The sequence below is a fragment of the Luteibacter sp. genome, from assembly GCF_009912395.1.
Classification (GTDB): Bacteria; Pseudomonadota; Gammaproteobacteria; order Xanthomonadales; family Rhodanobacteraceae; genus Luteibacter.
Window position 1 is genome coordinate 1 of sequence record NZ_WNDO01000031.1, and the last position, 57,671, is coordinate 57,671.

Annotated in this window: 42 protein-coding genes (1 of these 42 running past the window's edge); 22 read left to right on the forward strand and 20 right to left on the reverse strand. The window is 63.9% G+C overall.

The window, feature by feature from the left end; genetic code table 11:
- Window positions 1-124 precede the first annotated feature (124 nt).
- The 3 genes from GAK28_RS21060 to GAK28_RS21070 all read right to left on the reverse strand — a co-directional run bounded on the left by GAK28_RS21060 (window position 125) and on the right by GAK28_RS21070 (window position 4,086).
- The gene (locus tag GAK28_RS21060) at window positions 125-1,927 is read right to left on the reverse strand and encodes a TonB-dependent receptor (RefSeq protein WP_291784087.1); all 1,803 of its coding nucleotides are present in this window, start codon (window positions 1,925-1,927) and stop codon (window positions 125-127) included.
- Window positions 1,928-2,214: 287 nt separating this feature from the next.
- Entirely contained in the window at window positions 2,215-2,886 is a 672-nt protein-coding gene (locus tag GAK28_RS21065) for a polysaccharide deacetylase family protein (RefSeq protein WP_291784089.1), read from the reverse strand.
- A 6-nt stretch (window positions 2,887-2,892) separates the two neighbouring features.
- Window positions 2,893-4,086, reverse strand: a complete 1,194-nt coding sequence (locus tag GAK28_RS21070) for a glycosyltransferase family 2 protein (RefSeq protein ID WP_291784091.1) — start codon at window positions 4,084-4,086, stop codon at window positions 2,893-2,895.
- Between the two features lie 443 nt (window positions 4,087-4,529).
- Between GAK28_RS21070 and GAK28_RS21075 the strand changes: the two genes are divergently transcribed.
- Both GAK28_RS21075 and GAK28_RS21080 read left to right on the forward strand, forming a co-directional pair.
- Window positions 4,530-5,117, forward strand: a complete 588-nt coding sequence (locus tag GAK28_RS21075; RefSeq protein ID WP_291784093.1) for a methyltransferase domain-containing protein — start codon at window positions 4,530-4,532, stop codon at window positions 5,115-5,117.
- Between the two features lie 8 nt (window positions 5,118-5,125).
- Entirely contained in the window at window positions 5,126-6,334 is a 1,209-nt protein-coding gene (locus GAK28_RS21080; protein ID WP_291784094.1) for an MFS transporter, read from the forward strand.
- Window positions 6,335-6,340: 6 nt separating this feature from the next.
- Here GAK28_RS21080 and GAK28_RS21085 read toward each other — a convergent pair whose 3' ends face one another.
- Window positions 6,341-6,664 carry a helix-turn-helix domain-containing protein gene (locus tag GAK28_RS21085; RefSeq protein ID WP_291784096.1) on the reverse strand — a complete coding sequence of 108 codons (324 nt, stop codon included), beginning with the start codon at window positions 6,662-6,664 and terminating at the stop codon, window positions 6,341-6,343.
- A 325-nt stretch (window positions 6,665-6,989) separates the two neighbouring features.
- On the opposite strand from GAK28_RS21085, the gene GAK28_RS21090 reads away from it, so the two are divergent.
- On the forward strand, window positions 6,990-7,970 hold the full coding sequence (locus tag GAK28_RS21090) for a hypothetical protein (protein ID WP_291784098.1): 981 nt from the start codon (window positions 6,990-6,992) through the stop codon (window positions 7,968-7,970).
- Between the two features lie 70 nt (window positions 7,971-8,040).
- Here GAK28_RS21090 and GAK28_RS21095 read toward each other — a convergent pair whose 3' ends face one another.
- Window positions 8,041-8,448: a hypothetical protein gene (locus tag GAK28_RS21095; RefSeq protein ID WP_291784100.1), complete on the reverse strand. Its 408-nt coding sequence runs from the start codon at window positions 8,446-8,448 to the stop codon at window positions 8,041-8,043.
- A gap of 130 nt (window positions 8,449-8,578) precedes the next feature.
- On the opposite strand from GAK28_RS21095, the gene GAK28_RS21100 reads away from it, so the two are divergent.
- From GAK28_RS21100 to GAK28_RS21120, 5 genes are all read left to right on the forward strand, one after another.
- Window positions 8,579-8,986 carry a hypothetical protein gene (locus GAK28_RS21100; protein WP_291784102.1) on the forward strand — a complete coding sequence of 136 codons (408 nt, stop codon included), beginning with the start codon at window positions 8,579-8,581 and terminating at the stop codon, window positions 8,984-8,986.
- A gap of 111 nt (window positions 8,987-9,097) precedes the next feature.
- Entirely contained in the window at window positions 9,098-10,291 is a 1,194-nt protein-coding gene (locus GAK28_RS21105) for an efflux RND transporter periplasmic adaptor subunit (protein WP_291784104.1), read from the forward strand.
- A 9-nt stretch (window positions 10,292-10,300) separates the two neighbouring features.
- Window positions 10,301-13,408, forward strand: a complete 3,108-nt coding sequence (locus tag GAK28_RS21110; protein ID WP_291784105.1) for an efflux RND transporter permease subunit — start codon at window positions 10,301-10,303, stop codon at window positions 13,406-13,408.
- Window positions 13,405-16,695, forward strand: coding sequence for an efflux RND transporter permease subunit (locus GAK28_RS21115; RefSeq protein ID WP_291784107.1), 3,291 nt, complete (start codon window positions 13,405-13,407; stop codon window positions 16,693-16,695). The genes GAK28_RS21110 and GAK28_RS21115 overlap by 4 nt, the downstream gene beginning before the upstream one ends.
- Window positions 16,692-18,104, forward strand: coding sequence for an efflux transporter outer membrane subunit (locus GAK28_RS21120; RefSeq protein ID WP_291784109.1), 1,413 nt, complete (start codon window positions 16,692-16,694; stop codon window positions 18,102-18,104). The genes GAK28_RS21115 and GAK28_RS21120 overlap by 4 nt, the downstream gene beginning before the upstream one ends.
- A gap of 48 nt (window positions 18,105-18,152) precedes the next feature.
- Here GAK28_RS21120 and GAK28_RS21125 read toward each other — a convergent pair whose 3' ends face one another.
- The 3 genes from GAK28_RS21125 to GAK28_RS21135 form a co-directional block, all read right to left on the reverse strand.
- A complete protein-coding gene (locus GAK28_RS21125) occupies window positions 18,153-20,015 on the reverse strand; it encodes a hypothetical protein (RefSeq protein ID WP_291784111.1) in 1,863 nt (620 codons plus the stop codon).
- A 158-nt stretch (window positions 20,016-20,173) separates the two neighbouring features.
- Window positions 20,174-21,640: a S41 family peptidase gene (locus GAK28_RS21130; RefSeq protein WP_291784113.1), complete on the reverse strand. Its 1,467-nt coding sequence runs from the start codon at window positions 21,638-21,640 to the stop codon at window positions 20,174-20,176.
- 215 nt (window positions 21,641-21,855) lie between these two features.
- Window positions 21,856-23,067, reverse strand: a complete 1,212-nt coding sequence (locus GAK28_RS21135; protein ID WP_291784115.1) for a hypothetical protein — start codon at window positions 23,065-23,067, stop codon at window positions 21,856-21,858.
- Between the two features lie 273 nt (window positions 23,068-23,340).
- Here GAK28_RS21135 and GAK28_RS21140 point away from each other — a divergent pair, with 273 nt between their 5' ends.
- On the forward strand, window positions 23,341-23,748 hold the full coding sequence (locus tag GAK28_RS21140) for a hypothetical protein (protein WP_291784117.1): 408 nt from the start codon (window positions 23,341-23,343) through the stop codon (window positions 23,746-23,748).
- Here the strand turns inward: GAK28_RS21140 and GAK28_RS21145 are convergent.
- Window positions 23,699-24,628 (reverse strand): LysR family transcriptional regulator, encoded by a 930-nt coding sequence (locus tag GAK28_RS21145; protein WP_291784120.1) that lies wholly within the window; start codon window positions 24,626-24,628, stop codon window positions 23,699-23,701. The two genes, GAK28_RS21140 and GAK28_RS21145, sit on opposite strands and share 50 nt — an antisense overlap.
- Window positions 24,629-24,729: 101 nt before the next feature.
- Between GAK28_RS21145 and GAK28_RS21150 the strand changes: the two genes are divergently transcribed.
- Window positions 24,730-26,226, forward strand: a complete 1,497-nt coding sequence (locus tag GAK28_RS21150; protein ID WP_291784122.1) for an FAD-dependent monooxygenase — start codon at window positions 24,730-24,732, stop codon at window positions 26,224-26,226.
- On the opposite strand, the gene GAK28_RS21155 is transcribed toward GAK28_RS21150, so the two are convergent.
- Both GAK28_RS21155 and GAK28_RS21160 read right to left on the reverse strand, forming a co-directional pair.
- Window positions 26,219-27,073: an alpha/beta hydrolase-fold protein gene (locus tag GAK28_RS21155; RefSeq protein ID WP_291784124.1), complete on the reverse strand. Its 855-nt coding sequence runs from the start codon at window positions 27,071-27,073 to the stop codon at window positions 26,219-26,221. The two genes, GAK28_RS21150 and GAK28_RS21155, sit on opposite strands and share 8 nt — an antisense overlap.
- A gap of 112 nt (window positions 27,074-27,185) precedes the next feature.
- Complete coding sequence (locus GAK28_RS21160) at window positions 27,186-28,589, reverse strand: neprosin family prolyl endopeptidase (protein ID WP_291784126.1); 1,404 nt, start codon at window positions 28,587-28,589, stop codon at window positions 27,186-27,188.
- 357 nt (window positions 28,590-28,946) lie between these two features.
- Here GAK28_RS21160 and GAK28_RS21165 point away from each other — a divergent pair, with 357 nt between their 5' ends.
- The 6 genes from GAK28_RS21165 to GAK28_RS21190 all read left to right on the forward strand — a co-directional run bounded on the left by GAK28_RS21165 (window position 28,947) and on the right by GAK28_RS21190 (window position 34,717).
- Window positions 28,947-29,114, forward strand: a complete 168-nt coding sequence (locus GAK28_RS21165) for a hypothetical protein (protein WP_291784128.1) — start codon at window positions 28,947-28,949, stop codon at window positions 29,112-29,114.
- Window positions 29,115-29,201: 87 nt separating this feature from the next.
- Complete coding sequence (locus GAK28_RS21170; protein WP_291784130.1) at window positions 29,202-30,773, forward strand: hypothetical protein; 1,572 nt, start codon at window positions 29,202-29,204, stop codon at window positions 30,771-30,773.
- 123 nt (window positions 30,774-30,896) lie between these two features.
- Window positions 30,897-31,559: a response regulator transcription factor gene (locus GAK28_RS21175; protein ID WP_291784132.1), complete on the forward strand. Its 663-nt coding sequence runs from the start codon at window positions 30,897-30,899 to the stop codon at window positions 31,557-31,559.
- Window positions 31,556-32,716 carry an ATP-binding protein gene (locus GAK28_RS21180; RefSeq protein ID WP_291784134.1) on the forward strand — a complete coding sequence of 387 codons (1,161 nt, stop codon included), beginning with the start codon at window positions 31,556-31,558 and terminating at the stop codon, window positions 32,714-32,716. The genes GAK28_RS21175 and GAK28_RS21180 overlap by 4 nt, the downstream gene beginning before the upstream one ends.
- 62 nt (window positions 32,717-32,778) lie before the next feature.
- Complete coding sequence (locus tag GAK28_RS21185; RefSeq protein WP_291784135.1) at window positions 32,779-33,444, forward strand: DUF3313 domain-containing protein; 666 nt, start codon at window positions 32,779-32,781, stop codon at window positions 33,442-33,444.
- Window positions 33,445-33,559: 115 nt separating this feature from the next.
- Entirely contained in the window at window positions 33,560-34,717 is a 1,158-nt protein-coding gene (locus GAK28_RS21190) for an acyltransferase family protein (protein WP_291784138.1), read from the forward strand.
- A 3-nt stretch (window positions 34,718-34,720) separates the two neighbouring features.
- Here GAK28_RS21190 and GAK28_RS21195 read toward each other — a convergent pair whose 3' ends face one another.
- The 6 genes from GAK28_RS21195 to GAK28_RS21220 form a co-directional block, all read right to left on the reverse strand.
- Window positions 34,721-35,971, reverse strand: a complete 1,251-nt coding sequence (locus GAK28_RS21195; RefSeq protein WP_291784141.1) for a histidine-type phosphatase — start codon at window positions 35,969-35,971, stop codon at window positions 34,721-34,723.
- A 2-nt stretch (window positions 35,972-35,973) separates the two neighbouring features.
- Window positions 35,974-38,700, reverse strand: a complete 2,727-nt coding sequence (locus GAK28_RS21200) for a TonB-dependent receptor (protein WP_291784143.1) — start codon at window positions 38,698-38,700, stop codon at window positions 35,974-35,976.
- Window positions 38,701-38,767: 67 nt separating this feature from the next.
- Window positions 38,768-39,838, reverse strand: a complete 1,071-nt coding sequence (locus tag GAK28_RS21205; protein WP_291784175.1) for a phosphatidylinositol-specific phospholipase C1-like protein — start codon at window positions 39,836-39,838, stop codon at window positions 38,768-38,770.
- A gap of 277 nt (window positions 39,839-40,115) precedes the next feature.
- Window positions 40,116-42,029: a glycoside hydrolase family 76 protein gene (locus tag GAK28_RS21210; protein WP_291784145.1), complete on the reverse strand. Its 1,914-nt coding sequence runs from the start codon at window positions 42,027-42,029 to the stop codon at window positions 40,116-40,118.
- Window positions 42,030-42,373: 344 nt separating this feature from the next.
- Window positions 42,374-43,576 (reverse strand): SGNH/GDSL hydrolase family protein, encoded by a 1,203-nt coding sequence (locus tag GAK28_RS21215; RefSeq protein ID WP_291784147.1) that lies wholly within the window; start codon window positions 43,574-43,576, stop codon window positions 42,374-42,376.
- A gap of 10 nt (window positions 43,577-43,586) precedes the next feature.
- Window positions 43,587-45,974: a glycoside hydrolase N-terminal domain-containing protein gene (locus GAK28_RS21220; protein ID WP_291784150.1), complete on the reverse strand. Its 2,388-nt coding sequence runs from the start codon at window positions 45,972-45,974 to the stop codon at window positions 43,587-43,589.
- A 272-nt stretch (window positions 45,975-46,246) separates the two neighbouring features.
- Between GAK28_RS21220 and GAK28_RS21225 the strand changes: the two genes are divergently transcribed.
- Window positions 46,247-48,028, forward strand: a complete 1,782-nt coding sequence (locus GAK28_RS21225; protein WP_291784152.1) for a peptide-N4-asparagine amidase — start codon at window positions 46,247-46,249, stop codon at window positions 48,026-48,028.
- A gap of 63 nt (window positions 48,029-48,091) precedes the next feature.
- Here the strand turns inward: GAK28_RS21225 and GAK28_RS21230 are convergent, their stop codons facing one another.
- Entirely contained in the window at window positions 48,092-50,977 is a 2,886-nt protein-coding gene (locus tag GAK28_RS21230; protein WP_291784154.1) for a beta-galactosidase, read from the reverse strand.
- A 162-nt stretch (window positions 50,978-51,139) separates the two neighbouring features.
- Between GAK28_RS21230 and GAK28_RS21235 the strand changes: the two genes are divergently transcribed.
- Both GAK28_RS21235 and GAK28_RS21240 read left to right on the forward strand, forming a co-directional pair.
- A complete protein-coding gene (locus tag GAK28_RS21235) occupies window positions 51,140-51,313 on the forward strand; it encodes a hypothetical protein (RefSeq protein ID WP_291784156.1) in 174 nt (57 codons plus the stop codon).
- 426 nt (window positions 51,314-51,739) lie between these two features.
- The gene (locus GAK28_RS21240) at window positions 51,740-53,512 is read left to right on the forward strand and encodes a beta-1,3-glucanase family protein (RefSeq protein ID WP_291784158.1); all 1,773 of its coding nucleotides are present in this window, start codon (window positions 51,740-51,742) and stop codon (window positions 53,510-53,512) included.
- A 60-nt stretch (window positions 53,513-53,572) separates the two neighbouring features.
- Here GAK28_RS21240 and GAK28_RS21245 read toward each other — a convergent pair whose 3' ends face one another.
- Entirely contained in the window at window positions 53,573-55,480 is a 1,908-nt protein-coding gene (locus GAK28_RS21245) for a beta-L-arabinofuranosidase domain-containing protein (protein WP_291784160.1), read from the reverse strand.
- 169 nt (window positions 55,481-55,649) lie between these two features.
- Window positions 55,650-56,306 carry a hypothetical protein gene (locus GAK28_RS21250; protein WP_291784162.1) on the reverse strand — a complete coding sequence of 219 codons (657 nt, stop codon included), beginning with the start codon at window positions 56,304-56,306 and terminating at the stop codon, window positions 55,650-55,652.
- A gap of 246 nt (window positions 56,307-56,552) precedes the next feature.
- Between GAK28_RS21250 and GAK28_RS21255 the strand changes: the two genes are divergently transcribed.
- The 3 genes from GAK28_RS21255 to GAK28_RS21265 form a co-directional block, all read left to right on the forward strand.
- Window positions 56,553-56,924, forward strand: coding sequence for a helix-turn-helix domain-containing protein (locus GAK28_RS21255; RefSeq protein WP_291784164.1), 372 nt, complete (start codon window positions 56,553-56,555; stop codon window positions 56,922-56,924).
- 153 nt (window positions 56,925-57,077) lie between these two features.
- The gene (locus GAK28_RS21260; RefSeq protein ID WP_291784166.1) at window positions 57,078-57,617 is read left to right on the forward strand and encodes a VOC family protein; all 540 of its coding nucleotides are present in this window, start codon (window positions 57,078-57,080) and stop codon (window positions 57,615-57,617) included.
- Between the two features lie 12 nt (window positions 57,618-57,629).
- Window positions 57,630-57,671: the beginning of a LysR substrate-binding domain-containing protein gene (locus tag GAK28_RS21265; RefSeq protein ID WP_291784168.1), read on the forward strand. The gene runs 894 nt beyond the window's last position; only the first 42 of its 936 coding nucleotides appear in the window; the start codon lies at window positions 57,630-57,632; its stop codon lies beyond the right edge, outside the window.

Genomic DNA, 57,671 nt, shown 5'->3' on the forward strand with positions numbered 1-57,671 from the left:
TGCCTGCTGCCTGAACTCCAGGCTGAACTCCTGCCCCTTTCTGCCTGCCTTGCTCTTGGTCATCGTCCACCTCCTATTGCGATAGTTAATCGCTTATAGGGGTGTCCGTGAAACGGGGGCAAGATCAGCCATGGCTATCGAGGTATCCGCGCACGTCGTCGCCCACCAGGTTTTCCGAAGGAACGATGCGATTGCCGATGGTGATCTGGTAGACGTCCAGTGACACTGTCCATGCACCGGGCGCATACACCGCGCCCAGCGTGTAGTTGTGCGACTTCTCGGCTTTCAACGGCTCCGCGCCGAGGGCGCGAGCGACCGGGTCGCTCACCGCGAAATTGCGGATCTGCGTGGGCAGGCCGCCGATGACGTTGGTCGAGGTCGTCGAATAGAACTGTTGGGGTAGCGACGGCGCACGGAAGCCGGTGGCGGCGGTGCCGCGCAACGCGAAGGTGTCGGTGAAGTCGTAGCGCGCAGACAAGGTGCCCGACGTGGTCTTGCCGAAGTCGGTGTAGTCCTCGTGGCGTATCGCGAGCGAGCCGCTCAGCTTGTCGGTGATCTGGTTTTCCAGGCTGATGTATTCGGCCACGTCATGCCTGCCGTGGTAACCCGCGTCGCCCGGGCGAAAACCGGGAAAACCCTGCGAACCGGTACCAAGGTAGGACGCCGGTTCGCCCGCCGCGATGCGATAGCCCTGGTAGAGATATTCCACGCCGAAGGCCAGGGTCAGCGGATTGGCCAGCCAACTTACCGATAGATCCTTCGCCACGTCGACATCCACCGCCTTCTGCGTGGCGACGAGCCGGCCCGCGTCGAATCGTGTCGGACTGGCTGGGCCGAGATCGACATTGAGCGTATGCGTGGGATCGATGCTCACGCGGCTACGTCCGTAGTTGCCGCTCACGTCCCAGCGCCAACCGCTTTCGGTCGTGCCCCGGATACCGGCGACCACAGCGCTGTCGATGGCACGCACATCGTTGAGCGGAAGATAGCCCAGCGGATAGATCGACGGGATGTTGCGGCTGCTGTCATACGTGCGGAACAGGGCGGGCGACGTGCCTTCGCGGCTACTGGTGCTGGCGAATGCGTAGAAGTCCACGTTCTTCGCGAGCGCGTATTGCACGTTGAGCAGGGCCTGGTGGGTGCGGATATCCGGTTCGCCGATGCGCTGTGTGCGCTGGCCGTAGACCGGCGAGGTCGGATCGCGCAGGTCGCGCCCGCCGCGGTTGGTGGTGTCCGAGTGCCCCTGGATCACGCTCAGTCGCGCCCAGCCCTTGTCGCCCCCCAGGGGAATGCCGATGCTGGCGTCGCCTTGCCATTGCTTGCCGTCACCGGCGCTGTAACGGCCGGCGGTCAGGCTGGCTTCGTTGCTGCCCGGCGTCGCCGCGCCCTTGAGAACCACGTTGATGACGCCCGCGATGGCATCCGAACCGTATTGCGCCGACGCGCCGTCACGCAGTACCTCGATGTGGTCGATCGCCGATACGGGAATGGCATTGAGGTCCGCCGGGGCCGATCCGCGCCCCAGGGCACCCTGAAGGTTCAGCAGGGCGCCCGTATGCCAGCGCTTGCCATTCACCAGGACGAGCGTCTCGTCGGGGGAAAGACCGCGCAGCGCGGCGGGGCGCACGATGCCGGAGCCATCGTTGCCGGGTGCCCGGGGGAAGTTGAGCGAAGGAACCAGCCGCGACAACACGGCGCCAAGCTGGGTGTCGCCGGATGACTGGAGATCCTGTGCGGACACGATATCGATGGGTGATAAGGAGCTGCTCTGGCTGCGGTTCACTGAACGGGTGCCCGTCACGACAACGGTTTGCAGGCTCGTGGTGTCCTTGTCCGCGGCATCGTCGCGGGCATGGACGGTGGTTGCGGCCAGGGCCAGCGTGATGGCAAGGGACAAGCGGGAACGCTTGGCGGACGACGTCCTCATGGGTGGCTTCCTTGGGTACGGGGGCGCGATCGCGACCGGCGGTCACGTGGCGGGGAGAGGGTGATGGCCGCCCGGTGGGCGGCGCGAGGAATCAGGGCGTCAGCGGCGACAACACAGGCACGACGCACCGCGAACGAAGGCGATGGAGGCGTGCGGGATGGCGGCGTACGGGTGATTCATCGAAAGGAAGGGTCCGTATTGGCATAAGGACGTCTGGACGTCCGTTATGCATGCTCATGCATGGACGGTGGTCATGTCAAATCCGTGTTCGACAAAGCTGAACAGGGTCACGGTGCCGGAATCCGGCGCTCCAGCATGTCTTCCACCCCGATGAAGTGGAATCCCTTCTTGCGCAAGGGCGACACGAGGCCTTCGACGACATCGCTGATGGAGCGGCGATCGACATCATCGTCATCACCGTCGTGCAGCAGGACAATCGCGCCGGGATGGACGTGACGAAGCACTTCGCCGACGACCCGTTCGACATGGCCCGTCGCCATCGGATCCGCCCAGTCCTGGGGATCGATCGACCAGCCGACCAGCGTGTAGCCGGCGTCTTCGAGCCATTGCACCTGCGGCGCGGAGATTTCCCCGTAGGGCGGACGGAACAGGCGGACGGATTGGCCGGCAATATCTTCGATCACGCGGATCGAAGGAATGACCTGGCCGTGGCCGAAGGCATCGCTCGAAAGCTGGCGCAGATCGAGATGGGACAGGCCATGACTCCCCAGGTCATGGCCGTCGGCGACGATGGCGTGGATTTGGTCGGGATGCCGTCGTGCGGCATCCCCAAGACAGAAGAACGTAGCCTTGACCTCAAGCTGGCGCAGCGTTTCCAGCAAGACCGGCGTCGCGTCGCCGGGCCCATCGTCGAACGTCAGGCACACATCGGGACGATCCGCCGGACCGCGCCCTACGTAGGTGCGGGGAAACGACGAGAGAAAGCCGTGATAGTTCATGGCCGACTACCGGGTCAGCCAGGATTTGCGGTGGCCAGTGAGCTCGTCCACCAGTCCGATGACGTTTGCCGGGAGTAGCAACGTGTCGATGCAGGTGTTGTAGATGGATACCAGCACGATGTCGAACCAGCGCAGCTGCAGGCGATGACGTGCCTGTACGCAGGCTACGCCGTTCAGCACCGCCATGAGTAGCCAGTTGGCGATGGCGAGGTCGAGGAGCAGCGGGCTCCGGTAGATCCATGCGCCCGCGATACTCAGCAGCAGGGTGGGCAGTAGGGCCGACTGCGCCCAGAGCAGCCACCAGGGCAGCATCTTCACGGTGTTAGACCATGAGATGCTCCAGGCGACGCGGAACGACTCCAACCGACCGCGCGCCCAGCGACGACGCTGGCGGAACAGGCCGAAGAGGGTCGAGGGGCACACGGTGTATGCGATGGCCTCCGGTGCGTAGCCGATCGTGTAGCCATGCGCGAGTGCGCGCCATGTCCACGAGATGTCCTCCACGAGCCACTCGCCCCAGCCGCCCAGCTCGCGGATCACCGAGGTCTTGTGCAGGGAGAACGCACCCGCGACGACATTCACCACGCCGACGCGGCTTTGCACGTAGCGGATGATCGCGAGCGCGCCGACGTGCTCATAGAATTGCAGCCGGTGCAGCCATGACATGTCCCGACCTTCGGGCACGATCAGCCCGCACGCGGCCGCATGATTGGGCGATGCGTAGAGGGCTTCCACGGCGATCCGCAGGGCATGCGGCATGATGACGGTATCGCTGTCGATCACCGTCACCACGTCCGAATCGGGAGAAAGGCGTGGCAACGCCGCGTCCAATGCACGGCCTTTCGCGCCACTGTTCTGTTCCAGGGGCACCAGTACGTAGGTCTTGTCGCGCTCCGTCTCCAGCCAGGTACGAAGCATCGAAGGCGTGCTGTTGCTGGATCCGTCGTCGATCAGGATCACTTCCAGCTTGCCGGGGTAGTCGGCGGCTTCGATCGCTTCGAGCGTCCTCAGGAACGAGGCCTCGGGCTCGTTGTAGAACGGCACCAGGATGGATACGAACGGGTACTGCTCCAGCCGCGATTCCTGTCGTGGTGGACGCAGCGTACGGACCAGGTAGAGCCCCACCAGGAACACCGTGCAAAGGAACAACAGAAACGTCGAGAACCCGATCAAACCGAGCAACACCGGCAAACTGATCATAAAGCCCCTCATGCCCAGCCATAGGCCGGTCGTGGATACCGGATGGCACTTCCATGGAGCGCGCGCGTCCTCGACGAAGGACCTGTCCATGGCGCGCGATGTGATGACAACGATGTCAATCCGCGTGCAACGGCTCCGGATCATCCGTGTGCGAACCTTCTCAAACCGTGAAGGCGGACACGTTTTGTCGGGGGAGGGTGCATTCTTGCCGAAATTGCATTTTTACCGGCAAGAACGGCCCTAAAGTACGAAAACCGCTTATTCGTCCGCGTGCTGGCTTGCGCGTGGATGCCGATTCGCCTCATTCCCATTCTTCGGCTGTCGAGGTTCTGGTCATGTCCCAAGCGTCCAACGCGTCCGCACATCATGCGGTTTCGGCATCTGTGTTCAGGCCACGATTTGACATCGGTGTCATCACAATGGATTGCGGGAGGGAGCCGGACGTGGAGCGTTACGACGCCGCAGCCGACGCCATTTCCTGGCCTCTCGTGGATTACTCGGCTTGCGAGCCCACCACCGACCAGGTCGCGATCAATCGCTGGCTGGGCCACGCCGGGCTGGAAGGTCGATCCATCCTGCATGTGGGGGCAGGCAATTCGTCCGTGGCCCAACTGGCGGCGGAGCGCGGCGCCCGCGTGGTGGGAGTGACGGTCGCCGTCAACGAGCTCCTGCATGGCGAACGACTCGGCTTGCCCGGGTATTCGGTGAAGCTCCTGAACAAGCATGGCGAGCCGTTCACAGCGACGTTTCGCGACACGACGTTCGATATCGTCGTGGACAACAACCTAGCCAGCTTTGCGTGCTGCCAGCGGCATTTCGAACGCTACTTCGAAGCGCTCGCCGGTCTGCTGGCCGACGATGGCGTGCTGGTGACGCATTGGAACGGCATGCAGTGGGTGCTCGATGTCGGGATTGACGACGTCGAACCGGCCTGGCGTCTGGACGCAGGCAAGCTGGAAACCATCGCCAGCGCGTTCGGCCTGGCCGTACTCCGTGAGGGCGACCTGTTCTTCCTGCGGCGGATCCGCTGATCGGACGGATGCTCCGCCTGTTTCGTCTGGCGCAGCGGGAGCCGCGCCTGGGCCTGCTCGTGCTGGACAACCTGGTCACGACCCTGGGTGCGAGCTTCACGTTGCTGGCCCTGCCTTTCCTGGTCATGCGCCTGAGTGGCCGGGCGCTGGATCTTGGCGTGACGGCGGCCATCGAAACCCTGCCAAGCCTGTGCCTGCTGCTTTTCTTTCCGCGCTGGCTGGATCGTACGGATCCGCTACGTGTGCTCAGGCGTTGCCGGCTGATATTCGTCGGCATCAACCTGGCGATCTGTCTCCTGACCTGGCACGGTGCGATGTCCATCGGCATCGTTTACCTCGCGGCGTTGATCGGCGGCATCGTATGGGCCATCGCCTTTCCGGCTGGGCGTGCCGTGTTTCCGCTGTATGTCCGCAAGGGTCTAGTGCCGGCAGGCAACGCTGCGCTGGCACTCATCTCCGGAGCGGCCGCCGTCATGCTTCCGCTGGTCGCCGGCTCGCTGGTGCTTGGCACACGGGGAGATGAAGGCCTCGCCATCGCTTTTGGTATCGACGCACTGTGCGTGGCGGTCTCCCTGCCACTGCTCGTGGCGATCGGACGACGAGGATGCATTCGTCAGACCACGGCGGCCGTGAAGGATAGAGACGTCGTCAACGCGGCATCCACGATACCCCGTCGCTTCTACGCCTACCTGCTGGTCAGCTCGCTGATCGTCTTCGGCCCGGTACAGGTGTTGCTGCCAATCGTGCTCGTCGAACGGCACGATGCCCGTTACCTGCTTGCCTACGTCGCGCAGTTCGCAGGCATCGCGTTGGCCTCGTCACTGGACACGCTGGCCGGAGCGGACATTCGCCAGGTGATCCGGCGCATCCTTGCCTGTTGGGGTGTTGCTGTTCTGGGCTATCTGACGCTTGCGACATCGCAGGATCTGTTACCCGTATTGCTTGCGTTCTTCCTGCTGGCCGCCGCCTCGAACGTGTACGGCATCCAGTCCCAGTCATGGTTGCAGACCACGGCCCCCGCGCATCGCCTTGGGCAGGAAATGACCTGGCTTTCGGCCACTACGCTGGGGGCGACGCCTGTAGCCGCGTTGCTGGCCGGAGCCCTCGTGGATGCCTTCCACATCGCTACGGCGACTACCGTCATTGCTTTGGGCATCGTCGTCGCGATCGCTTGTGCCGCATTCAGGCGCCCCTTGCCAGCGATCCTGAAAGAGTAAACGTCCTCAGTCGCGCAACGTGCGCAGCGCGGCGGCCAGTTGCTCCAGCGTCGGCGGCAGAAGATCGGTGACGGCGTGGGGCAGGGCGACGGCAGGTTGCACCGTGTACCGATGCGACTCCATCTCGCCACGTCCAAGCAGCAGCCAGTCGGCGGATACATCCAGGATGCCGCAGACGGCCACGACGTTATCGACCGTCATGGGACCACCGTGGGTCCATCGACTGATCGTGCTTTCGTTGACACCCACCGCCGCCGCGATCGCGGCGTGCTTGCGTATGCCCCGTCGATACATCGCGGTGCGTAGCCGTTTACCCCGTGCCTCGCTCATGCATTCCCCCCATCCGCGCCCCTGGCGGCGATCGTCGATGGGGTAGTCATACCCGATCCGAACCGTCAGCGCACATGGATTGCCGACGACGCACGTGAACTTCGTGGCATGCACGGCAATTCGCTTGTCCCTGTCGAAGCCCGTCGCGCAGGCTCCGATGACGGGTCGATCGCGACGATCGGGCCACTTATCGAAGGGGAAGCATCGAATGAGAATGAAGACACATCATGGCCTGCGCACCGCTTTGCTCTGCGTGGCGCTGGCTGTCGCAGGTTGTCAAACCGTCCCGAAACACGAGGCCCCGGCCGGAGCAGTACTCGCAAGCTTGCCGATTCGGACTAGCGATACGCTCAGAATCCATTACCTCGATGTCGGTTCGGGCATGTGCCACGTGATCCAGTGCCCCGGCGCCGACGGTACGGTCATCGTGGACGATTGCGGGTCCACGGATACGACCCATGCGATGGGCAAGGACGAAGCCCGTTCCTTTATCCAGGATGTCATCAAGGGTCACCCGCTCAAGGTCGTGCTCACCCACAAGGATGCCGACCATGTGAACTGGATCCCCTATGTCCTGGATACACTTCCATCCGGAACGTCGCTGGAGCAGGTGTGGGCGGCGGGCGACTACGCGACCTATCCCCCGGACGTGAAGACCTGGATCAGGGACGCCAACAAGGATTGGGGTGCCAACGTCAGGATCGATGGATTTGCCAGTAGCCCACCCTTGCGCAGCGGTTGGGACAACGACCTGCAGCCGGTGCCCGAGCTGTCGTGCGGCACCGCCGAAAGCTACGTCCTCACGGTAAACAGCGGGAGCGGCTCCAACGCTTCCAGCCTGATGCTCCGGCTGGCGTATGGCGGACGATCCGCCATCCTTCCGGGCGACGCGACGGGTGCGGCCCAGAACGAGGCGATCGAGAATACGACGGGCCATGCGGACATGCTGGTGACCGATCTGCTGGAAATGAGCCACCATGGCGCGGCGAGCGCCGGTAGCAACAGCGAGGCGTGGGCGAAGGCAACCCGCCCGAAGTATCTGCTGGCCAGCGCCGGCGTGCGTTACGGGCACCCTCGTTGCGAGTCGGTGGATCACTACCTGGACGCCGAGAATGCAAGAGTGCTTGCAGCAGGCAAGCACTGGCTGGACTGCGGCAAGACGCAAGGTTCGGAGCGCCGGGAGATCGAGAACGCCGTCTATACGACGGGAACCCAGGGAACCCTCGTCGGCGATATCGTGTACTCAGGGTCAGGCGTGGCGAGCGTCGCCCTTTACTGCGGTCCGGATGGCGATCCGTGCCCCTGACGTTCCGTTTGTCCTATCGCGGTCCCGCCACGTCGACGGCATACGTGCCGGCAACGTGGCGGGATACGCGTCAGCGTCCCCGGCCTCCGCCGCCATGACCGTCACGCCATTCGTCACCGCGGAAGTTGGGTATACGGTCGAAGCGCTGCGATGGCATCGGGCGATCATGCGGACCGGGCAACGGCCCCCGGTAGCCGTGGCGATTGTCGAAGCGCGGATCGACGTATCCGCGGAAGCCTCGCGGTCCATGGAACCACGGGCCGGCACCGATAAACACGCCACTGACGAACCATTCCGGACCGTAGTAGCCGTAAGGGGCGCACGGATAGGGCGCATAGTCGTAATAGCCATAGGGACAGATCGGCGCCGGCCCGATGTTTACGCCGACATCGACATAAGCTTGCGCATGGACTGCCGCGGCACCGGCCGTACAGGCGACCAGTGCAGTGGTCATCGCGATCGATCGAAGCATGTTCATGGCGTCACCCGCGATTTCGTGCGATGGGGGAGTGTCGCCAGGCTGGCACGCACGGCCTGGTGGCTGGGCGCAAAAACGGCTCGCACATAGCCAGGGTTTACGAGGCGCCCTTGCGACAGTCAGGTGCCGTATGGGGAATCCTCGCGTCAACCCGTGGTCGAACCGGCTCGTTCCCTTGCCCGTCGCCCTCGAGGACATCGACATGCCGCAGCATCGACCCGTGATCACCCCGCTCGCCGAAGGCACTTGCCGCATGATCTGCACGATATCGGCAGCCATGGTGGGTGTCTGCCTGACGGGCATCAGCCTGCTTCGCGTGGTGATTTCGTACACGCGCACGGACACGATCACGGACGACCTGCTCGCCTTCGATGCGATCCTGTTCCTCATCGCGACGCTGGCAGCGTACTTCGCGATGCGTGTCGATTCCGACGTCAGGCTGCATCGCCTGGAGCGTATCGCCGATGTGGCCTTCATCCTGGCGATGGTGATGCTGACGGTCGTGTGCTTCCTGATCACCTATATGGTCACCCTCTGATGCGCCTCACGAAGATGAGCGCCCGGTGAACATGACACATCGCAGATAAACGGACGGCGTCCTGGCGCGTTCATGTTGCCTAGCCGACCGGCAAGGCCAGGAGTACGACCGATGAGCGAGCCCACCGATACCGTACGCAGGCCACGACACACAGGGCGCTGGATCGCGTCGATTGCCGCCCTTGTCGTCGTGGTGCTGGTGGTGGTCCATCTGATCGGCGGCCAGGGCAAGACGCGAGGCGGCGCGGCGGCACAGACCGTGGGCACGGCGAAGGTAGGCGTTGCCGACATGCCGGAAATACTGCGCGAACTCGGCACGGTCACCCCCGTGGCCACCGTGAACGTCTTGCCGCAGTTGAGCGGCTACCTGACCGAGGTGGCCTACAAGGAGGGGCAGGACGTGGCCAAGGGCCAGTTCCTGGCGCAGATCGACCCTCGGCAGTACCAGATACAGAAACAGCAGGCCCAGGCACAGCTCGCAAAGGACCAGGCCAGCCTCGGCCAAGCCCGCGCGGACCTGGCCCGTTTTGCCCGCTTGAACGAGCAGAAATCGATCGCCAAACAGACCTACGCCGACCAGAAATTCACGGTGCAACAGGACGAGGCCGCCGTGAAGGCCGACCAGGCCGCGATCGCACAGGACGAACTCGACCTCGCTTACTGCCATATCGTGGCGCCCGTGGCCGGTCGCGTGGGCCTGCGGCTGGTCGATCCCGGCAACTACGTGACCCAGTCCACGTCGCCGGGCATCGTCACGATCACTTCTATGAAGCCTATGACGGTGCAGTTCACGGTGCCGCAGAACGAGCTTGGCCGGGTGCTCCAGCGCTTCGGAGCCAACTCGTCTCTCCCGGTCACCGTCTATGACAGCGACAATACGCGGCAAATCGCGACGGGCAAGCTCTATGCCCTGGGCAACCAGGTGGCAACGGGTACCGGCACCGTGACCCTTCGCGCGATGTTCGACAACGACGACGAAGCGCTTTACCCGAACGAGTTCGTCAATGTCCGGCTGCTCGTGGATACGCTCAAGCAGGCCGTCGTGGTGCCGACGCTCTCGATCCAGAGCGGTGCCCCAGGGGACTTCGTCTATCTGGTCAATGCGGATCAGACGGTGTCCGTGCACAAGGTGACGCTCGGTCCGAGCGACGGCACGAACACCGTGATTACCTCCGGGCTGGCGGTGGGACAGGTCGTGGTGACCGACGGCATGGATCGCCTCAGCGACGGTGCGAAGATCCGGCCAGCCGGCGATGGTGCCCATGCCGGCACGCCGTCGGGTGGATCACGGCGGCATGCCTCGTAGGGGCCGCGCATGAACATCTCGCGCCCCTTCGTCCTGCGACCGGTTGCCACCGCGTTGCTGATGCTCGCCCTGGTGCTCGTGGGCCTGGTGGCCGTGCGTTTTCTTCCCGTGTCGTCGCTGCCGGACGTCGACTACCCGGTCATCCAGGTCCAGACCTTCTATCCCGGGGCCAGCCCGAGCGTCATGGCGAACACGGTCACCGCTCCGCTGGAAGTGCAGTTGGGCCAGATCCCCGGGCTGCAGCAGATGACCTCCACCAGCTCCGCGGGCGCGTCGGTGGTGACCTTGCAGTTCGACCTCTCGCTCAGCCTCGATGTCGCCGAGCAGAACGTGCAGGAAGCGATCAACGCATCGTCCAGCCTGTTGCCCAGCGGACTGCCCGCGCCGCCGACCTATGCGAAGGTGAATCCAGCGGATCGCCCAATCCTCACGCTGGCGGTCACTTCGGCCTCGATGTCGCTGACCCAGTTGGAGGACGTGGCCAACAACCGCCTCGGCTCGAAGATCGCCGAAGTGCCCGGCGTCGGGCTGGTTGTTCCGGCCGGCGGCAACGTGCCGGCGATCCGCGTGGAGGCTGATCCCGCCAAGCTGGCCGCTTATGGGCTCAACATCGACGACCTGCGTTCGTTACTTGCCAACGTCAACGTCAGCCAGCCGAAAGGCAATTTCGATGGCCCCAAGCTCGACTACACCATCAACGGGAACGACCAGATCCGCGATCCGAAGGATTACCTGCAAACGGTCATTTCCTACCAGAACGGGGCGCCGGTGTACCTGCGCGACGTGGCGAAGGTGACCGAATCGGCCCAGAACACGGAGCAGGGTGCCTGGTACGACCACCAGCAGGCGATCGTGCTCAACGTGCAACGCCAGCCGGGCGCCAACGTCATCGCCACGGTCGACCAGATCAAGAAGCAGTTGCCCGGTTTGGAGGCCACCTTGCCCGCGGGCATGAAGGTCGCCGTGGTATCCGACAGCACGGGGGTGATCCGTTCCTCCGTATCCGATGCGGCGTTCGAACTCGTGCTCGCCATCGTGCTTGTCGTGCTGGTGATTTTCGTCTTCCTGCGCAACCTGCCGGCGACGATCATCCCCAGCATCTCCGTGCCGGTATCGCTGATCGGCACGCTCGCGGCGATGTACGAACTGGGCTATTCCATCGACAACCTGTCGTTGATGGCCTTGATCATCGCCACCGGCTTCGTGGTGGACGACTCCATCGTGATGATCGAGAACATCGTGCGGTACCTGGAAGAAGAGCATACGCCCATGGAAGCCGCGCTCGAAGGCGCGGGGCAGATCGGGTTCACCATCGTGTCGCTGACGGTCTCCCTCATCGCCGTCCTGATCCCGCTGTTGTTCATGGGTGGCGTCATTGGTCGGTTGTTCAAGGAGTTCGCGGTGACGTTGGCGGTGACCATCGTTATCTCCGGCATTGTCTCGCTCACCCTGGTGCCGATGCTTTGCGCTCGTATCCTGCGCGCGCAGGCCGACCGGCATCCAAGCCGCTTCGAACGCATGAGCGAATCGCTGTTCGATCGTCTTCTCTCGTCGTATGAGCGCGGGCTGCGTTTCGTCATGGCTCGGCAGGTGCCGACGCTGGTCGTGTTCGTGATCACGGTGGGCGTCACGTTCGCGCTGTATGTGATGATCCCCAAGGGCCTTTTCCCCACGCAGGATGTCGGTGTCATCGAAGGCATCAGCGTCGCGGATAACTCCGTCTCGTACGCTGCGATGGTCCAGCGCCAGGCGGCCCTGGCGGACGCCGTGCTCAAGGATCCGGATGTCGCCGGACTCACGTCGTATGTCGGTGTCGACGGCACCAACAAGACCCTCAACAATGGCCGCTTCCTCATCGACCTCAAGCCGATCGGCGACCGCTCGACCAACGCCTCGGGCATCGCTCGACGGTTGCAGCAGGAAACGGCGGGTGTCGCAGGGATCAAGCTGTTCCTCCAGCCGGAGCAGGACCTCACGCTCGACACCACTGTGTCGCCCAACCAGTACCAGTTCGTGTTGCGCGGCTCCTCCCAGGACGAACTGGCGAAGTACGTGCCCGACCTGCTCGGACGCATGCGCGCCATCGCCTCGATCACCGGCGTGACCAGTGACCTCGCCAACGAGGGCCCGGCGGTGGACGTGGAGGTGAACCGGCAACTGGCCGCTCGCTACGGAATCACGGCGGCGACGATCGACAATGCGCTGTACGACGCCCTGGGGCAGCGCATCGTCTCCACCATCTTCGAGCAGGCCGGGCAATACCGCGTGATCCTCGTGGCCAAGCCGGAGAGCCTGCCCACGATCGACTCGCTGGGCGATATCTACCTGCCAAGCCAGACCGCCAGCAGCGGCCAAGTGCCACTGAAGGCCATCGCGTCGATCCGCGTCGTGAAGTCCCCCCTGGCGATCAGCCATCTTGCCCAGTTTCCGGCAGTCACCTTGTCGTTCAACCTGGCTCCCGGTGCGTCGCTCAGTACCGCGGTCGCCGATATCGCCAGCGCGGAACACGCCGCCAAGCTGCCGGCCTCGGTGACGTCGTCGTTCCAGGGTGCGGCGCAGGCGTTCCAGGATTCGCTTTCCAGCGAGGTGTACCTGCTGCTGGCGGCGCTCGTGGCGGTCTATATCGTGCTGGGCATGCTCTACGAGAGCTTCATCCATCCGTTGACCATCCTGTCCACACTTCCCTCGGCGGGTATCGGCGCGCTGCTGGCCCTGATGGTCGCCGGGCACGACCTCGACGTGATAGGCATCATCGGCATCGTGCTGCTCATCGGTATCGTGAAGAAAAACGCGATCATGATCGTGGACTTCGCGCTGGAAGGTGAGCGGACGCATGGCAAGTCGCCGGCCGATGCCGTCTTCGAAGCCTGCCTGCTGCGCTTCCGTCCGATCCTGATGACCACCCTGGCGGCGATGCTGGGCGCGTTGCCGATGCTGCTCGGCAGTGGCACGGGATCGGAGCTTCGGCGTCCGCTGGGCCTGGCGATCATCGGCGGCTTGGCCCTTAGCCAGTTGCTGACGCTGTTCACGACACCCGTGGTGTACCTGTTCTTCGACCGGTTGGCGTCGCGACGCTCCGGCAGGCGTGATTCGCCTGCGATCGGACAGGCGTCATGAACATCCCCGGGCTGTTCATCCGGCGCCCCGTGGCGACGACCCTGCTCGCGGTCGCCATCCTGTTGTCCGGTGCGCTGGCCTATATGAAGCTGCCCGTGGCGCCGTTGCCGAACGTCACCTTCCCGGTGATCGTGGTGCAGGCAAGCATGGCGGGTGCCAGCCCGGACATCATGGCTTCCACCGTCGCCGCGCCGCTTGAACGCCGGCTCGGTTCCATCGCCGACATCACGGAACTCACCTCGTCCAGCTCGGTCGGTTCGGCGATGATCGTCATCCAGTTCGGGCTGGATCGCGACATCAACTGTGCGGCCCGTGACGTGCAGGCGGCCATCCAGGCCGCGCGCGCCGACCTACCGTCCACGTTGCGCAACAATCCCACGTATCGCCAGTACAACCCGTCCGATACGCCGATCATGGTCCTGGCGCTGACCTCGCCGACGCTGACCCGCGCGCAGCTTTATGACTCGGCGAACTCGATCCTCCAGCAGCAGCTTTCGCAGGTCGACGGAGTGGGGCAGATCACCCTGGGCGGCAGCGCGCTGCCTTCCGTGCGTGTCGAGCTCAACCCGGATCAGCTCAACAGCTACGGCATCGGCCTGGAGGACGTTCGGGCGGCCTTGGGGTCGGCCAATGCCAACAGCGCCAAGGGTCATATCGACCAGGGCGACCAGCGCTTCGAGATCCTCTCCAACGACCAGATCGACAAGGCCGCGCCGTATCGTGACCTGATCGTGGCCTATCGGAACGGCTCCCCCGTGTTCCTGCGCGATGTCGCCGACGTGCAGGATTCGGCGGAAAACCTGCGCAATGCGGGCTTGTACAACGGCAAGGACGCGGTGCTGGTGATCGTCTATCCGTTACCCGGCAGCAACATCGTTCGGACGGTCGGGCAGATCCGGAAAGTGCTTCCTTCCGTAGAGGCTTCGTTGCCTAGCGACGTGCATATCGGCATCGCCGTCGATCGCTCGCAGTCGGTCAGCGCTGCCGTGGACGATACGGAGCGGACGCTGGTCATCGCGGTGGTGCTGGTCATCGGTGTCGTCTTCGCCTTCCTGCGCTCGCCGCGTGCGACCCTCGTACCGGCGATGGCCTTGCCGCTGTCCATCGTGGGCACCTTCGGGCCGATGTACTTGCTGGGCTACAGCCTGGACAACCTGTCGCTGATGGCCCTCACCATCGGCACGGGCTTCGTCGTGGATGATGCGGTAGTGGTGCTGGAGAACATCGTGCGCCACGTGGACGAGGGCATGGACGTTCGCGAGGCCGCCTTGCGGGGAAGCGCCGAGGTCAGTTTCACGGTGATCTCCATGAGCCTGTCGCTCATCGCGGTCTTCCTGCCCATCCTGCTGATGCCCGGCATCGTCGGCCTGTTGTTCCACGAATTCGCGGTGACGCTATCCATCGCGATCCTGCTGTCGCTGGTGGTGTCGTTGACCATTACGCCCACCATGACGGCCCATGTGTTGAGTCGCCGCCGCCAGGGCGTCACGGAAAGCCGGCTGGGCGCCTGGACGGGTCGGCAATTTGATCGCTTCCGCAACGGCTACGATCGTTCCCTGGGCATCGCGCTGGAGCATAAGGCGCTGGTCACGGCGATTCTGCTCGGCCTGATCGTGCTCAACGTGGTCCTGCTGCGTTTCCTGCCGTCGACCTTCTTTCCCGAACAGGACAACGGCATCCTGACCGGGCAGATCGTCGCGGACCAGAACATCTCGTTCCAGGCGATGCAGAAGAAGCTCGCCCAGCTCCAGGCGATCGTACAACGCGACCCAGCGGTGGCTTCGGTCGCCGGCTTCACGGGGGGCAGGGCGCTCAACACGGCGAATGTCTTCATCGAACTGAAGCCGCTAGCGGAACGCGGGATCTCCGCGGCCGAGGTGGTGGATCGCCTGCGGCCGAAGCTGGGCGCCGTCTCCGGAGCACGGCTGCTATTGCAGGCGGCGCAGGACTTGCGCATCGGCGGTCGCCAATCGGCCGCGGAATACCAGTACACCTTGACCGGCGACGACGCGAACGCCTTGTTCTCGTGGGTACCAAAACTGGTCGACGCATTGGGCAAGGAGCGCGGCCAGCTGTCCGACGTGAACTCCGACCTGCAACAGCACGGCCTCCAGGTGTACGTCACCCTGGATCGGGCCACCGCCGCCCGCTACGGCTTCGCGCCCAACCAGATCGACAGCGTGCTGTACGACGCCTTCGGCCAGCGCACGGTCTCGACGATCTACAACGCCTTGAACCAGTACTACGTGGTGATGGAGGTGGCGCCGCAGTACTGGCAAGATCCGACGATGTTGCAGCGAATGCGCTTCAGCACCGCGGCGGGAAATGCCAGCGGCACGCAGCAGACGCAGATGTCGTCGGCCCTGGTCAAGGCGGTGGGGTTGACACAAGCGGGCACCGTCAATACACGCAACGCGGATGCCGAAGCCAACCAGCTGACCAACGCCATCGCCAATACCAAGGGCGGCAGCTCCAGCGGCAGCGCGGACAGCACGGCCGCGGAAACCCTGGTGCCGTTCCCGGCGATGGCGAGCTACATCGGTAACCACACGGCCACCCAGGTAAGCCATCAGGATGGCCTGGTCGCCGCCACGATCTCGTTCAACCTGCCGCCAGGTGGTTCGTTGAGTGACGCCTCGGCCACGATCGACCGCGTCTCGCGGCAGATCGGTATGCCTGCGTCGATCCACGGCAGCTTCGCCGGCGCCGCGCAGGCCTATGGGCAGTCCATGTCGACGATGCCGTGGCTGGTCCTCGCTGCACTGGCGGCGGTGTATATCGTGCTCGGCATCCTCTACGAGAACACGGTGCATCCGCTCACCATCCTGTCGACGCTGCCGTCCGCGGGCATCGGCGCGACGCTCGCGTTATTGATCTTCGGCATCCCGTTCTCGGTGATCGCGATGATCGGCATCATCCTGCTCATCGGCATCGTCAAGAAGAACGCGATCATGATGATCGACGTCGCCATCCAGACGCAGCGAAACGAAGGTCTCGACGCGCGCACGGCGATCCACCGCGCGGCGGTGATCCGCCTCCGGCCGATCATGATGACCACGGCCGCCGCCGTGCTGGGCGCGGTGCCGCTTGCCATTGGCCTGGGGCAGGGTGCCTCGCTGAGGCAGCCGCTCGGCATCACGGTGATGGGCGGACTCGTACTCAGCCAGATTGTCACGCTCTACACCACACCGGTGATCTACATCCATCTCGACGGGCTGCGAGCCAGGCTGGCGGCCTGGTCCGCCCGCCTGCCGTGGAACCGGGCAGACGCGAGCGCACGCATATGAAGACATCGCACAAGACCCTCGTGGTATCGCTGGCCTGGCTGCTGCACGGCTGCATGGTCGGTCCGGACTACAGCAGGCCCACGGTCAACATGCCGGCGACCTACAAGACAACGCCCGGCTGGGACGCCGCCAGGCCGGCGGACGATGCCCCCAAGGGCGAATGGTGGAAACCGTTCCATGATCCCTTGCTGGATCGCCTGGAGCCGGAGGTTTCGGTTTCCAACCAGACTGTTCGCCAGAGCTATGCCAACTACCAGGAAGCCTTGGCTGAAGTGCAGGTGGCGCGTGCGGGGCTGTTCCCGACCGTGGACCTCAGCGGCTCGGCGACGAAGGCGCGTAGCGCGACGTCCAACGCGGCGGCGGGTTCCGCGGTGAGGACCTCCGGTTCGCTCGAGGGCAACGTCAGCTGGGCGCCCGATCTATGGGGCAAGGTCCGGCGTGGCGTAGAGGAAAGCCGCGCCACGGCGCAGGCCAGCGAAGCCACGCTGGCCAACGCCACGTTGTCGGAACAGGTAGCGCTCGCGGATGCCGTTATCGACCTCCGGGTGACCGACGCCAACATCGATCTGCTGACCAAGACCGTGGATGCGTACAAGGAATACCTCCGCGTCGTGAACAACCAGGGCGAAGCGGGAATCCGGCCGCCTTCCGATGTCATCACCGCACGGACCCAGCTCGAAAACGCGCAGGCCAGCCTCGTCGCGCTGGGCGTATCGCGCGCGAAGTACGAGCATGCCATCGCCGTGCTCGTCGGCAAGACACCGGAAGAACTGGACATACCGCAAGGCATCACCTTGCCCGACCTGCCGGCGGTACCTGCGGGCGTGCCGTCCACGTTGCTCCAGCGCCGCCCCGACATCGCCGTTGCCGAACGCCAGATGGCGGCGCAGAACGCGGCGATCGGCGTGGCCGTCGCCGCCTACTATCCCAACATCACACTGTCGGCAGCCGACGGATTTTCGCAGTCGCCCCTGGCGGGCCTCCTGCATGTGGCCAACCACGTCTGGTCGTTGGGTGCGGACCTGGGCGAGACGATCTTCGATGGCGGCGCACGTCACGGTCAGGTCGCCGCCGCCAAGGCATCGTACGAAGGCGCGGTAGCGAACTATCGGCAGGCGGTGCTGACGGGATTGCAGAACGTGGAGGACGACCTTTCCGGTATCGACATCCTGGCGCGGCAGGCGGCCGTACTGGATAGCGCCGTCACCGATGCGCGTCGCGGTTCGGAGATCGCCTTCAACGAGTACCAGGCGGGCACAGTCGACTACACGACGGCAGTCACCGCGCAGACCACTTTGCTCGGCACGGAACAGAACGCGTTGAGCGTGAAGGAGCAGCGACTGCTCGATACGGTGTCGCTGATCGGCGACCTCGGCGGGGATGCTTCACCGTCACCGGGTTCGCATTGACGAGTAACCCGGGGCGTCCGGCGGAGGCCCCGGGTTATCGGTATGGACTCAGTCCAGGCCGTTCCAGCGATGCTTTTCGGCCATCGCGAGCGCGAGCTTAGGACTGCGACGGGCCACACGCTCGCTCTTTTCGCGTTCGGCGCGGATCGCCGGCCATTCGGCGAGATAGGCGTCGAGGATCGCCTTGTCGCTGGTATAGCGAGCGATCGATTCCGGCGTAGCCGAGCGCAGGGCCACGGCGCCGTTGTAGCCGCCGAACCCCTGGGTGGCGCAGATCGCGCCGCCGTTGGCGTTGCCCGGCGAGGGCTCGGCCTGGAGATGGAAGTGGCTGGCCACTTCGGCGAGATCCGGATCGAGGCGACGCAGGGTCGGCACGCCGGGCGCCTTGCGACCCAGCACGTACTGGAGAGCCTGAGACAGCGCCTTGAGGCCGGTCTCGCCCATGGTATGGCCGTCGCCAACCGCCTTGGGCGTGCCGACGAAGAGCTTCGGCGGTTCGCCGTCGAGGCCCTGGCGCTGCGCGGCGCCACGTAGCGCGGCCAGTGCGGTACCGAGGTCGGTCTTGGAATTGGTGCGCGTACCGGTGGCGTGCGCGGCGAGGTACTGGAAGTCCGCCACCCCGTAGCCGTGACCCTGGTGAGCCATGTCCAGCGCCTGCACGAGCGCGTTTTCACCACCGAAGCCGACACCGGCAAAGTGTGCCTTGCCGCCGGCTTCGGCGCTCTGGCCCCAGCCGACGATGATCGAGGTGATGTCGAGCTTGTTGCGCAGCGCGAAGTCGAGCGTGGTCACCAGCAGGCCGGAGCCGCCATGGCCGACCACCGTGCCGTCGGCGTCGATGTCAAACGGCGCCAGCGAATCGTGCACGGTGCGCTCGTCGTCGCCGTGCGCGGCGTTCTTGGCGGCCAGCTTGTCGCCGGTCATCAGCGCACCGCCACCGAAGGCCTCGAGGATGCCGAAGCGTGGCTGCAGGGCCGCGTCGGCCGCCGTCAGCAGGACCATCTGCGGCTTCTGGAAGCCCGGGTAGTCGAACAACAGCTGCGGGGCGATATCGGCAAGGGCGATGAGGCTCGACGCGCACGCGCCGACAGCCGTCATGGGCGCCTGCGGCACGCGCATGAAGCCGACGTCGTCCGAGCGAAGCGATTCGCGCAGTTCGGGGTTCTTCAGCACGCGGCTGATGCTGTATGCCGGCGACAACATGGTGGAGACAAGAGCCGGGCCGTGCGAACCCAGCGAGTGCGCGAGGCGCACCGCGAAGGTGTCCTTCGGGAAACCGCCCTCGGGCAGCGGCGCGTCGGGACGCAGCCACTGGCCAAGCGCTTCCTGACCGCCGAACGCCGTGGCGGCCGCCACGCGGAAACCGAACGGATTGGACACCAGCTCCGACAGCGGACGCGGCAGGCCGGCAAGCGCGCCGAGCGCACCGTAGGCGAACAACTGCGCCTGCAGTGAGGGGCTGAGCAACGGATCGTCCTGGAACAGGCCGTGCATGTCCTTGAGCTTCGAGCCACGGATGTCCTCGTAGCGAAGACCGGCAAGGCGACGCAGGCCGACGGTTTCCAGGTCGTGCGGCAGCGGCGCCGCAATGTCGGTGACCACGCGCGGCGCCAGCTCACGGACGTGGGGCACATGGCGGATGCCGCTGCCACTGAGCAGGGCATCGCCATGCAGGCGCTTGAGCTCGTCGAGCGTGACCGGCTGGCCGGCATGCTCACCGGTACCCCAGCGCATACCGTCGGCGGCGCTTGCCGCTTCCGGGTCGATCTCGACCAGTCCCGCGTCGAACGCCGCCAGCGGCAGGAATTCCTCGGACTGGGCCACGCGGGCCTGGTAGGTTTCCGTGGAACCCACCGCCGAGATGGTGCAGGCGGTACCGACGGTGACGAGGACTTGGTCGCTTCTCAACATATTCGGGCAATGACCGGTAAAGGCTAAAGGCGAAGTATAGAAGTATGACGGCCATCGCGGGACCCGGCGACGCGGCAAACCCGTCAGCGCCAACGAATTTTTGCTATCTCGTTGATTCGTTGGTGTTTGATTTTATTGAAAAAGCAAGGGCTCCATCGTCAGTGCCGGTCCTTGGCGAGCACGATGTCGCGGATCCATGCCTGCACGGCCGCCGTATCGCCGATATCGCCCTCGAAGCGCAGCATGGGTTTCTGGGGCTCGTTGTCGTTGCGCTCGCGTCCATCGCGGGTCATGGTCGGCACGCCGATCGTCCCATTGCCGCTGGGCAGTCGGGTGGCCAACGCCGTGCCAGTCCGGGAGTCGACGAAGGTCTCGGTGCCGATCTGGAGCACGCCGGGAAAACGCTTGAGCTCATCGACAAAGCCGATGCAGGCGCTGCCACAGCCGTAATCGGTGAGGACCAGCACCCGGGCATGCACCGGATTGGCGGGCTCCGTCGCGGGCCTGGGCACGCGATGGAAATTGGGCAGCTGTATGAAGCGATCGCCACGGGCCTTGGCCGCGGCGATCAGGCGATCCTCGGTGCCATCGTCGGGCGGCGTGTCGCGAGGCGGCGCCGAAGGCGCGTTGTCGCCTGTCTCCGGCGGCTGGGGATCCTGTCCTTCTTGCTTGTCCAGTCGGTACACGGGATCAATTTGCATGCGCGCCCTGGCGTAGTAATCGGTGTACGCATCGCCATACAGCGAGCGCAGCACACCCATGAACCACTCGTAGGGGCCGCCGCCATTGCCGCGCACGTCGAAGACGATCACCGCTTTGTCCCTTAGCGACGGCGCCTGCCGGAACAGCGCTTCGAACGCGTCCGATTCCTTGCGGTTCAAGGGATCGAAATTGCCCAGCTTTACCCAGGCGCCATCGTTCCCGAAGGGCGTCACCGAGACATCTCTGCCTGGCTCGGGAGTGGCGTGCTCCACGCGCTGCGCCAGATCGCTGCCTGCGATCCCATGCCACGCCAGATCCATGTCCTTGCCGCCCACGACGCAACGTACCGGCCGCTTGACGAAAGGGCTGCCTGCGTCGCGAAAGATCAGTGGCGCCGCACGCAACCGCGTGGACTCCAAGCCGGGAATGATGCCCTCGTAAGGTGCGATGCGTTGCGACCAGTCGACAAGCGATGCGCCGTCACACGAGGAAATCTCGGTACCGTCCGGCACGCTCGTCAGTTTTGACTGCGCAGCGACGAAACGACCGCCGCGGTAGACCGCGATGAAGCCGGGCCATTGGAATCGCGTCTGAGTCAGCTTGAACGAAATGTAGGCGTGGGCATCGTCGAACGTCGAGAAGAAGTGCTTCATCGCTTGCCGATAGCCTTCGAAGCTATCGACCTGCTTCAAGTCGCCATCCGCCTGTCGCCGGGCTTTGGCGAGGACGGCAGAAAACGCTTTCGGATCGGGATAGACCGCGAGAATGTCGTGGCCCTTGAACCAGTCGATGGCGAAATCGATGTCCTTGTCCGCCATGGCGGCCCAACCCTGGTAGATCGGACGCGGCGCCTTCGGGGCGGGGGAAGTGGCGTGGCTTGCAGTGGCGAGAGCGATCGAAAGCACGATGACGGATTTCGCCATGACTTTGAACGACGAGGCAATGCGTGTGATCGGAGAAATGGAGGGATGACGAGGCATGAGCGTGTCGAGGCCTTGGCGATGGAATACCGCCATCTCGCAAGGACCATGCCATCCCCAGGTAGCGCCGCGCCGGGGCCTACGGCGCCGGGCGACTGTCCGCGGACGTCCGCCGCGGACGTTATTTCACAACCAGCCCCATGAACGGCGAGCGCGGCCTAAGGCCGCGCGCTGCCCAATGGGAACGGTTTGGCCACGCGCGTATCGACACCCGGATACCCGATGCGCTCCATGGCCGAACCATCCCAGCGATCGATTGCCATGTCAGGCAGGCGCAAGTCGTCCGTCGCATGCGGCACGATGTTGGATGGGGAAGCGACGGAGAACACGTAATGCCGCCCCTTTGCGGTAACCAGCGAAATGGGGACGACGACATCCGTCACCGGTGATGATACGACCTTGTATGCGCCTGCCTCCTCGGTCAGCCACACCTGGACATGAGCCTTCCAACGACAGGCTTTGTTGTTCTCGCCGGCGACGATCGTCATCAGGTCGACGAGCAGTAATGGTGCACCGTCGGAGGGTTTTGCTTCCAGCGCGCGTAGGGTTCCGCCCGCTGCCACATAGTCGCGCCAGGAGGCGTTCACGGTAAGCGACTTCTTCACGCGATCGAGGCTCACGGGATCGGGTAGGACGGAGTCATAGCATGGTCTTTGCTGCTTCGCATCGGCCACCAGGCGGCCGATGCGGTTCTGCCAGGCCGGGCGGGATATCGCCCATAGTTCCTCGTCGAGCGCGTTCTCCGCCTTGCCACGCGCTTTTGCATCAAGTTCACGAAAGGCGACAGTTCTTGCCGCAGGATCCGTCGTGACGACGGCACGCTGCGATGCAGAAGAGGCTATCGTCGTACCGCATGCGGAGGCTGCTACCGCATATGCCAGCCCCGATGCGGGGTATTCGGCTCGATCGGTATCGTTGAAGGCTGCGGACGCCCCCATGATTTGCAGCGGCTTTCCATCGCAAAACCATGTGGTCCGGGCAAGCCCTGCGTCGTTGAAACCCGAGGCGGCCGCGGCCACCTTGATCGAACACGCTACCCGGGCGTGGGAAGCTCCTGCGTAGCAGGCGCGAAGGGCCGAACCGTAGACCCCAGGCGTGTCCCGATCGTCGGGATGGCCGACCCCATGAAAGCGCCCTCCCTCCCAGCGTCCGACTGGAATCAGTTCGGCATAGGGTCGCTGTAATGGCTTGCCAGGGCCGGGAGCATCCGGACTGTCGTCAAAGGGCATGTCACCGACAAGCGTCGTAAATCGGCCCAGGGAGTAAACACCGATATACGTGGATCCTTCCACGTCAGTGCGGGCCACGCAGGGCCCCGTAACCAGGGCGATGCACATGGCGATGACGCGATATATCGAGAAAAGAATCATGCTCGTCCTCTATGGGCGTGGTAAGTGTCGCGCTGCATTCGCCCTCGGTGAGCGTGCGCGTCGAGCGCGGCTCAGGGCCGCGCCTTACTCACTTGATTGCCCCCCTGTGCGAGCGACATTTTTGCATCCTCATGGTGACGCGCCAAGTGCAGTCCAACGACGCTAAAATCCCGGCTCGGACCGCCAGGCAGGTGGCCCGTAACTAACGGGAAAAACCATGAAGAGAGACGGACTTCATTCGATGGTGATCGAACAGGTGTCCCAGTGAGGAGCATGCGGCCGCTCTTGGCCTTGTTCCTCGGGTTGCTCGCCGCAGCGCCAGTCGTTGCGCGCCGTGCCGAGTCGATACCAACGCTTGCGACACGGCTGCTGGAAAGTCCGGTGGCGGACGATCCTGTCCAGGCGTGGGCGACGGCGGAGGCGCTTGCCCGGCTGAAGCAGGCGCTCGTGGCGGAGCAATTCAAGAACTATCTCGTCGTACGCGATGTCGACCGCCTGCTTGGCGGCCTGCCGTTGTCGCTCGCTATCGCGTCGCATGGCCCGGCACACGCCAAGGGCGTAGCCGATGGATCCGGGCTTTATCTACTCGCCGTGTTCGTGAATCTCGTCTTCCTGTTTGTCATGACGTTCCTCACAGATCCCAAGCCCTCCCGACGGAGGCGTGCGCCCCCGCCTTTGTGAGCGCCTGCGTCATCCATCGCATCGTCGGCTGGTTCATGAGGGGGGCGAGCGCGAGCATGCTGCACGTGAAAGGAGGCGTATCGATCGGCAGCTCGAACAACGTCAGCGCGGCGGTAGTTGCCGCACGCGATGCGAGCCGCTCAGGAAGCACGCCGATGATGTCGGTGCGTTCGATGACGAGGGGCAGGGCAAGGAAATTCGGCGCCGTGATCGCGACATGTCTGCTCAGGCCCTGGGCTTCGAGTACCTGATGGATGTCACCGCGTGACTCGCCACCGGGCGAGACGACGGCATGCGGTAGCGCCATGAACGCGTCGAGCGACATGCGGCCCTTGCGAAGCGACGGGTGCTTCTTGCAGGCGACGCCGACGAAGCGATCCGTGAACAACGGCGTTCGCTGGACGCGCTCCGCCGTGATGCCCACGAAACCGCCCAGCGCGAAATCCAGTTCGCCGCGGTCCAGGCCATCGATCACCCGGGATGGATGGACGGTGACACAGCGTATCTCCACGCCGGGGGCATGGATGCGCAGGTCGGCCATGAGCGCAGGCATCAGGGAGGCCATGGCGTAGTCGTGCGTGGCGACGGTGAAGGTCCGGCGAAGCGTCGCGGGATCGAAAGGGGCGGTCGGGCCGAGGACCTCGCGCAATCGGGCGAGCACGTCCGCCACGGGCTGGGCCAGTTCGCGTCCCCTTGGCGTGGGCTCGACGCCACGGGGATGCCGGACGAACAGGGGATCGTCGAACAACTGCCGGAGCCGGCCCAAGGCATGGCTGGTCGCGGATTGCGACAAGGACAGCCGAGTGGCGGCGCGCCCCACGTGCCGAGCCTCCATGAGGGCTTCGAAGACGACCAGGAGGTTGAGGTCGATCCGACTCAAATCAATTTCATGCATCGACATGCTGCATATATACCATTGGATCGATCGCGGGCCGATCGCTACCTTTCGTTGCCGATACCTGTCGAGCAAGGAGCCATCGCGTGATCCATGACGTCATCATCGCCGGAGCGGGCCCGGTCGGACTCTTCCTCGCCTGCGAACTCCGACTGGGAGGGCTCTCCGTCCTGCTGCTGGAGCGCGAGGCGACCCCGGCGTCGCCTTGGAAGAACGCCCCGTTCGGCACCCGCGGCCTGACGGTGCCGACCGTCTCGGCTTTCCGGAATCGTGGTTTGCTGGACGAGCTCGTCGCGGCGCAAGCCCCCATTGAGGATGGCCGATCTCGCCAACTGGGTGGACATTTCGCGGGTATTCCCATCGACGACGACAAGGTCGATACCTCGGCATGGACCTGGCGCCTTCCGGACGATCCAAGCCAGGGCATGGCGACCGATATGGCCGCGGTAGAGGCCGTGCTAACCCGGCGTGCGATGGCACTCGGTGTCGAGATCCGTCGCGGTATGGCTGTCCAGGCCATGACATCCTCGCCCGATGATGTGCTCGTGGAAGCGGGTGGCTGCATCTTCCGAAGCCGCTGGCTGGTCGGTTGCGATGGCGGTCGCAGCGTCGTCCGCAAGCTGGCCGGCTTCGACGTCGTCGGCACCGAGCCGGGATTCACCGGCTACTCCGCACAGGTGCAGCTGGCCAACCCGGAGGTGCTGCGCTCCGGGCGCATCCATACGGACACGGGCATGTACGTGCAATCGAGGCCGGGCACCATCGCCATGGTCGAGTTCGATGGCGGAGCCTTCCATCGCGGCGACGCGCTCACGATCGACCATGTACAGGCCGTCCTTCGCCGCGTCTCCGGAACGAATGTCACCCTGGAAGCGCTCGACGCCGCCACGACCTGGACCGACCGCGCCCGCCAGGTCACGAACTATCGCCGGGGCAGGGTACTGCTCGCGGGCGACGCTGCGCACATCCATTCGCCCTTGGGCGGCCAGGGTCTCAATCTCGGCCTGGGCGACGCGATGAACCTGGGATGGAAACTTGCCGCCACCGTGCGAGGCGACGCGCCCGACGGCCTGCTCGACACGTACACGACGGAACGGCATCCCGTGGGCGCGGACGTACTCGACCTGTCGCGAGCACAGGTCGCACTGATGCGTCCCGATCCCGGAAGTCGCGCACTGGGCGGCATACTTCGCGACCTCATCGGTACCCGGGATGGCGCCACGTACTTCGCGGAACGTATGCGTGGGTTGTCCGTGCGCTACGACCTCGGTCAACCGCATCCGCTTGTCGGTCGCAGCGTGCCTGATCTGCCGTTAGCCGATGGACAGTCGATCCATGATCTTCTCGCTAACGGTAAGGGTGTCTTCGTCGATGGCGCGAACGATCCCGTGCTTCGACGGATGAGCGCACGATTCGAAAGCCGTCTCACCTATACGACAGGTGAGACGGCCTCCCAGCGTGAGCTCTCCACCTTACTCATTCGACCGGACGGCATCGTGGCGTGGGTCGGTGACGATCGGCTCGCGCCGGATAGCGTAGGGCAGGTCCTCTGCCGGTGGTTCGGGGCTGGTGAGGCTACTTGATGTTCGACTCGTCGACGGGACAGGTTCCCCCCGAATGACCTGCCGGGCCATAGGCCCAGCGCAAGGCATCGGCTTGCGACGCGAGGTAGATCGTGTCGTGGTGTTCCTTCGGGCGCGGGACATATGTCCAGTTCAATCCGCTCGACGCCTGCTTCTTAAGGATCGTGGCGAGTTTCGCCGTATCGGCTGGAATCTGGTCTTCGTCGGCGGAGGTGAGGTAGATACGTCGTGTCGCGCTCTTGCCATGAAGAAGGCCTGGCGCTTCACCGAGAAGACGGGCGTCGTTCCACCACAGGCTGGGGCTGATGGCGATGACGGTGTCGAAGAGATCCGGCTGGCGAAGGAAGCTCTCCACCGAGAACAGGCCCGCGAGCGATTCGCCGATGATGCCGCGGTGCGCGTTGACGCGATAGCGCTTCTCGATGGCGGGGACCAGCTCCTTGGCAATGAAGTCGCGGAATGCGGCTGAGCCTCCGACGTGGGGCGCGATGTCCTTGTCGGACGCGACCTGGATCGGACCGGTCATGTCACGGCGCCGCTGCGTGTTTTCGATGCCGACCACGATGAGGGGCTGGATCTCGCCCTTGCGAATGGCGCTATCGACGGCCTCGACCACATGGGGAAAATCTTCCTGCACGCCGCCGTCCGGCATGTAGAGGATGGGGTAAGGCCCCTTGCAGGTTTCGTAGCCAGGCGGCTTGTACACGTTGATATGGCGCACCTCCGCAGGACGCGACGCCTGGAGGGTAAAGGCGTCGTGTGCCGGGGCCGGTGCGGTGGTGTCGCCGAAAGCGGAAGCGCTGGCAAGCATCGCCCATGCCGGCACGAGGAATCGCGTTACGCGCATGGCACGTCCTTGATGAGGTGGGCCGACCAGACTATCGCGTAACGCCGTTTACGGGCAGGTGGGCCGAGATCGCATCGAGGCGTGCCGCCATGCGGCGGCACGCCTCGCCGATTTACCGTAACGAGCGGCTGGCGATGGACGGATTGGCCGCCTGACAATCGGCGTTGGCCGTGCCCGGGCCACCGAGGTAGAAGCTCGTGCCGGACATGCCCGCCTCATGGTTGGGCGTGGTGGACGTACCTTCGGGCAATCCACCCGGTATGTCAGATGCATTCACGCCGATGAGCGACAACGTATAGCAATGCGGCGTCGGATTGATCCAAGTATTGCCAGACATCAGGTCGACGGGTTGCTTGGCGAGATTGCCGTCGAGATAGTGCAGGTCGGTGACGAAGGCAGCCTGCCGGTAGCCCGCGTCCGCATATTCGCCACTACCCATCGGAGCAGCCGGCTTCCCACCGTCCGCGATCTCGCCGCCGGCATCCATCAGGCGATTGCCGTCGGCGCGACCGAGGTCGCCTTGCCCGTAGAGGTTGCCAGGCAGATAGCCCACGGCCTCGCCATCGAGCACCAGCCACCACGAGCCGTCGTCGTTGTTCCGCTGCCAGCTGACGTTGACGATCCCCTGGCTGCCGCCCTTGACGCTATACCGATCCGATGGGATGGACGAGCCCAGCGCGAGATCGGATGCCGTCTGCACGAAGCCGGTACAACCGAGGTTGTAGCAGCCGGTCTGCGAATAGCCGTCAGCGGTCCAATACACGAAGATGGTCGGATCGTAGGTGTTCCATGCGCCGGGTTGCACCTGCCAGCCGACCTCAGCCGTTTGCGTCGCGTTGGCCTCGCTCTGGCCGGACAACCAGATCTGCAGCAATGACATCGTGTGGTTGTCGACCACCGGCTTCCAGAGGTTGAGGCCGGCACCACCACCCAGGATGTTGGAGGGTGCGGTCTGCGCTACGTGGGCATAGTAGTGGCGATCGTCCGCGGCTTCGGGCCGCTCCTTCGAGAGGAAGTCCTCCAGCGTGCGGTGCGCGGCGATTTCGTCGATGGTCAGGCGACGGAAGGGAACGCTACCCTCGGCGCACCGTTGTGCGGACGTGCCACTACGCGACGTCCTGAGGCCGAGCGGCGGCGCAGCGACCGTGCCACCTCCCCGAAGCGACGGCTGCTGGGCGATGGGCACGCAATCGAAGGTTTCGGCGCCTACGACGAAGGTGCCGTTCGTCGTCATGCCTTGATAGGTGTTGCGCAGATAGTGCTGCATGCGCGCGACTTCTGCTTTCGACGCCTTGATCGATGGATCGCGCCGAACGAGGGCGTCGTAGCTCTCGACACGCAGCGCGACGCGAGACAGGGCGTTGGTGGTCGCCGATCGCGACGTCGCCTGCGCATTCGCCAGTGGCGGCATGAGGCTGTCCACGTCGCGGGTCGCGGCGAATGCCGTCGAGATCGTCGAGGCGAGCAAGGTCGTGGCAAGAACGCCGCGGACAAGGGTGCGGTGAATCGATGGCATGTATCTCTCCTGATCACGGATGCACAGATGGACCGGAAGGGGCGGAAGGTTTTCCGCCTGTTCGGCTGGCAGAGCCGGAGAGCGCCATGGAAAGGCGACATGCAGGTGTTCCCCGGATGAAGGCAGCCTTTCCTGAAAACGCCGGTGCCTCGATGCATCCCCCTATCCCGAAACGATCGTGGATCGAACTGGGACAGAGCGCACACTATGCATCATGAACGTGCATGCCGAAAACGCGCACAAGACGTCGCATGATTTCGCGCCATGAGTGCGTGCGCTCTGTGGTTTTACGGCAACCTGCATGGTAGGTTCGTTATCGCCGTCATATCGCGGCATATAACCCAGTGGAGCATTCTCATGGAAAAGCTTGACGTAGCTGTGCATGACGAAGGGATGGCCAACCCGTTTGGGATCCACGCGGAAGGACCGATGCAGCGCTGCATGGCGGCTGTCAAGCACGAGCCGAAGATCAACGACAGCGGCGACATCGGCCGCTTCGGTTCGCGCGGCGGCGACTGGGGTTGATGCCGCTGGAACATCCGTCCTGTCATCAGTGACGAATGACATGAAGCCGCCTCTCGTCGAGAGGCGGCTTTTTAATGGAGACCTGTGGTGATCAAGGCCGATATCGCGTTGCATGACCTTTCGCTCGACCCGACATGGAGCGAGGGTTCCATCATCCTTGGGACAAGCCGGATCACGCCGTATCGTCACACCATGCTGGAGACCGTGCTCGTCCAGACCACCGATCAGTGGTTTGTCTCGGTCAGGGAACGTCGTGCGTCGTCGACAGATGCCGGTCTGATACGGCACGACGTGGACGACACAGGCTTCCATCGCCTTTATCAGGAAAGCCTGCTCTGGCCTCTCGACTACGTGATGATCGAGGTGGCCCGCGCCGGACACCGCGTTCGCGTGCGTTCGGGCGTGTTCGGCTCGGTACCGGTTTACTGTCGAGCTACGGACGATCATCTCGCCGTGTCATGGGACTCCGCGGACTTCGGTCGCGGACCGGCAGCGATCGATGCGGAAATCGCGAGCCACCAGTTGGCCATGCGTACGATCTACTCCGCACGACAGCTCTACGTCGGTGTCGTCATGCTTACCGAGCGGGCGATCCTGCATGTGCAGCCCGGCAAGGCGAGTTTCCGTTACCCCGAAGCCATTCCGCCCACGATTCCGTCGAGTGAGGGACTGGGCGAGGAAGCGCTATCCGCTTTCAGTGAGGGCCTTCAACGCGTCATTGCCCAGCGGCCGATGCGCGAGGGCGGCGCATCCGTCGAACTGAGTGGCGGCATGGATTCAGGGACCGTCGCCACGGCGCTCACGATGCATCATCGCGGTATCGCCAGCCGGGGCATCCTGCTGGATGGTGACTTTCGTCTACCGCAACTGCAGAGGCGCGACCTGATCGTGCAACGCCGCGGCCTGCTGGACGACACGGTGGAGATCGCGGACCACGCCCCCAGCCTGGACCTGTCCGCCTCCCCAGACCGTCCATACGGGCTCTATCGCGAGCTCTATCTGGAGGCCTGTTCCGCCCTGTGGGAATCTTCCCGATGCCAGGGGCGCGATACGCTTTTTACCGGTGTTGGCGGCGACGAGCTGTTTCCGACCTATTCCGGCGAACTTTCCGATGGCGACCCGACCGACCCCGGCTGGGCCTCCGACACGCTCCGTTACGCGGAAGGGTTGCTGACACCCAGGGCGCTCAGCGCAGCCCGCAGCCTGCGTACCTTCGACGCCCCGGCCAGCCCCGTACCCGCGACATCGTTGCTGGCCCATGCCAGTCATGCCCCCGATTTGCTCAGGCATGGGCAGTGGCCGATCAATCCACTGAGCGATCCCCACCTGGTCGCGCTATGCCACCGATTCCCCAAGGCCAGCCGTCAGGGCAGGGAAGTGATGCGGCAATACCTGCAGTCGCACTTGGGGGACGATACGTTCCAGCGCGGCTACGTGAAGGAAACCTTCGTCAACGTGTTGCCTCCGCTGTTCGCGAAGCATGCGACGACCCTTGCCCTGCAACTGTCCGAATGCGCCCTGGCGGATATTGGCCTGGTCGATCGCCGCGCCGTCCTCGACCTGCTCCAGCGGGTCGCCACCACAAGCAACCATGGCGCCACATCCGCGTTGGCATCTTTCCTCTGGCTGGAGCGCTTCGCGCGACAGGTCGGGGCCTGATTGGCTATAACTGCGGCGCCGGTCGCCAGTTGAGCCGGGGCCGCGGAGGCGGGGCTTAATGAAATCCTAAACACGCCCCGGCATGCTTGCGCCGCACCCCCTGTACCCGAAGAGTCTGCCCTCGTGAACTTGTTGCTGGTGGAAGACGATCCCATGCTGGCCGAAGCCATCTGCGATGGTGTACGCCAACACGACTGGACGATCGCTCGCGTCGCCAACGCGAGCGCCGCGAAGGCGGCCCTGGTCGACCATGCCTACGCGGCCGTCCTCCTGGATCTGGGCCTGCCAGGGGAGTCAGGGCTGACGGTGCTTCGGTTCCTTCGCGATCGATACGATACGGTTCCCGTTATCGTCCTCACGGCCCGTGGACAGCTGAGCGACCGCATCCAGGGGCTGGATACGGGAGCGGACGACTATCTCGTCAAGCCTTTCCAGCTGGATGAACTCTTCGCACGGGTCAGGGCCGTGACCCGACGTAGCGAGGGGCAGATGGTGCCTGTGCTTCAGCACGGTGATGTCGTGCTCGACCCGGTCAAGCGTTGCGTCACGCGGGGTGGCGAGCCGGTACCGCTGAGCGCTCACGAGTACCTGATGCTCCGGGCCTTGCTCAAGCGCAACGGGCATATCCTCACGCGCGATGATCTCGAGCGCGCCATCTATGGGGACACTGCCACGGTGGGCAGCAATACGGTATCGGTCTTTGTCCACCAGCTTCGTCGCAAACTAGGCGAGGACTTCATCAAGACCGTCCATGGCCATGGCTACACTCTAGGCGCCAGGCCATGAAATCCCTGCGGGGGCGCATGTTCACGGCACTGGGCCTGGTCATCGCGGTGGCCTGGGCGATTCCGATCGCCATGCTCGCCTCCTATCTGACGGCCGGCGAATCCAGTTCATGGCAATCGGGCTTGCATGCCATCGGTCGCTACCTGGCCGGCTTCCTGCCGGCGGACTGGAACCCGTCATCGGCCGGCGCCGGGACGCATCGCTACTTCAAGATGGTTCCTGCGGCATCGGGCACGTCCAGCGAGCCCGAGAGCATCCTCACCGCCATGGTCCTCAACACGGTGGAGATGGTCGTGGTCGGGCTGTTGACGTGGTTGGCGGTGGTCGTCTCCTTGCGTCCCCTGCGGACGTTGTCCGTCGGTATTCGGGCCCGGCAGCCCTTCGACTCGACCCCCTTGCCCAACGAGAGCGTACCGACCGAGCTTCGTCCCTTGATCGAGGCGTTCAATTCGCTGCTCGCCCGCGTCGACGCCGCCATGCACGCCGAGCGGCAATTCATCGCCGATGCCGCGCATGAACTGCGCACGCCTTTGGCCGCGTTGCATGTCCACGCGGAGGTTGCGCTGAAGGCGGACACCCTTCAGCGCAAGGACGATGCGATCCGCAAGCTGCTCGAGGTATCGAACCGGACACATCGGCTTGCCGATCAGTTGCTTGACCTGGCCCGCCTGGATGCCGGTTTGCATGCGACCGGACGCCAGCAGATCGACCTGATGACGTTGTCGCGCCATGTCATCGACGAATTCACGATCCGGGCCGATGCCCGTGGCACCCGACTGATCCTTGCAGGAAGCCCATGCTTCATCCGCGGGGATGTGGACGATATCGGCGTCCTTTTGCGCAACCTGATCGATAACGGCCTGCGCCACGGAAAGGAGCAAGGCGTCATCGAGGTCCGCTGTGGCCAGGAAGGGCAGGCATCGGCCCCCTTCATTGAGGTGTGCGACGACGGCCCCGGGATCCCCATCGACGAGCATGCCGCGGTATTCAGACGCTTCTATCGTGCCTCCGGCGCCGCGACCCCGGGCAGCGGCATTGGCCTTTCGCTGGTGGCTGGCATCGCCGCGCTACACGGGGGCTCGATCGATACGGGCGTCGGCTCCGCCGACAGGGGATTCCGGATACGGGTGACCTTTCCGTCCCTAATCAATTCCTAAAAAGCGCTCCCTAGGATGGCAATCGCGGGCATCGACGCCCGCCTCATCCCCAGGACCTATCCATGAGCGCCACCTTAAGGCCCGCCACCGCGATCGTTCTCGTTTCCATCGCATTGATCGGCGGATGCCCCGCCTCCCAGCCCAAGCCTTACCAGCAGCTTGATTCGTCGCACTATCTTCGTCCGGGCGACGACGGCGGTCATGGTCACAAGCCTTATGCGTACAACGACCCGGATGTCGACTGGAAACGATACGACAGCATCGTTATCGACCCGGTCATGATCTATCGGGGTGACGACGCCCAGTTCGACAAGGTCAGCGATGCCGACAAGCAGGAGCTGGCCGATTACATGCGGGATACGTTCGGCGCCCGCTTGCGTGAGCGCTATCCGGTCGTGGCCACGCCGTCGGACGGAACGCTTCGTGTCCACCTGACCTTGACCGGTGCCGCGGCAACGCCCGCGGTGGCGTCCAAGGTCACCCGCATGGATCTTGTCGGCGCGCCGATCAACGCCGTTCAGGCGATCCGGGGAAGGGAGGGTCTTTTCATGGGCTCGGTCAGCTATGCCGTCGAAATCTACGATGCACGGGACCAACGCCTTCTTGCGGCCTACGTGGACAAGCAGTACCCGAACGCCATGAGCATGGCATCGACCTTCGGCAAGTTGACCGCCTCCAAGCGAGGCATCGACAAGGGCGCCGATGCGCTCCTGGCGACGCTGCGGTAATTGGCGACGCCTCCCATTCCAAAGGACCTATCGATGAAGAAAGCCCTGTTTTTAGGCTTGGCCTGCCTGATCTCGCTCACTGCGTGCGTTTCCGTGAACCGACGCACCAGCGATCGTGATCGACCACTGGATCGAAGCCGCTACGAGGAATGCCGACGCTACCATTCACAGGACTACTGCGATCACTAGTGACGCTCGCCGCCAGCCGGGTATGATCGGTCGCTCACGCGATCAGTGGAGTGAAGGGATGCAGGGCGCCACGCGAGAAGGCCGTTCCCTGGCCATGGATGTGACCCGGGTCGTGGCCTGCGCCATGGTGGTGCTCGTGCACACGGCGGCCGGCTATTTCTACACCTTCGGGCCGCTATGGGTCCCAGCGGTGGTCTTCGACGCCTTCAGCCGGGCGGCGGTGCCGATCTTCTTCATGCTGTCGGGTGCGCTGCTCCTTTGGCGTGACGAGCCCGTCCTGTCGTTCTATAAAAAGCGCCTGCCGCGCATCGTGGTACCACTGGTGTTCTGGACGGTCGTCTACGTGGCTCTCTTTGGCGACCACACACTCTCGCCGGGTGCGCTGGTCGCCCGTTACCTGATGGGCCCGTACGAACACCTGTGGTACCTGTATGCGGCGTTTGGTCTGTACTTGGCCGCGCCTTACCTCGGACGAATCCTCCGTAGCTCGACGGAACGCGAAATCCGTGTCTTCCTTGTCGTCTGGTTTGTCGTTGCCTGCGTGCTCAACCAGGTCCGGCTTCTATGGGCGATCGACTGGGACCCGCCGTCGCACCTTGGTGCCCAGCTGTTTTCGGGATTCATCGGGTTTTTCGTCCTGGGCGCCTATCTGGAACGTTATCGTCCCCACGCGTCCGCGACCGGATGCTGGATTGGTGCCGTGGCCTTCTGCGTGTGCGGGGCCGCCATCGCATTCGCCACCTGTCGGTATTCTGCCTACCTGGGTGTCCCCAACGAATACTTCTTTTCCTACCTTACGCCGCTGGTCGCGATATCGGCGGCGTCTGCCTACGTAGCGCTGTCCGGTATCACACGGCTACCTGGCCCTTTGACCGCCATGGTGGGTTTCATCTCGGACGGTTCGCTGGGCATCTATTGCCTGCACCCGATGTTCCTGTGGCTTTACGTGAAGCACCTTCATATGGACGCGTCGATCGACGCGCCCTGGCTCAGGATTCCCATCGTCTGGGCGGCTGTCTTCGCGTCGACGGCGATCGTGGTGCATGTCCTCAGGAAGCTTCCCCTGGCCAGGCGGGTGACCTGATCGTCAGGGCCGGGGCAGGCGGTGTAGCACCTCCAGCACCGTGCCTACATCGCAGCGAGCCGGGGTCGTAAGGCACGCCTTTGGAACGAGCGACTGCCTGGCAGGCGGCTGGGCCACGCTGAGGGCTCGCAGCTCGCGCAGCTGGTCCGGTGTCTGGGCCTGGTAAGCGACCCGCACGTAGCGGTGGAGCTTGTCCGCTGAGCGCCAGACGGTGATCACCAATGCGCCTCCGACCGGCGGATCGTCCTTGCCATAGCCGGGCATGTCGAAGTGGACGCCCAGGACACTGGCGAGCGCCACGATGTTGTTGTCACTGCCGACGAAGACATTGAGCCGAGGAGCCGCGGGGTCGTCGATCAGCGTCGCGATACGGTTGCCCAGGACGGCCGCGACATGGGCCCCGACGTAAGATGGCCTCGCATGGATGTCGAAGAGCAGCGAATGCAACTGCGACAGGGCACGGAACGTCGTGGCATCCACGCGCCCCCAGCCGACGTTCTCAAGCGGCATGCCTTCGAGCCAGGCCATGATGATGGCCTCCGCCGTACCCGAGGTGATCGCGATGGGGCCGCCGAGCGCGATGCCCTTTCCGTCATCGGCCAGCGTGAGGGTGCCTTTCCATGTCGCCGGGCGGCAGACGGCCTGCACGTCTCCATTCGTACAGCCCATGACCTGGGCGAAGCGCATCATCGCGTCGCGACGCGACGCCGTAAGGACGTCGGGCCCGCCTGTCTCGTGCCGGATCGTGGATAGGGCCGTCTTGCCATCCCAGGTAACGGCACCGGCCGCCACGGGATTGAACAGCGGATCGGTGGCGCCTTCGGGCAGATGGCCGACGGCAAGCGTGCATCCCGGCGCGAAGGCGTCCGCATAGGCCTGGCCACTGGCGATGGTGCGCTGGTCGGTGTTGGCCCAGACGGCGACGCTGCCGTTGGCGGGGCAATCGTCCTTCGGAAACAGGCCTGCGTCGGACATCCACGCCCGGTCGTAGCGGCCCATCGCCATCACGCCCTCGCGGCCGTGCTGGGTCAGGATGGACGGCGCCACGGACCAGGTCGGCCACGGCTTGCCATGTACCTCGTCCACCTGGATCTCGCCCGGCAAGGGCGAACGTACGCCATGACGGTAGATCAGGATGACCTGGTCAAGGCGAAGGTCTTCTCCGGCGTATGCCGGCAGGGCGACCGCGATGCCCAGAAGCGCCACGAGGTGGCGCAACCAGGGACGCGCGTGAGGTGTCATTGCGCGTCGCATGCTCAGAACGTGTAGCTCAGGTTGACCATGTAGATCCGTCCCGTTTCGACATAGGCGCCATCGGCACCCGGATCGTACGCCAGATAGCGCTTGGACTTCCCGGAGGTCTCGTAGAACGTGGCGCTGTTGAGGAGGTTCTTCACCGAGAAGCCGACACCGAAGCCGTAGGGCAGGTCGTAGGAGGTGGAGAAATCGAGGGTCTTCACCGGCTGCAGGTAGTAATCCAGGCCATTGCCATTGAGGCCGATCAATTGCAGGCCCGTGTAGTTGTAGGTGAGGTCCGCGCGCAGGCGATCGTCATGATAGAAGACGGTGGCGTTGTACATGCGCTCCGGCGCGCGCGGCAGCCAGGTACTACCCGGATGGTCGCTGCGACCGCTTTGCGCCGTACTGTGCTGCACGGTCATGTTGCCGCCGATGCCGAAGTGGCTCCATACGCCGGGTAAGGTGACGAACTGCTTGCGAAGGGCCAGTTCCGCGCCGTAGATCTTCGCGTCGCCACCGTTCTCCGGCATGCTGACGGGCACGCCACCGGTCAGCACCGTGCCGGTGGGGACATTGCCTCCCAGCGTGTTGTCATTGCCGGTGGTGGACTGCGAGGTGTAGATGAAGTCGCTCAGGCGCTTGTAGTACGCCGAGGCGGTGAGCAGGCCACCCGTGTTGTCGTAGAACTCGGCCGAGAGGTCGAGGTTGTCCGCAGTGGTCGGGCGCAGGTTGGGATTGGGCTTGGAGATGCCGTTGACCTGGCCGGTGATGTCGTCGATGGAGTACGAGGTCTGGCCCGAGATCAGGCCGAAAGCCGGTCGGCTGAAGCTGCGGCGCAGCGATGCGCGGTAAACGGTGAACTCATCCGGACGATAGTTCAGGCTGATGCCCGGCAACACCTCGCCATAGCGACGCCCCTGGCTCACGAAGGCACCGGTGGCGTCGTCGCCATTGGAGCGCCACGACGTCGCCGAATAATCGGTCAGTTCGTAACGCACGCCTGGCGTGATCGTCAGGTCCTGCATGTGGAACGTCGCCATGAGGTAGCCAGCATAGATGTTCTCGCGGCTGGACGTCGTGTTGGCGTTGTAGTCGTTGGCCGTGTAGATGCCGGTTCCGTTGGGATCGTCGAGATACTTGTACGGTACGGCCTGGTCGAGCACCCACTGGCGGTTGATCAGCTTGAAGGGGCCTGCGTAGCGGCCGCCGAACGGATTACTGACCAGCCTTCCCGGCAGGTCGGCCAGCGAGGGACCGCCGGGGGCGCTCGACGAGTAGTTGGGGCCGCCGAAGAACGGTCCGCCGTAAATGAAGTTATTGTTGTCGTGACTGAACGGGTGGCTATAGGCGTTTCGCTTGGAGGTGTCGCCCGACAGGCCGAACTTCACGTTTTCGAGCACCGAATCGCTGAACGCATAGGTCCCGTCGACATGTGCGTTGATGCGCGTATCGCGGCTACCCGAGTCGCTGCCCTGGGTTTTCCAGAAGCTGTCCGTGGACAGGTTATAGGCATAGTTCTGCAAGGCAGCCGAATTGCCCGCCAGGCTGGGGAAGGTGGGGTTGCGGAGGTTGAACTGGAACTGCCCCGGTGCCTGCTGACCATAGAGGCTGGCTTCCACGTAGTCGGGCACGTTACGCGTACCGACACCGTAGGAGGTGCCATAGTCCAGCGTGAGCGCATCGATCGCACTGCTGCCGCCGAGCTGGAGAGCACCCGTCTTTTCCTTGATGTCGCGGGTATTGAAATAGCCACCGCGGAGCACCTGGTTGCCTCCCTGGTTGCGGGCGGACATCTGGTTCTGTTCGCCCTGGACCTCGTAGGCCCCGTAGATCGCGCGTGCGAAGAGCGAGGTCGTTTCACCGTTCCAGTCCAGCGAGACATTGCCGCCATAGCGCTTGATCTGGTTGGTATACACGCTGTACTTGTACTGCGAGCTTTGCAGCGGTCCGGCCTGCGACAGGTCGGTCGCCGATGCCTGGGCTGGGTCGATGGGCTTGTACTGTAAATTGGGCGCCACGGTCTGGGCCGCGTTGTTGTATTTGCCGTAATACCCCGCGGCATAGATACCGAACTGCTTCGAGTCGCCGAACTTGTGGGCGATTTCCTGCTGGAACACGCCGCCCTTGTCGGGCACGCCGCGATGCTCGGCCAGGTCGTTCATGCGTCCCTGCACCGAGGTCTTGGCATAGGTGTCGCGGGCGAAATCGAATGCCGTGGGCGTGCGCATGTCGATGGCACCGCCGATCGAGTCGCCGGGCATGTCCGGCGAGGGGGTCTTGGAGACCTTGACCGACTGGATGCCGAAGGGCGCGAGCATGTTCAGGGAGATCGCGCGCGTCGAGGAGTCGGTCTCCGGTAGCGCGAATCCGTTGAGGGTATACGAGTTGTAGCTGGAGTCGAGACCGCGGATCGTCACGTACTCGCTTTCACCCGTCGCGGCCTGGCCCAGGTGCATGTCGCTGTAGGAAGACAGGCCGGGCAGGTGCGACAGCACGTCGGCGATGTTCGCCGTGGGAATGGCGTCGATCTGCTGCTTGCTCATCACCGTGGTCACGCCGGTGGACAGGCGCTGTTCGTCCACGGTACCGGTCGCCACCTGGGCGTCCACGCTCATGCCATTGAGCGCCGTGACTTTCTTTTCGTCCTTGGTGGTATCCACATCGTCCGCGCGAACCGTCGGAACATGACAAAGGGCGACGGCGATGGCCAGCGACAACAGGGCCGGAGACAGGGGCGTGCGCATGGGAACCTCTGGGACAGGGGTTTGGGGAAGGCTTGGCGGCCGTTGGGGAGCGGCCGGATGCGAGAAATCAGTGGCTCAGGTCGATCCGCGTACAGCTAGCGTTCGCCGTCAGGGGATTGCAGCGGGCGATCGCGCTCCCCGGGAAGGCCACGACATAGCCGGTGGACGCCGGCTCGTGCTTGGGGAAGTCGGTACTTAGCAGTTGCGCGCCACTGGCGAACATCGCATCGCGGCGATGCCCGTCGTTGGTCGCGGCTTCCTTCAGGTTTGCGTCGGTGCGCGTGCGCACCAGGTAGCCTTCGCGGACACGGCGGGATATCTCCGCGGCCGGGCCATCGTTGTATTCGATGAATGCCGCGTCGTCCTCACCCGGCGTCGCATTGGTGAACATCGCGCGTCCACTCAGCGACGGATGCCCCTGGAGATAGGCCTTGCCAACGGAGTGCTGGTCCAGAAGGAACACGATGTGCCCGCGTGATGCGTCGAGCGACGGCCATTCGCCATGGCGTACGGCGTCGTTGAGCGTGGCGCGCTTGCCGCGGACGTCGTCGGGGGCGATATACGAGACACGGGGAAACACGCTCGTCACCTCCGCTTCAAGCCGGTTCATCGCGTCCGCGTCGAACGGCTCCGGCACGACGGTCGCAAACGGCATCTTGAGCGGGGTTTCCTCCGTCTCGAACAACACGAAGATCGGCAGGTGCCGGGGGTGGGCCGTCGACCACGCAAGCAACTCGCGAAGGCATGCCTTCAGCGGCTGGCAGGTGGCGCGCTGGTCCATGTCCTGGATGTGCATCACCTTGAAGCCGGGCGCGGCCATCACGGCCGGGTCGGCAAACGGCGGGTCGGCGGGAAGGCCCGCGGCCGCTACCTGCGCCACCACGGCGGGCTTCGCGTAACGACCGCCGTGCACGTCGCCATAGACGTCCAGTTCGACCTGTCGCACACCATCGTCGAGCTGTCGAGACAGCGACGGATGGGAGTAGGTGAGAATCGAATAGGTCTGCGGATCGACCCGTTGCCAGATGGCCGCTTCACCGGGAGCGAGGCCGGCGTGATAGCTGTTGTGGCTACCAATGTACTGCACGTCGGTGATGCGGGTGGCCTGGGTGGCCAGGACCGCGCAAGGCGCCGTCATCGCGATGGCAAAGGCCCATCGCGAAAGAGAAATACGAAGAGGGAAGTCGGTCATGTCGTCGCCACAGAAACGCAGGTTTTAGAGGGTTTCAATCGATCTAAAGCGACATTCCCTTCACTTCGAAAGGGCACGTTATCGGCCATTTTTGACTGGTCGACGAAAACGTGATGACAGATTTCACATTTGGGGCGGGCCCATTGTGACAGCGCATCAAGATGGGATGCGTGTCACATGTCGATGCTTCCGCTCCCTGGTCGGGAGCGGAAGCATCCCGGGCTTACTCCGCGATCGTGGCCGCGACGTGGTAGACGCGGCCACCCCAGCCGTCGTTGGGGTAGGCATCCGACACTTTAAGGTAGATCGGCCGCGCGCCATTCGTCACCGTACCGAGGTACGGCGTGAGGTCGATGGTGAGATCGCCCTTGTTCGATCCGTCGGTGATGGGACTGGCCACCTGGGCCACGGTGGTCCAGTGCACGTTGTCGCTACTGACCTGCACCTGATACTCGTTGTCGATCGTCAGGGTGACATGCGCCGCCTTGGTATCGGACGGGAAGGGGAACCGGTAGGTAAAGTGTGCGCTGCCATCCGCGAAGCGGTTCTGCACACCGTTACTCTGCGAATGATCCGCATCGAACAGCCATGGGTTCTCGTCGACCGTGCCCGTATCGAAGTCGATCTTGTGCGCGACCAGGACATCCGCCTGGGTCGTGAAACGCAACCCGGCGGCATACAGGCTGGCGGTGACCTGGTGGTGTCCATCGGCCGCTGAACCGGGCACGCTGACCGTCAGTGCCTGGGTCGCTCTGGCCGGCACGGCGTTACCCCTGGGCTGCAGACGCATCACCGATACGCGAGGCGTCACGTTCCATCCCGCGGGTGCGTCGATGGACGTGAGTGCCAGCAAGGGGAAGAAACCGGTCGCCGACGCACCGAGGTCGATCGCGAGCGACGTGGCACCGGAGGCGGATGGCATGATCACCGGCTGCGCAGGCGACATCGTGGCTGCCAGCGATTCCAGCGGAGGGAAGGAGGGTACATCGCCGACCAGGGCGCTGAGTGCGCTGGCCTGCGTACGCCAGTCGAACACGTTGGGATGGCCATCGCTCGTCGCACCGGACCAGCGGGTGCCGAACCGTCCGGCGGCATCGCGATCGCTCTTCCACAGTGTGCCGGCCTGCTGGCCAAGGAAGGTGGCATATCGACGGTCACGGGTCGTATCGACCAGGTCGGTCCAATAGCGCATGAAAATGCCCTTGAACTGCTTGCCGTTGTCGTCGCAGGTCTGGTCCGTGGCGTCGCAACTCTCGGTGAGCACGCCATCCGTCACCAGGGCCTTGGGCCCGATGGCCGCATCGGCCAGGCGTCGCACGTCCGCCAGGATGCGCGGATCGCGGGTGGCCCGCCAGAGTTCCAGGCCGCCACCGATGGCCAGGCCCTGATTGTAGGTCCACACGTTCTGGCCATTGTTGGTGCAGGCGTTGGTCAGGCCGTCGTTGACCAGGCCGTCGGCGTTGACCATGCCGCTTCCCTGGAACCAGTTCCACGCCGTGCGTGAACGTGCCAGCCACTGACTGTCTCCGGGAATGCGGTTATGCAGCTCGGCGGTCAGGCGGATCCACAGGCCATTGGTGATGGCGTTCTTGTAGGTCCGTTCGGCATCCCACCAGACGCCACCGCCGCAGGTGCTGGTGTCCCAGTAGCCGTTGACGTAGTTGGCGATGGTGACCGCCATGTCGAGGTATTTCGGGTTCCGGGTCAGGTCGTAGGCCTGCAACCAGGTCAGGGCCCACCATTCCGAGTCATCGATGGCGCGGCTCGTGAAGTTGCCAAGCAGCGGATCGCCTGAGAGTACGCCGGCGGGAAATACGCCTTTGTCCTTCTCGAAGGTGTTGTCGAGCTGCGCCAGGTATCGGCGATCCCCGGTGCGCTGCATGTAGTCGCCGATGGTCTGCAAGGCAACCGCCGAGTTCCACCAGCTCGAGGGAAACCAGGCCTTGTCCGGATCGTACGATCCCATCAGCACGTCCGCCGCCACCCGCGCGCGGGCGACCGCGGTCGGCCCATCAATACGCGGAGGTGCGGCATACGACGGTTCGGCCGCGGAGGCAGGGGCGGCGGCAAACAGGGCGGTCAGGCTGGCCGCGGCCAGCAGCGTCTTCACGCGTACGTGTACTGCTTCAAGACTCATGATCGGAAGCGCTCCTTTCGGAATACCCACGGTCCATACCCACGGCCGGACCGTGGGCGGTGATCCGGCGGGAAACGCGCGCGCAGTCAGCCGTCTGGACGGCTCCAGCTACGCGATACGACACAGGCCCTTCAGCGAACCATCGGCGCAATGGCTCGATGGCGAATGGATGCGCACGCCCCCTGACGACCGCATCTAAATCGATCTAAATTTCTACCCCAAAAAAAGGCCGTGACGTCTGGCCCCGATATACGGATGCTCGACTCAAGATGCCTGCGGGGAATGTAACCCGGGGATCGCCCTGGATGCTCGCTGCAGCGCAATAGTTTTTTAGGCGCCTGACATCAGCGCAGCAAAAGCGCGATATCGATGGACCCGCCGATCGCCTGCATGCCCGCGGCGTTCGGATGCAGGTGATCCCCCGCGTCGTATTCAGCACGTAGCCGCCGAGGATGAGTGGGATCGCGCAAGGCCTTGTCGAAATCCAGCACGGCGTCGAATGCGCCGCTGGTACGGATCCATGTATTTACGTCCTGCCGTATCGCTTCACGCGACTCGCTGAAATACCCGGCACCTTCACAGGGCAGCAGGGTGGCCCCGAGGATGCGGATACCCGCCGCATGGGCGCGCTGGATCAGTTGCCGATAACCGTCGATAAGATCGGCCGCCGTGAGTGGTTTGCCATCGGGACCGGCGTCATTGCCGATATCGTTGATACCTTCGAACAGAATCACGATGCGCACCCGGGGCAGGGATAGCACGTCATGATCGAAGCGATTGAGCGCCCTGACGCCGCGAACGACATCGGGAGCCTCGGTGAGCACGCGATTACCTCCGATACCCGCATTGACCGCCGTCAACGGCTTGCCGGCGGCCACGAGGCGCCGCGCCAGGACATCTGGCCAGCGCGCGTTCGCACTCGTCGGGGTCTTGTAGCCATCGGTGATCGAATCGCCGAAGGCCACCAGCGTATCGGTGCCGGGAGTGACCACGGTGATGGCCGAAAGGTCATACCAGGACGGACTGGTCAGGGTAAAGGCGGCCGCCCCCAGGTCGGCGGCGTGATCTCCCGTGCCGGACGGGGTGGCGTACGTCGTCTCGAACGCATCGAGGTGGAAGGTCGAGGGTGCCGTTGCGTCGGGAAGATGCAGGCTGACCACGAGATTGTGTCCCGCCGTGACCGTCATCTTCACCGGATCGGTCCATGCTTCTTCGCCAGCGGGTATGACGAAGCTTGTCTTACCCTCCACGGTGAGCGGCCGAAGGCTGCCTGTCGCGATTGCCGCGCCGGTCGCCTGCACGCCCAGTGTCGCGTGGGATACGCGCAGCGGCGTGGCCGACCGCAGATTGGACAGGCGCAGGCGAGGCGCCGTACCGCTGATCGACGGATGCACGATCATTCGTACTGATTGCGCATGAAAAGCCGCACCACCGTCCGTCACACCCGTCGCCCAGGTCGCGACACGGGTATCGGCGTCGCCGGCCATGGCGGCCTGGCCCGAGCCGAGGACAACGAAGACGAGGGCCACGCAACGACGAAGGTTCATGATCGTGACCTCATGCCAAGGTCCGGCTTTCGCCGGGACGCAGCGATACGGGAAGGGATCGGCCATTCGACACGACGACGGTCTTTCCGCCAACGGCGCTGCGAAGCGTCAGCGCGGTGACCTTGCGGTCGCGCCATGTCATGTCGACCTGAAAACCACCCCGCGCCCCGAGGCCGGTGATGCTGCCGTCGCGCCATGCCGTGGGCAACGCGGGCAGCAATTCGATACGGCCAGGGCGGGAGTACAGCAGCATCTCCAGCATGGCCGTGGGCGTGCCAAAATTCGCATCGATCTGGAATGCGTCGGCATTCGCGTCCAGCTGATAGAAGTCGAAGAAGTTCGCTGTCGTGCCGTTGCTGTGGTTCATCGCCGGCAGCAGGTTGGTCAGGAGTAACTGGTACGCGTTGTCCGCATTCTTCAGTCGTGCCCAGCAGATGGCACGCCACGCGCAACCCCAGCCGTAACCCGTCATGCCGCGGGCCGTCAGGAGGCGGGTGACGGCCTGGATCAGTTCGGGCGGAGAATCTTCCACGCGGATACGGTCACCCGGGAAGAAACCGATCAAGGGAAATAGATGCCGATGGATGACATCGCCCAGGTTGTCCGGGCTCATCCATTCTTCGAGCCAGCCACTCTTTTCGCTGATGTGCGGCAGGTAGAGTTTTTGGCGCAAGGCGGTGAAGCGAGCCGCCGCGTCGGCATCGATGCCCAGCAACTGACTGGACTGCTGGAAATGGCCAAACAGGTCCCACGCCAGCTCCTGCGCATAGGTGATGCCCTTCGCGTTCTCCGGACCTTGTTCGGGCGACCAGTCGGCATCATCAATGAGAACCTCTTTGGGCTGGCCGGTGAGGGCATCCGTCACCGTCGTCGGGATCAACCGGGCCTCCCAGAACTCGCAGGCGCCCTTGAGCAGCGGATGGATGCGGGCCAGGTGACGACGATCCTGGGTGTACTCGTAGTGCTGCCAAAGACTGTTGCAGAGCCACGCGTTGGACGCCGGATGCCACCACCAGCCGTTGCCGCCATAGATATTGGTCGAGAAGGCGACCGTCCAGCCCGCGACCTTGCCCGAGCTGTTGCGATAGCGGTTGCGCGGATCGTTGAACAGCTCGCGGGTGACCTTGGCCCATGATTCCACTTGGGAGAGGCAATATTCTGTGAGCGCGTCGAAGCACGACGCCAACCCTGCGCGATCGGGCAGCCAGTAGTTCATCTGGATGTTGATGTCGGTGTGATAATCGCCCATCCACGGAGGCGCATTGTCCGACAGCCACAGGCCCTGCAAGCCCGTCGGCAACCTGTCACGCGAACCCGCGATCGTCAGGTAACGACCGAACTGCAGGTAGCTGGCCTCCAGTTCGGGGTCGGGCGCGGCGCCGCGCTTCGCTCGCGCCTGTAGCCGCGCCCAGGTGTCCAGTGAACGCTGGGCGAGGGTCGAGGTGCCCAGATCGACGCGCATGGTGTCGAACAGCCGTGCATGATCCGCCACATGGGTATGCGACAGCACCTCGGGCCGCAGGCGTAGCGCAGCCTCGATCTTCTCGTGCGCGCGAACCAACGGATGCACCGTCGTGTCCAGGTAGTTCTGTCGAGGGTCTGGCACATAATTGGTACCACCACAGAAGACCACGGTAAGCGCCTCGCAGCCCTCGAAGTGAATCCCTTCGGCCTCGCTCCGCAAGGAGCCCCCGGTCGCCTGGATGCGTGCCGCGGCGGCATATTTCAGGCCGTTGTCGAAGGCGCCTTCGCATTGGCGAGCCTGCTCTACGCTGCGCACTACCTCGTCGTGGGCCCCCTGAAGATCGAGGACGCCGCTGAAAGCGCCACCGCCATCCTGGGTCAGACGCAGCACGATGACATCGTCCGGATGGCTGGCGTAGACCTCCCGCCGATACTGCACGCCACCTTTGCGGTACGACATCCGGACCACGCCCTGGGCCATGTCCAACTCGCGGCGGAAGTCCTGCACGTCCGCCATGTCGTGTCCGTCGACACGCAGGTAGAGCCGGCACAGCATGACCAGGCTGCCGAAGTCGTTGGTCGTATAGCCAAACTGCCCATCGCCGTCGAGCGTCGCGTTGCGACCGCCCAGCCACATGGATCCGTCGGTGATATAGAGAAAATCGCGACCCGGATCGCCACCGACAAGGGCGCCGATGCGGCCGTTGCCGATGGGAAGCCCTTCGCGAAGCACATCCGCCTCATGGGCGGGCGCGCCATACCAAAGGGTAAGCTTGCTCGGACCCGTGGAGGAGGCCGATGAGCCCGCAGGGCGCGGCACGGCGGCGCAGGCACCGAATGCCGGCATGCCCAGCAACGGCAGCAGGCCCGCCAGGCCGCTCATCTTCAGAAAGCGGCGGCGTGCCGCCGACGTCGACTCGTCTTCATGCTGCATCGGCGCATTCCCCTTTTCCCTGAAATGCCTCTTTCGCCCCGACGAAGCCGGCATTTGTAATACAAATGACCATAGGTCGGTGGCGATGGACTGTCAAGACGCGACGCATCCAGGCCCCCTGAAGCCCTCGTTGCCAAACGAAAGCTTGCACCCGCAAAGGCTCGGTCGTCTCGCCCAGTCATGCTGTATCCAGCACACCGATACCCGTCCACCCTGTGCTACGTTTTGCCGACAGGGGGTCTATTCTTGGGGAGAAAAGGTGTATGGCAGTCATGAACGAGGCAGGCCGCAAGAGCCTGTGGGTGGGATTGTTCGGTTGCATCGCAACGTGCCTGACGCCTGCCGCCCTGGCAGCGACGTCGCCCGGCTTCAACGTGGGGTCGGCGAATGTCGCCATAGCCGATCCGGCGGTGCCGCGGCCGCCCGGCAAGGCCTGCACGGTCGAGCTTTTCAACGGATTCACCTTCCGTGATTTTTCCAACCACCCGTACACCTACGCGCCGCCGGTGGGGTGTGGCACGTCGTGGTCCAAGGTCGTACTCGAAGCCGATTTCGCGGTGACGGCGGGCCGACAGTTCGACCGTACGGCGTCGCTGTGGCTCGGAGGTGCGAACATTTACTTCGGCACGACCCAGGAGCCCTCCGCCAGCGTGGCACCCAGCTGGCATATCGAACGCGATGTGAGCGACTTCGCCAGCTTGCTGGGACAGCCGCAGACCGGGCAGGCCATCCTGGGCAATATCGTCGACGGCACCTATACGGGCGTCATCAGCGGGTCGGCCCGCCTTGTCTTCTATCCGGCGAACATCCTCGCACCGAAGATCGACGCCCCCGATGCGGTCTATCCCTTATCGGATGGTACCGCCGGCGGCACCGTCGCCCTCAACACCGGCAGCGACGTGCTGTCGCGCACACTCACGCTGCCCACGAACGTGGAACGCGCCTACCTGGACGTGTTTGCGCAGGGGCAGGGCGGCGACGAATTCTGGTACACCTGTGTGCCGGATGCGCAGGCCAGCCAGGCGCAAAGCTGCGGCGGTGGTTCCTACCGCGAAGTGCAGGTGTCCATCGACGGACAGCAGGCCGGCGTCGCGCCGGTGTATCCGTGGATATTCACCGGCGGCATCGATCCCTACATGTGGCGACCGACGCCGGGCGTGCAGACGCTCAACTTCCTGCCCTACCGCATGGACCTGACGCCTTTCGCGGCACTGCTCAACGATGGCAAGCCGCATGCGCTGGCCATTGGCGTCACCGGCGCCAACGGCAACTTCGCCGTCACGGGCAACCTGTTCGTGCACCTGGATCGCGGCCGCAAGGTGGTGACTGGCGCGATGACCGCCAACACCTTGCAGGGCCAGGCGGCGGTCGCCACCGTCGACAACCAGCTCACCGATACCGGCGGCGTCGTGGGGGGATCGATTGCCACGAAGGCATCCCGAAGCTTCCGTATCGCGGGCTATGTCGATACCTCGCGCGGTCGGATCGTCACCGACGTGAACCAGACCGTGAGCTTCCGCAACACGCAGACCTTCGCAATCGATCCGACTCGCTACCAGCAGGGTATCGACCAGCTGTCGACGGTGGACAGCACGACGAAGACGCGCCAGGGCCCGCTGGGCATCACGCTCACCACCGAGATTCATTTCGACTATCCGCTGGTGGCAAGCTTCGGCAACACCTTCGACAGCGCGGGTAATACGGTGAGCGCGCCCAGCGCGGTGACCCAGGGCTTCTCGCGCCAGTTCAGCAAGCGCCTGGGGCACCTGTTGATCTACCGTAGCGATGTTGACAACAGCATCGATACCGCCGATACGCTCAATTTCACCAACGGTGCGGTCTCGGGCCATACCGGGCAGCGCAGTACGCAGCAGTTCCGCTTCAAGGACAACCTGGGCAGCTGCTACGGCCGTGATGTCACGACGGCTTCCGGCCTGCTGACCGCCGCGACGGATGGCGGTGGATGCTCGCAGGCCCGCAACCGGTTGCTATGGTTCACGCATCCGGATGGGGCGCCGGATACGTCGAGGACGGAAGATCCGGGCGTTTTTTGATGGCATCCTGCGCTTGCGCGCGATGGGGGCTCTGAACACCCCCCGTCGCGCGCAAGCGCGCTCCTACAAGGGCTTGGTCTTGTAGTTGGGTGCCTGGACATCGGCGGGGCGGAGGCTCGTGCGGTAATTGCCCTGGATCACCAGGGAGACCTCGCCCAGGCCGCCGTCGTACGCCGTGCTCCATGAGGCGATGGCGATCGTGTTGTCGCCGTGCGCGTGCAACAGACCCGGTGGTAGCTCGAAATCCGTCTGCGGGCCGACATCGCTGTTATAGCGACCTACCTGCCAGCCATTGATGAAGACCAGCGCCCGGTAATGGTGTGGCACGGCATCGTGGATCCGCAGGGCGATGGGGACGTCCTGGTCGGCGGGAAGGTCCAGGTGGATGGTCGTGCGGTACCAGTCGACACCGGGAATATCGGTCGCGCGGGGCAGGGGCGTGCTGGACCAGCCCTTGTCCGGGAAACCGGGGAGGTGCCAGCCCACGCGCTCACCATAGAGGCCGCCGGCGTTGAACGGCCCGCGCACGGGATCGGGGAGGTTTTCACCACCCTCGTTGCCCTGGATCTTCCACTGGATGGCCGTGGGCGCATCGGCGAAGGTCGCCGAGATCAGGCCGCGTGGCTCGCGGAAGGCGCCGCTGTGTTCTTCCTGGAGGTGGCCGGTATTGTCGACCAGCACCGAGAGCACGTTGTCACCGCTTTTCTTCAACCACGACGGATCGATGGCGAACTGTCTCGCACCACTGGGGTTGTTTCCCAGGTAGTGGCCGTTGAGCCACGCGGTGAAGATGCCATGGTTGCCCAGGTGTACACCGGTATTGGCGGCGAGGATGATGCTGCGCTCCTTGCCGGTCGCCTTGAAGTGGCCGCGATACCAGACATTGCCATGGTGGTAGCCGTAGCTGTCGCTATCGAGGATGGGGAGCTGGTGTTCCCAGTAGGGATTCGGTGACGACGTACGATCGGTCGCCAGCCATCCGCGATCGTCGAAATCCGGAGCGATCTCCGGCGCAGCCCGCGTGACGCGCCATGACGTCAGCTTAGGCAAGGTCACCGGAAGCGGTCCGTCGACATGGCCTTGCAGGCTCGACGATGGCGTGGTGTCCGTCTTGATGCGTTGATCGTTCCACGTGATGGCCTGAACCTCCGAGGGCGCGAAGAGTTCGATATCGCCTGCACGCTCGGTGTCGCCAGTCAGCGCGATCTCGTTGCCCTTGTCGACAGCCTGGCGTGCAAGATAAGGCCCACTCAGAAGCACCGGCCCCTTGGCGGTATCGAGCTGCCAGAAGCGCCTGGCGGCGTCATTGTCGCCAATGAGCAGCAGGAGCGATCCATTCCCTTCGCCGACGGCGACGCGTGCCAGCCCGTCGTGTCGATAGTTGAGGCGCAGGGTATGAGTGGCCTCGTCCCAGCGCGTAGCGACATCGCCTTCGATGACGCGGAGCGCCGGCTTGCTCGCATAGCGCAGCACGGTCTCGCCATCCTCGCCGTGCCGCCCATAGAACACCGCGACATCGCGCTGACCGATGTGCAGCTGGGTCAGCAGCTCGGATGTGGAATACGCGAGGTCCTGGCCGCCGAAGCGATAGTCGGCCAGCAACACCTTGGAATCCCTTCCGTCGATGTGGATCGCCGTATCCGCTTGCTGGGGAATCGTGATGCCCTTCGCACCGCGTTGTGCGATCCGTAGGTGCGTCGCATCGTTCGTGGTGTCGAGGGCATCGTCGTGCCGGACGATGTAGAAGCGCGTACCGTCATCCGGATTCATTCGCGCGTCGACGCGTAGGCGACCATTGTCGGGGACGGAAGTCGTTACCGCGTCGGTGCGGGCCAGTGGGGCGACGGCACGCACCATGTAGCCGATGAGTTTTTGCTGGTCGTACTTGGGCGTCAGTTGCCGGCTGGCGGAGATGGCCGCACCGTAGTCGTACGAGGTGTACACGCCGGGCGAGGAGAGCCAGCCCCAGTTGATGCCGCCGTAGGTCATGTAGAAGTTCTGCATCGTGGACCCGGCCGCCATCGTGGCCTCGTAGAACACGCGCTCGAACTCCGGACCGGTGAGCTTGCGGCAGGCCTCGTAACCCGGGCCGCCCCACACGTCGAAGGCACCGCCCTGGAATTCGGGGAAGAACAGCGGCGAACGCGTCAGTTCACGGCGTTCGCGACTGAAGTCGTATACGGCGTTCCACCGCTCCGGGCGCGAGCAATCGAAATCCAGTGGGTAGGAGTCCTGGCCCGGCAGGTCGACGGCCCCGACGCCATCGATGAAGCTGCTGTTGTGGTTGCCCGACAGCGGCACGGTGATGCCATCCGCCCGGGCCTTGTCCTCGATGGCCTGCATGTAACGGCGGCCATCCGGGGAGTCGTCGTAGAACTCGTTCTCGACCTGATACATCAGCACCGTACCGCGCCCGTCGGTAAGCTGGTGACGTGCAAGGATGCGGTCGATATGGGTCAACCACTCCTGATAGGCGGCCGTGTAGCCCGGATCGGGGGAACGCGGCTTGCCTCCTGTGTCCACGAGCCAGCCCGGAAAGCCGCCGGCATCCGTTTCGGCGTTGATGTAGGGGCCTGGTCGGGCGATGACATAGATGCCGACATCCCGAGCCATATCGAGAAGCCGGTCGACATCGCGGATACCGGAGAAGTCGTAGACGCCTCGTCGTGGCGAGTGATAGCCCCAGTCGAAGTAGATCTCCACTGCGTTGAACCCAGCAGCCTTCATCTTCTGCAGGACATCTTTCCAGAGGTCGGGGCTTGGCAGGCGCCAGTAATGGAACGATCCGGACCAGAGATAGGTCGGCTTGCCATCGATGATCAACGAATGGCGATCGTAGGCGACCGTGTGCGTCGGCTCCGCATGGACGGGAGGCATCGCTCCCAGCGCCACCAGCAAGGCCAGCGACCATCCACCGCGACGGTGGCCCGGACCGTAAAAAGTACGCATCCCCACTCCCTTCAACGACGGTGCCCAAGGCACGTTCGACGGAGAATGTGCGATTTCGGCAGCCAGGGCAAGATCGATCTAAATAACCAGAGGCGACCGGCCGGCCATGATAGGTTCGAGCGTGCCGCCATGTCGCGGCCCATAAACCAATGGAGCATTCCCATGGAACAGCAACGCAAGGCCATGCACGACGACACCATCGCCAACCCGTTCATCATCCAAATGGAGGGCCCCATGCCGCCGGGCTCGACGAGCACCAAGATCAACCCGAAAGTCGCTGAAAGCACGGACCTGGGCTTGTTCGGCTCCCGCCACCCCGGGGGCGATCACGGCTGATGGTCTAGCCATCGATAGAGCCCACGAAGATCGACAGCCGCCCCCAGGGGCGGCTTTCCCCACGACCTTCCCATATCGACGCACTGGCAGGTGCTCGCATCGTCCGCGATACCTGTCAGGCGTCTTGCCTCAAGCTATCGCGACGGACGGAATATCCAATCGCGTCACAAACGTGAAGACGCAAAGGGACGATAGCGAGATTTCCCTCTTTTGATGATTGTGATCATGCATACGGACATGGATGATCCATCGCAGCGACAGCATATGGACGTCCAAATCGCGATGCTTGGCTTTCCATGGCCATGCCGGGATCGGACGATCCACTCACGAGCACGCATGGGATGTCTGCGATCCGTTCGCCGGCAAGGGAGGCGTGCGCGTGGGCCTGGCTGTCCGACAACGACGTCAATCAGGGAACCTACCGAAATGAAGCTTGATTCCAAACCCACCCTCAACCGGATCGGTCGCCGCGCGATCGTCTCCGCCCTGGCCTTGGCCATGATGAGTGCGACGGTAGCCGCCCACGCCGCTCCCCAGGCAGCCCCGACGCAGTCATCGCCACAGGCCGCGTCCGCCGGTACCAACCTGGCCCTCAATGCTCCCGTGATCGCCTCGGACGTGGAAAACCCGATCGCGTTCAAGGCAGACAACGTCAACGATGGCGATCTTGGCACCCGCTGGTCCTCGGGCTTCACCGACGACCAGTGGATCCAGGTCGACCTCGGCTCGGTCCAGTCCGTGGGAAAGGTGACCCTCAACTGGGAAAATGCCTATGCCGCGGATTATCGGATCGAAGTCTCCGTCGACGGCCAGTCCTGGCAGGTCGCCGATGAAAACCCCGCTGGTGTCGGCGGTGTCGAAACCCGCACCTTCCCGGCCGTGTCGGCCCGTTACGTGCGCATGCATGGCGTCAAGCGCGCTACGGGCTACGGTTACTCCCTGTGGGAAATGGGTGTCTACGCACCTGACAGCACCACGGGGACGCCGCCGAACAGTGGCACGAACGATCCGTCGCAAGGCTTCAACTACCAGGTGTACCCGGGCTTCATAGGCACCCAACTGCGCAACGTCACCAATGGCCAGTGGCGTGACGATCAGATCTTCGTCGAGATCCTCGCCCGCGACCCCAACCACAAAGATGCCGCCAACCAGGATGCGATGTCGTACATCACGCCTGACGGCCAGCTAGTGGCACTGAACGAAGCAGACAACAACGGCCCGGGTCACCTGACCAAGAACGGCAACAACTACCCCAACTACGCCTTCACGCTTGCACAGGCGAAGCTGCTCAAGCTGCCGGAGTCGTCGTCGGGCCGCATCTTCGTCTCCTTCGGCGAGCCCATGTACATGAGCGTGGTCAAGGGCGCCGATGGCAGCATCGGCTTCGCCGGCCCCAATCCGCTCAACGGCACTGACCCGAACGTAGGCATCTACTACGACTGGTACGAGTACACCTGGAACGACAACGCGCTGTTCATCAATACGACCCAGGTCGACCAGTTCTCGATTCCGCTGGCGTTGGATGTCTACGGTGGCAACAAGACGCGCCACCTGAATTCGGGAATCACGCAGACCCGTGCGCAGGTCCTCCAGGAATACAACGCCGAGGTGCCGGTCGAGTTCCAGTTGGCCAACGCGAATCCCGTACGCATTCTCGCGCCGGGCAAGGACGCCTTCGACGAGGGCAAGCCGCAGGGGCATTACTTCGACGCGTACATCGACGAGGTGTGGAACTACTACCAGACCCACACGCTGACGATCAATCGTGGTGCCGAGCAGTATCAGGGTAGCGTGGTGAACGGCGTGCTTGTCTTCCAGCACACCAACTGGGCGCAGACCCCCAATGCAAACGAGCCGGAAGGCTTCCAGTTCAATGTGTACAAGCCGACCACCCAGGACGTGCTGGAAGGCAAGGGCAACCTGGCCCGGGCCAGCGACGGCGACGTATGGGGTGTCACGCCCCAGCTCGAAGCCCAGATCTGCGCGGCGTTCAACCGTCACGTCATGGAAGACACGACGCAGTGGAAGAACGCCGATGCGTTCTACCAGCAGGCCCCGGCGAACTACTACTCGCGCTTCTGGCACGTGCATGGCGTGAACCAGAAGGCGTATGGCTTCGCCTATGACGATGTCTCGGACCAGAGCTCGACGTTGATCGAGAGCCAGCCCGAGCATCTCGAACTCGGCATCGGCTGGTAAGTACGAAACGTGTCGGGGCGGCGGAGTCATCCGTCGCTCCGACACGAATGCCCTCCATGCTCAGGATGGAAGGGCAGGGAACGACGTGATACGCAACTTGGCCCCCGCATAAGGCACCAGACGCAGCGTGGTGTAAGGCTCGTCCTCCAGGGCGGGCTTCGAGGGCACGGGGTCGGCGGCGCCTTCTTCGGCCTTCCAGGCGGCAAGCCGTCCCTTGACCGATAGCGTCACCGCAGGCGTATCGCCCGCGAACGGGCGCTTGCCGACTGGGTGTTGCTGGACGCTGCTTTCAGCGCCGATGGCGTAGTTCCAGGCGGAGGTTGGATACACCTGCCAATCGTTGGTGAGGCCACGCTTGCGCCATTTGACCCAAGCCTCGCCAATCGGCAGCGAGAACACCAGCGCGCCACGACTGAAGCTGATCGACTCGTTGTAGCCCTTCTCCGTGACGACCTCGGCGGGAAACGACAGTTGGACCGTATCCCCGGCCGACCACTGCCGCTCCACGGTGACGAAGCCTTCGCCAGCTTTCACGTCCACAGCCTTGCCGTTGACCCGCACCGACGGCGAACGACACCAGCCGGGTATGCGAAGGCGCAGGGGGAAAACGACGGACGACGCAGGGCGTATCGTCATCTGGATATCGTCGCGGAAGGGATAGTCCGTGTCCTGGTCGATCTCGATGGCCACGCCCCGGGCCATCGTGCTCACGCGACAGGGTGCGTAGACGGTGGCGGCGAGGCCGCCATCGGAGCAGGCCATCCATAAGCTGGCCGTCAGCTTGGGCCAGCCCTGATGAAAATTGGCCGTGCAGCAGCCGAAGTGGGGATCCAGGCCAAACAGGTTCGCCTCCGGCCCATTGGTTGTCCAAGGACGCCTATGCAGACTGCATTCCACCTGATTGGGCTGCTGGTCGTACTGATGCGCCCACATATCATCCGTGAACGCGCCTGGTAACGCGTTATAGGCGATGCGCTCGATCCGGTCGCCCAGAACGGCGTCGCCGGTGATCGCCAGCGACATTTCCAGTGAATACATGGCTTCCACGATGGCGCACAGTTCGACGCCTTGCGACGGACTGCGTCCGGCCAGGTGTTCGTCGGCGGAGTACATGCCGTTGGCCAGGCCGTGGTAACGATCCAGCTCCGCCAACTGGTGGTGGATGGCCGCGCGATCGTTCGCATCGCGCGACACCAGCGACCATACCGGGGAGGCCTTGAGGGCTTGAGCGACGTTCACGCCGTGCACCTGCAAGCCGTCGTCTTCCATGAAGGCGTTTTTTCCGGCCTTCGCTTCGATCTGCTTCGCATCGGTCTTTTCCCGGAAGGGGAAATTCGCATACATGCCTTGCCAGTCATAACCCTGTTTCTTCAGCAGGGCGGCCAGTTCGAGCAGCTGTGGATCCTGGGTGCGGCTGTGGAGCCAGAGGATGGAGGCCACTTCATCCTGCCAACGCATACGCCCCCAGTCGCGCAACGGCCGGCCGGGAAGCGCTCCCAACTGGTAATGGAAGTATCGCGTCATGAACGGCACGACCCGCGCGTCGCCGGTCAGTTCCTGGTATTGCGTCAGGGCCTTGAGCATGACCATGCGCGGCCACCAGTCGTCGTTGCTCCTGGGCCCGAACATGCCGTTGGGCCACGGATTCTCGAGCGTCCAGTCGATGAAGCGCTGGGCCTTGGCTTTCAACGGTGGCGAGTCGAGTTGCCAGGCCAGGGGCAGCAAGCCGTCGACAAAGTAGGGGCCGCGCTCCCACGACTCACCCCTGCCTCCGAGCCAGCCACTGTCCGGCCCAAGATCGGGCCATGTTTCGTCGACTCGACCGCCAAGGCCCGCTGCCTGGATTTCCAGTTGTCGCCGTAGCCAGCCGGAGGGACGAATCGAGCCGGCGGGTAGCAGTTGGAAAGGCTGGGGAGCCAAGGGAGCCGATGGAAAGACGGCCGCTTTCGATGCCGAAGTCGTCGCCATGGCGTCCAAGGGCAACCATGGCGTCAGCGCACCAATGAGGGAAGCACGAAGAAATCCCCTCCGCCCGGACCGATCTGGATCATGCATTCGGAAAGCCCCACCCGCCGTCTACGATGAAATCGAAATGTACGACGTTTTCATCGAAGATGGGCGAAGTGGTCTGGATGCCTCATTCGACCGGGCGGGTACCAGGGATGGGAGCATCCGAGGCGACAAGTCGCGATTCGAGCATGAACCGCCGATGCACGAAATAAAAGACGCGGACGTTCACGTCCGCCGACACATCGGTGGATACCATGCCGTCGCCCTGGATCGAAGGAGCAAATCCGTAGCCCAGCTCCATGGCCTTGACACGACCGATCAGCGGCCCGGTTGCGCGTCGCATGCGAAGCTGCAGGTGACTGACATAGGGATGCCCCTCGCTGTCCCTGACGACATCGGCCATGCCATCGAACTCGATCTCGCCATTGGTATCGATCTTGACGCCCTTGGGCGTATTGGTGCCGCTGGGAATTCGGTAAGTCCTGAAGCGATACCGGGTTCTTCCAGCCTCGACGCCCACTCGGCGGGCATCCGCGCCAATGACATCCTTCAATTGCTCGTACGAGGCGAGGGCCTCATCAGGCTTCGCCTTGAGGTCGATGCTTTCGCGCTCGACCTCGGGTTCCGAGCCACCCGTGAGCGTATTGGTGGTGATGATCATGCCGCTGATCGCGCTCCTGGGTTGGGCCGTGCGGGCCAGCGCCTCGTCCAGCAGCGCATCGTTAGCCAGGACCTGCGCAGCGGGCAGCGCAAGCAGAAGCACGAGACCCAGGCGATAGCGCATGATTTCCCCTTGTGACCGACACGGGCCCTCCGTGCCTTGCAGAGCAAGCTACATCCGCTTGCCCCCTAGGGCACGGGCCATTGGTCACATGGCGTTTACGGCCTCCCGCTGCCGCCGATCCTCGTCAGCTCCGACCAGCCCATGCCATGCACTCGCAGAAAAAATGATCGAGGGTCATGATATGCGCTGGAGGTCGGGCGTTTATCAGGCACCCGAACGTGCGCAGATATAGGTGAGGATATCGTCATGTCATGCAAGTCGGATGACCTGTTTTTCGCGGATTGCGCGGCGCGCTCCTTCTTCGACCAGGTCGCCAACAAATGGTCAGTGATGATTCTCATCGTTCTGACGGAAAAACCCACCCGATTCAATGAAATGCGCAGGCGCCTGGAAGGGATCACGCACAAAGCGCTCACGGAGGCGCTTCGACGGATGGAACGCAACGGCCTGATCGTCCGCCACGTCCTGGCCAGGTCTCCGGTCGCCGTCGAATACTCCATCACCCCGCTTGGCCGGACCTTGCAGGTTCCCTTCGGCGCGGTCTATCGGTGGTCGATCGACCACCTCCCCGAGATCGAGCAGGCCCGCGCACTCTACGACGCAATCGAGACCTTGTAGGAGCGCGCTTGCGCGCGATGGGAGCTAGCGATAACACAGGGACAACGGGGCAGGCGGTAAGCCTGGCCGAACAGTCCGGTCAAAACGTATCGATTTACCGCCTATCCCAACGCTCCTATGCTGTGGCCATCTCTCCCTATTCGTGGCTATCGCATGGAAATCCATTCGTCGAGTGCGGTGTTGGCCCCGCCCGGGACGGAGCGACGCGCCCAGGCCCCCCGAGGCCTGAACCACCTGCTGCTCCACGTCAGCTCCATCGAGGCTTCCCATCGGTTCTATACCGATCTACTGGGCTTTCGACATGTCGCGACATCAACCAGGCCCCGTGCCGACCACCTGGCTCCCATGCGGTTCTATAGCGGCGTAAGGGACGGGCAGGTCAGCCATCACGACTTCGCACTGTATGAAGTTTCAAACCTCGATACGTCGAGCCAACAGCGACTGGACCATCTGGCCATCGAGTACGGCAGTGAACAGGAATGGATCGAACAGATCCGTTTTCTGCACGACCACGGTGTGCGCCTGCACACGATGATCGAGCGTGGCCCCATCTGGAGCATTCATACCAACGACCCCGATGGGCTGCTCATCGAGCTTGTCTATGAGCGGCCGCGAACACAGTGGGAAGCCGATCTGGATGCGGCGCTGAACACGTCCCGTCGTCATGACGATTGGCAGGACATGTTCCTCTGAGGGTGTACGACCATGCTACGAATTCCTTTCCAGTTCCTTCCGACGTTCGTGGCC

Bases quoted from the DNA above. Each gene is read 5' to 3' on its own strand.
- GAK28_RS21065 (WP_291784089.1), bottom strand. From the start codon at position 2,886: ATGAACTATCACGGCTTTCTCTCGTCGTTTCCCCGCACCTACGTAGGG.
- GAK28_RS21225 (WP_291784152.1), top strand. From the start codon at position 46,247: ATGAACGAGGCAGGCCGCAAGAGCCTGTGGGTGGGATTGTTCGGTTGC.
- GAK28_RS21110 (WP_291784105.1), top strand. From the start codon at position 10,301: ATGAACATCTCGCGCCCCTTCGTCCTGCGACCGGTTGCCACCGCGTTG.
- GAK28_RS21080 (WP_291784094.1), top strand. From the start codon at position 5,126: ATGCTCCGCCTGTTTCGTCTGGCGCAGCGGGAGCCGCGCCTGGGCCTG.
- GAK28_RS21205 (WP_291784175.1), bottom strand. From the start codon at position 39,838: ATGACGGCGCCTTGCGCGGTCCTGGCCACCCAGGCCACCCGCATCACC.
- GAK28_RS21230 (WP_291784154.1), bottom strand. From the start codon at position 50,977: ATGCGTACTTTTTACGGTCCGGGCCACCGTCGCGGTGGATGGTCGCTG.
- GAK28_RS21085 (WP_291784096.1), bottom strand. From the start codon at position 6,664: ATGAGCGAGGCACGGGGTAAACGGCTACGCACCGCGATGTATCGACGG.
- GAK28_RS21200 (WP_291784143.1), bottom strand. From the start codon at position 38,700: ATGCGCACGCCCCTGTCTCCGGCCCTGTTGTCGCTGGCCATCGCCGTC.
- GAK28_RS21100 (WP_291784102.1), top strand. From the start codon at position 8,579: ATGGGGAATCCTCGCGTCAACCCGTGGTCGAACCGGCTCGTTCCCTTG.
- GAK28_RS21130 (WP_291784113.1), bottom strand. From the start codon at position 21,640: ATGGCGAAATCCGTCATCGTGCTTTCGATCGCTCTCGCCACTGCAAGC.
- GAK28_RS21195 (WP_291784141.1), bottom strand. From the start codon at position 35,971: ATGCGACGCGCAATGACACCTCACGCGCGTCCCTGGTTGCGCCACCTC.
- GAK28_RS21125 (WP_291784111.1), bottom strand. From the start codon at position 20,015: ATGTTGAGAAGCGACCAAGTCCTCGTCACCGTCGGTACCGCCTGCACC.
- GAK28_RS21255 (WP_291784164.1), top strand. From the start codon at position 56,553: ATGTCATGCAAGTCGGATGACCTGTTTTTCGCGGATTGCGCGGCGCGC.
- GAK28_RS21235 (WP_291784156.1), top strand. From the start codon at position 51,140: ATGGAACAGCAACGCAAGGCCATGCACGACGACACCATCGCCAACCCG.
- GAK28_RS21220 (WP_291784150.1), bottom strand. From the start codon at position 45,974: ATGCAGCATGAAGACGAGTCGACGTCGGCGGCACGCCGCCGCTTTCTG.
- GAK28_RS21250 (WP_291784162.1), bottom strand. From the start codon at position 56,306: ATGCGCTATCGCCTGGGTCTCGTGCTTCTGCTTGCGCTGCCCGCTGCG.
- GAK28_RS21240 (WP_291784158.1), top strand. From the start codon at position 51,740: ATGAAGCTTGATTCCAAACCCACCCTCAACCGGATCGGTCGCCGCGCG.
- GAK28_RS21210 (WP_291784145.1), bottom strand. From the start codon at position 42,029: ATGAGTCTTGAAGCAGTACACGTACGCGTGAAGACGCTGCTGGCCGCG.
- GAK28_RS21160 (WP_291784126.1), bottom strand. From the start codon at position 28,589: ATGCCATCGATTCACCGCACCCTTGTCCGCGGCGTTCTTGCCACGACC.
- GAK28_RS21180 (WP_291784134.1), top strand. From the start codon at position 31,556: ATGAAATCCCTGCGGGGGCGCATGTTCACGGCACTGGGCCTGGTCATC.
- GAK28_RS21070 (WP_291784091.1), bottom strand. From the start codon at position 4,086: ATGATCAGTTTGCCGGTGTTGCTCGGTTTGATCGGGTTCTCGACGTTT.
- GAK28_RS21185 (WP_291784135.1), top strand. From the start codon at position 32,779: ATGAGCGCCACCTTAAGGCCCGCCACCGCGATCGTTCTCGTTTCCATC.
- GAK28_RS21215 (WP_291784147.1), bottom strand. From the start codon at position 43,576: ATGAACCTTCGTCGTTGCGTGGCCCTCGTCTTCGTTGTCCTCGGCTCG.
- GAK28_RS21060 (WP_291784087.1), bottom strand. From the start codon at position 1,927: ATGAGGACGTCGTCCGCCAAGCGTTCCCGCTTGTCCCTTGCCATCACG.
- GAK28_RS21165 (WP_291784128.1), top strand. From the start codon at position 28,947: ATGGAAAAGCTTGACGTAGCTGTGCATGACGAAGGGATGGCCAACCCG.
- GAK28_RS21245 (WP_291784160.1), bottom strand. From the start codon at position 55,480: ATGGCGACGACTTCGGCATCGAAAGCGGCCGTCTTTCCATCGGCTCCC.
- GAK28_RS21120 (WP_291784109.1), top strand. From the start codon at position 16,692: ATGAAGACATCGCACAAGACCCTCGTGGTATCGCTGGCCTGGCTGCTG.
- GAK28_RS21095 (WP_291784100.1), bottom strand. From the start codon at position 8,448: ATGAACATGCTTCGATCGATCGCGATGACCACTGCACTGGTCGCCTGT.
- GAK28_RS21135 (WP_291784115.1), bottom strand. From the start codon at position 23,067: ATGATTCTTTTCTCGATATATCGCGTCATCGCCATGTGCATCGCCCTG.
- GAK28_RS21155 (WP_291784124.1), bottom strand. From the start codon at position 27,073: ATGCGCGTAACGCGATTCCTCGTGCCGGCATGGGCGATGCTTGCCAGC.
- GAK28_RS21140 (WP_291784117.1), top strand. From the start codon at position 23,341: ATGCGGCCGCTCTTGGCCTTGTTCCTCGGGTTGCTCGCCGCAGCGCCA.
- GAK28_RS21260 (WP_291784166.1), top strand. From the start codon at position 57,078: ATGGAAATCCATTCGTCGAGTGCGGTGTTGGCCCCGCCCGGGACGGAG.
- GAK28_RS21115 (WP_291784107.1), top strand. From the start codon at position 13,405: ATGAACATCCCCGGGCTGTTCATCCGGCGCCCCGTGGCGACGACCCTG.
- GAK28_RS21105 (WP_291784104.1), top strand. From the start codon at position 9,098: ATGAGCGAGCCCACCGATACCGTACGCAGGCCACGACACACAGGGCGC.